Origin of the sequence: Polynucleobacter necessarius (assembly GCF_900096755.1) — a bacterium.
Classification (GTDB): domain Bacteria; phylum Pseudomonadota; class Gammaproteobacteria; order Burkholderiales; family Burkholderiaceae; genus Polynucleobacter; species Polynucleobacter necessarius_K.
In genome coordinates this window covers 1654908-1705691 of sequence record NZ_LT615227.1, presented here as the reverse complement: position 1 = coordinate 1705691, position 50784 = coordinate 1654908, and the positions used below count along the sequence as shown (strand labels likewise).

Genomic DNA, 50784 nt, shown 5'->3' with positions numbered 1-50784 from the left:
CTCGTAAGTTTGTGCCAACAAGGGTGTTGTGCACTAAGCGCAGGCCTTCTTGGAGTGGCGTACCTACGTGGTTGGTAAATTCAACTGGGGAGGCACCGGTACCACCTTCGGAGCCATCGACCACAATAAAGTCTGGTGTGATATTGGTCTCTAGCATCGCCTTAACAATGCCAAACCATTCCCAGGGGTGGCCAATACAAAGTTTGAAGCCCACAGGCTTGCCGCCAGATAGATCGCGTAGCTTCTGAATAAAATGCATCAGCTCTAAAGGGGATGAGAATGCGCTGTGTGAGTTCGGAGAAATACAACTTTCGCCCACTTTGACACCACGAGCCTCAGCGATTTCTGGGGTGACCTTGGAGCCCGGCAGAATTCCGCCATGGCCAGGCTTAGCACCTTGGCTGAGCTTGATTTCAATCATCTTCACCTGAGGATCAATGGCGTTCTCAGTATATTTATCGGCATTGAATGTGCTATCGGGATTGCGGCAGCCAAAATAGCCAGAGCCAATCTCCCAAATCAAATCACCGCCATGCACGCGGTGGTAGATCGAGATCGATCCTTCGCCGGTGTCGTGGAAGCCCACAGGCTTGCCGCCAGATAGATCGCGTAGCTTCTGAATAAAATGCATCAGCTCTAAAGGGGATGAGAATGCGCTGTGTGAGTTCGGAGAAATACAACTTTCGCCCACTTTGACACCACGAGCCTCAGCGATTTCTGGGGTGACCTTGGAGCCCGGCAGAATTCCGCCATGGCCAGGCTTAGCACCTTGGCTGAGCTTGATTTCAATCATCTTCACCTGAGGATCAATGGCGTTCTCAGTATATTTATCGGCATTGAATGTGCTATCGGGATTGCGGCAGCCAAAATAGCCAGAGCCAATCTCCCAAATCAAATCACCGCCATGCACGCGGTGGTAGATCGAGATCGATCCTTCGCCGGTGTCGTGAGCAAAACCCCCTTTGTAGGCGCCCAGATTTAATGCCATCACGGCATTGGCACTCAATGAACCAAAGCTCATGGCAGAGATGTTAAAAATGCTGGCAGAGTAGGGATGCTTGCAGTCTTTGCCACCAATCGTTACTCGAAAGTCATGGCTTGGTAACTTCGTTGGCATGAGTGATTGATTAATCCATTGATATCCTGGCGCCATGACATCTAAGGTCGCCAATCGTTACTCGAAAGTCATGGCTTGGTAACTTCGTTGGCATGAGTGATTGATTAATCCATTGATATCCTGGCGCCATGACATCTAAGGTCGTACCAAAAGGAATGGAATCGGAGACTGCCTTTGCTCGTGAGTACACCAAGGTTCTTTGCTCACGAGAAAATGGCGCCTCATCGTTATCGCCTTCAATAAAGTATTGACGAATTTCAGGGCGGATGTATTCGAGCATGAAGCGTAAGTGCCCAATGACAGGGTAGTTACGCAAGATCGACATTCTGATTTGCAGTAGGTCATATATACCCACTAGAGTTAATGCGCCAAAGAGAAAAAAGTAACGCCAAGCGCGACTACCCCATGGGCTCTCATTGAGCTCTAAAGTGGCAAAGCTAAATAAAGCCCCAAAAATACAAAGTAGAAAAGGAAGGTATCTGAGGGGGATCAGTTTATTCAGTGGATTAACCATGGCGAACTCTCATTAACATGATCTGAGTATAAGGATTTATCTAATTTTGACTATTTACAAGGCATTCCCCTATGACTACGTAGGAATTTGACTTAAATCAACTCTAAACGTGCTTCAGGGCCCAATAAGGAGTATGGTGAAAGATTCATCGTTATAAATAATAAGAAAACAATGTCTTTAAATCACGCAGTTATTTGGATCGACCATAAAGAAGCCCATGTCATGTTTTTAAGTGCTGACGCTAGCGAAGCAGAAGTCATCAAAACCAAGTCTAGCCATGCGCATTTGCACCACAAGGGTGGGGCGGTTGGTAGCGGCAAATTAGAATTGGATTCTAAATACCTGCATTCAGTTATTCAGGCGGTTAACCTCTCTAAAGAGATTTTGGTTATTGGCCCAGGATCTGCCAAGCTTGAGTTAATTAAGCATGCACACCATCATGATCCTAAAGTTGCAGAGAAGATTGTTGGCGTTGAAACAGTCGATCATCCAACGGATAAAGAAATTTTGGCTTACGCACGTAAGTTCTTTTATAAAGTGGATCAGATGTTATGAAAATTGAGTTCGTAGGGCCAGCAAGTCTGGCTGCTGATGGCGGTGTTATTTATATCGCCAAACTAGATGGCAAAGACGTCCAATGCCACTTCAGTTATGAGGCGCTAGAGGATGTTGACCCCGATTCTGTTTTTGGAGATGCTTTAGAGCATTTCTCTAAACATCAGCTGATGCTCTTATCGGCTGCAGAGAAGAAGTTTATTAAAGGTTTAACTCACAATGGTCAGCTGCAGATTAGTAGTAGCGACTTGCGTCTTGAATAAAGGATGACTATGACTAAAGAAGCATTGGGTCCAGACGGATTGCCTGGCCACGATTATTTCTTAGATGCCGTAAATCATATTGATAAGGCGGTTGCTAGCGAGACTATTGCGATTGGTGCTGCCAAAGGAATTGTCTTTAGCCTAGTAGAGACTCTAGGTGCCATGGTTGGGGATCCTGATCTTCCAAATCATCTGAAATCGGGTTATATGGGTGCTCTCGATCTTGCAGTGGAGTTGGAAGCTAAGTTGGCCAAGAGAAGTAAATAAGCATTTCCTAGTTAAGAAAGAGGAAAGCAAATGGGTGGCCTAGCCACCCATTTTTATTGGATTCACTCAAATCACTTAAAATTACCTTATTGAAATCCTAAGCTATACACATGAAAGTTAATTCCGAGGGGGTATCCTCATCACGCGTTTATCTGCCAGCAGATAAGCAGTACCCCAGTCTCTTGGAGTTCTTTATCCATCAATTTCCCCATCAAGGTGGTGGTAAAGACTGGGGTGGTGTTGGTGAACCAACGATTGCGGGGTTGCAGCGCCTGCAGTGCTCAATGCGATCTATCGTGCTACTGGCAAGCGTTTGCGCACCGTTTCTCTGAAGAACAGTGGCATTAAGTTGGTTTAACGGCACAAGCGCTTTGAAACTATACTTATGAGAAAGAGGTATGTCCCGGCAATATTCTTGCTGGGCATCCTCAATCTCAGTTCAGTGGGCGCACAACCCGTCAGTGGAGTACAAGTAGCGGGAGTGAATGGAGGGGGCGCAGTTTTGAAGCCTCTTACCAGCACCCCAGGTGATCCTATTCGTGGGCGAGCCATTGTTGCTAATCGCCAAACTGGTCTTTGCCTTCTCTGTCATAGCGGGCCATTTCCGGAGGAGCGCTTTCAGGGCAATCTTGCTCCTGAGTTAAGTGTGAGTGCAGGGCGATATACGGTTCCCGAGCTGCGTTGCACGCATTATGGACGCCAGCCGTTTTAATCCCAATACGATCATGCCAAGTTATTACCGGGATGATCATTTGTATCGAGTAGCCGCCAAATTTAAGGGTGAAACTATTTTGAGTGGCCAAGAGATCGAAGATGTTGTTGCCTTTTTAGCAAGTATGAATAATCCAAAATGAATAAGCACACCAATCATTTCATAAGCAACAGTCGGCGCATTTTCCTAGCGGGCCTAGGAAAGTTATCCCTATTGACTGCGGGCGCGTGGTTTACCCCTCAATTTGCATTCGCTAAAAAAGAAGATGCATCCGATGCTACCCAAAAAATTACTGGAAATGCCCCAATCAAAGATGGGCGAGTGAAGTTAGTCATTCCACCCTTGGTGGAAAATGGTAACTTGGTGGTATTGAAGGTGAGTGTCGATAGCCCAATGACGGCCAATGACTATGTCAAAGCAATTCATGTCATTGCGGAAGGAAATCCGTTGCCCAATATCTTCACCGCTTATCTAACACCTCGTTCTGGTACAGCAAACATCACCACACGCGTACGTCTGGCGGATAGTCAGACCGTTTGGGCTATTGCCCAAATGAGTGATGGAAGTTTTTGGAGTGGCTCAGCGGAAACCTTGGTGACCCTGTCTGCTGAGGCTCAAACTAAGCAAAAACAATCTAGCTATGAGCTGATGTCTTCTGAGAACAAGGCAATGCAAGACGATGCCAGCCTTAATCCAGCGATGTTTTGGGTAACCGACGGCCAAGCGCTATGGCAAGAAAAGCTGGGCCCTAAAAATACTGCATGCGCCAGCTGTCACGGTGACGTCAAGCAATCTATGCGTGGTGTTGCGGCTCAGTTTCCGAAAATGATTAAAGGGAAATTGCAGACGCTCGAGGGGCAAATTAACGCTTGCCGAATGAATACCCAAAAAGCACCTCAACTTGCTTATGAAAGCAAAGAGTTGCTATTGCTCACGGCGCTGATTGCGATGCAGTCCAAAGGCATGCAGATTACAGTGCAAAAGAATACTGCCAATGCTGCGCAAATGAATCAAGGCGAACAATGTGGTTCAATAAAAGAATGGGGCAGCTCAACCTTATCGTGCGCTCAGTGTCACGAAGACAGGGCAGGTCTTAAGCTTGGAGGAAGTGTTATTCCTCAGGGTCATCCAAATGCCTACCCCATCTATCGATTGGAGTGGCAGACTCTCGGATCAGTTCAGCGCAGACTGCGCAACTGCATGAGTGGCGTCAGAGCGCAGCAGTTTGACTATGGTTCATCAGAAATGGCTCAGCTAGAACTGTTCCTGATGTGGCGTGCTAAAGGCCTCCTCATGGAATCTCCAGGAGTAAGGCCTTAGGAGTATTAGTCTGAAAAGACTACTGAGGTGGCGCCGTTAATCAACACGCGATCATGTAGGTAGTAGCGCAATGCTCTGGAGAGTACTGTGCGCTCAAGGTCTCTACCTTTGCGCACGAGATCTTCTGGAGTATCGCCATGAGTAACGCGGGTCACGTCTTGCTCAATGATCGGACCTTCATCTAAATCGCTGGTGACAAAGTGTGCGGTTGCGCCAATCAACTTAATGCCGCGCGCATGGGCCTGGTGGTAAGGCTTTGCACCCTTAAAGCTTGGCAGGAAGGAATGGTGAACGTTGATGCAGCGACCAGAAAGCTTGGTAGAGAGTTCATCAGACAAGATTTGCATATAGCGAGCCAAAATCACCATGTCTACTTTAGAGTCAGCAATAATTTCTAAGAGTCTTGCTTCTTGAGCAGGCTTTGTCTCAGCAGTTACTGGCAGATGATAAAAGGGAATGTCGGCAAAATCGATGCTGGCATATACGTCGCGCGGGTGATTGGAAACAATGCCGCAAATGATCATCGGCAATTCACCGATGCGCCAGCGGTAGAGTAAATCTACTAAGCAATGATCTAGTTTGGATGCCATGATGAGTACGCGCTTGAGATCTTTAACGGCGCGTAATTCCCAAGTCAACTCGAAACGCTTAGCGATTTCTAAAAATCCAGCCTTTAGTGCATTATTAGCATCGGAAGGGCAGCTAAAACTCACACGCATAATGAAACGCTTTGATGCTTTGTCATCAAATTGCTGAGCCTCTTCAATGTCGCCGCCTGCCTCGAAGATGTAGGTTGATACTGCGGCAACAATGCCTGGCTTATTAGGGCAGGTGAGCGTGAGGTAATAATTTTCAGTTGTCATGACTTAATTCATCAAAAATGCGAGTAAACCCTGATTTTAGACTGTTCTAGTCTATTGCCTAGCGGGTCTCTGTCGGCAGGTCGTTTGGGCCAAGCAGTGGCGTGCTTTTGTCGGTTACTGGGGGAAGTACAACGTCAATACAGATGGGCTTTGAATCGACGACGTTAAAAAAGCTGCATTCTTTCTTAGTGGCTGCTGAGGCGGCATGTTGTTCTAAAGGGGACTTACCCGTGGTAGCAGTAGAGGCAAGACTGGTCGCTGTCATTGGGTTGGCCGCTGCTGCAGTTGCAACCGTAGCTCCAGCAGAGCTTGCTACGGCACTGCCGCTTGCGCCGATTGCTGCAATTGGCGCAACACAAGCTTGCAAATTCATGAGGCTTAAAAAAGCCAATACATAAGCCCAGTACTTCACCGGGCTTAATGAATATTTATTTTTTAATCTTGCAGAGAACATTAAATACTCCGGCCGCCCATGATTCACTAACGACTGGTTCAAATTTGCTATCCGGTGTTCTCACATCAGATACCACTGCACCTTTACTTTTGCTACCAGAGAATTCTTTAAAAGCGATTGGGCGGTAGCTAACCTCGGGGCAGTTGTATTCATTTAATCCAATGATGGAGCCGACAGTCCTTTTGTTAGTGGGATTAACGCCGGGTTTTTTCAAATCCAACATTGAAACAATTTGGGTCAATTCACCATAAGTGCTGATGGTCTCTAGATCTACATAGACAACCATGACTTCATTTGATCCCAGCTCTTTCCATTCAGCGTGAGCTAGATTGGTAAAGGTGAGTAAAAGTGATGCGATAGAGAGAAGTGAAAGCTTCATTTTTTCATTGCAGAATCCTTAAATGGCGACGATTTGAATCGAACACCTTATTTTAGCGCCTGAAAAAGGCGTTGGTGGGGCTTTTATCGGTTGTTTAACTCGAGTTGACGCTTGGTATTCTCGGGCTTCATTTGTAGCGGGAGATATTGGTTTGTTGCCCAAAGCGAATTCATATTGCGATACAGCGTGCTCTGCACCCAGCCAGATTGGCCTGTTTGGTAAATAAAGATCGATTTTTCAAGATCAGCAAAGTCATAAACCGCGCGCATGCTTGGGGCCTGTATCGTTTCATAAGGATTGCTAGAGCGCAGTAGTTCTAATCGGCCAACGTTCACGGTATTGCTATCACCAGGAAAAGGCGTCGTGATGTTAAATAGTTTGCCAAGCAAGGGAACCTTGCTGAACGGTCGATGTTCTGAAGTGGCTGTATGTGCTTGACCCCAGGACCACTTCTTAGGGTCGTTGCCATATTCTTTGGCGAGATATTCCAAAGCTACATCAAACGCTTTATTGGAAGACTCAAGACAAGTTTCTACCGCGGGTGTTTTTGGATCATCACACCAAGGGCTATTCGGATTTTGGAGTTGCGCAATTAGTGCGCCACGGTAATTTCGGTTGCCATAATTCTCAGTAAACAAATAACTCAATCTTGAGAATAGATTCCGAGTGAGATGATCTGCCCATGCATTAAACAGGAGTGCACCAGGACTGTTGACCTTCATATCCCCATCAAAGTTTTGGACAATCTCAAGTGCTTGCGCTGCCAGTGGATGACTTGGTTGGCTCGATTTAAAGAGTGGCAGCAGGGGGAGCGAGGTTAGCGAGAGCGTATCACCCTGCATAGTTTTCATATATTCCAGGTCATGACTGTTTCTGGATTTAATTAAATCGGAAATTCGGTCATAGCGGGCTGAAAGATCCCGGTCCCCAGTCAGTGGGTTAGGGTCGTTGCTAGAGATAATTCTTTGATTAGCTGTGGCGATCCACCCTTGCTCGGGATTGTTGCTTGCGGGTAAATGATCAAATGGAACGTAGCCATTCCAATCATTTTGCTTTTCCCATCCTGGCGCTACTCCATAGAGTCCGTGGTGCAGCAAACGTTTAGGGGCCACACCAGCAGCTTGGTAGGCAATATTGCCATCGCTATCCGCCATCACCACGTTTTGCATAGGCGCATAGTTTTTTTCGCAGGGCTAATTTAAGCGAATCTAAATCTTTTGCGCGATTCATTTCTAAGAGACCCACAACTGATTGGTTCTCAACATCGAGCGCAGTCCAGCGAAGTGCTAGAGCATAGCGATCGGTATCAATTGCTTTCTTCGCTCTTGCATAGGAATCTGAAATCACTGGCCCATGACGCGTATCTTTAATTAAGAAAGTGATCGAAGGGGAGCCTTTGACATCAATAATTTCTTGGCGAACTTTAAATGGCAGTAGCCCATCAGGTCCGCGATACATCCCTGGATTTTTAGAATCAATTTGCTCGATGTATAAATCTTGTACATCTGGATTGGTATTGGTAAAGCTCCACGCAAATTTATCCGTTCTGCCTAAAACAACCGCCGGAACCCCAGGAAGAGTTCCGCCAATCACGTTGATGCCTGGGGCATCCAAATGGGCAAAGTACCAAATTGCAGGCGCAGACAAGCCCAAATGGGGGTCATTGGCCAATATGGGCTTACCGCTGGCAGTCAGTTTGCCGCTCAAGGCCCAGTTATTGGAGCCCACGCCATCTGTATAGTCAGAAATTGTGAGAGCTCAAGGCGTTGCAATTCTTTATTCCAATTGCCGCCCAAGTCGTAAGCCATCATTAGCATCCAGGCCACGCTATCGGTGGGAGACCAGTGACCTGGTTTTGAGCCAGTTAAAAAGTATTCAATGGGAAGTGCCCAGCCTAATTGGGCATTGCCTGCATTCACGCCATCAGCGTATGCCTGCAAAAGACGTTTGGCTGAAACAGGGTAGCGATCAAATTGATGCTCGGCGGCACGCTTAATTCCCAATGTGCGAATGAAGCGATCAATACTGACAGTTTCTTGACCTAGGATTTCAGAGAGTCGGCCGCTTGCAATACGGCGATTCATTTCTAATTGCCAGGAACGCTCTGAGGCATGAAGGTATCCAAGAGCAAATAGCGCATCTGCTTGGCTATTGGCTTTAATGTGGGGAATATCGGATTCATCAAAGGTAATGACAACTGAATCACCAACCCCCTTAATGATGCGCTTTCCTGAAGGGTTGGATTTTGCGGCAGAAAGATAGACGATGGCAACTGTTAGGAGGGCGGCTATGCCCATTCCCAGCACCCAAATAAGGGGGCGCAAGAATTTGCGGAGTCCAGCCGGATTGCCAGTCGATTTCATCTGAATATTTTAGTAGTTTTGGCAAGATATGCCTCGGGCCGCAAGATGGGGGTTTCCCGTGCCCATTTGGCCTTGCATGCTAAAATTTCGCTTGTCTTGATTTATTTAGCGCTGCAGTTTTCTGCTAGTGCGAGCCCGAGTGGTGAAATCGGTAGACACAGCAGATTTAAAATCTGCCGACTCAAAAAAGTCGTGCCGGTTCGATTCCGGCCTCGGGCACCATCGATATATCGGGTAAGACGTATTTATTTGTTTAGTGCGTCCACACCCTGGTTTACCTTATTCTCTATCTTACGAATTTCATTCGCCATTTCATTTGTTCATGCTTGGTTCTGTCATCCGTTTCCGCATGGGCCGTAGATGTTCTTGAATTCAACTGCAAGCGTTCAGAAAAAGGCTATACCGAAGATTACGAGATGAAAATTACACTTGCTTCTGGCACTCAAAAAGCAAAGGTATTTTTAGATGATCGCGACTTGGATCAGGCGGATGCTTTTGGAACGCAAACTGTTAAAAGTGTCACGCTTGCGCGCCCCAACATTTTTATATTGATAGAAGCTAAGTTTGAACCAGAAGAAATTATGGGCGTTTCATATCCGGCTGGAACTGTAGTGACCAACATTACGCTTGATCCCGCCAGCGGTAAATTCAAGAAGGTCGAGAAAATACAGGGCGGTATTCTGGGTGCGACCATCGGCAACGGTACTCACACCAGCGAAGAGACTTGTTTCCCTTCCAAGGTGCCCTATAGAACTAAATAAAAGACTAAATAAAACACCAAATCAGTCTAATTAGACTCAGTTACAAATCCCAGTTTAGTTAGGCCCGCTCTGCGTGAGGCTGCGAGCACTTGAGCAACATATTCGTATTTAACAGATTTATCTGCACGCAAGTTAATCTCAGGCTGCGGATCCTTTTGTGCAGCTTTCTCAGCATAGCCATCAAACGTTTTGAGATCAATCGCGGTGCTATTCTAAAAGATTTGACCGTTCGCATCAATCGATAGTTGCACGGACTCTGGCTTAACTTCATTGCGTACGTTATTAGCCTTAGGCAATTCCACTTTGACTGCTTGTTGAATCACGGGCAGGGTGATGATGAAGATAATCAATAGCACCAACATGATGTCCACCATAGGAGTCATGTTGATCTCGGCCATGATGCCATCATCGCCTTGGTCGTCTTGAATGTGAAAAGACATTCTTATTCCCCGGAGTTAACGCGTGCGCCAGTCACAAAATACGCTAACAAATCATTACCAAAGCGATTGAGATCGGCGACAAATAATTTGTTTGCACGGTTTAGCGCGTTAAAACCCAAAACCGCTGGAATTGCCACTGCCAAACCAAGGGCTGTCATGATGAGTGCCTCGCCAATTGGGCCGGCAACTTGATCAATCTGAGCGCTGCCTGAGCTGCTAATGGAAATTAAGGCATGGTAGATACCCCACACGGTACCAAATAGGCCAATGAAAGGAGCGATCGCACCGGTGGATCCCAGAGAAAGGTGAGGCCTTTTTGAAGTCCTGCTGCAATGCCATCAATACTGTTCTTAACGCTTCTGGCCATCCACTCAGAGTAATTTAAGGTTTGCAACAGCTCGCGGTGATTGCTTGATTGGCTTTGGTGGTGCGCTGAAGCCTTGGTCGCTGATCTCGCAATTTGATAGAAAGGATTGTTGGCATGATTAGAGAAGGATTGAATGCCCTGCTCAAAAGAAGTGGCGTGCCAAAACTTTTCGAGTTCAGGCTTGAGTTTTCGTAGATTACGCAGATCCCATAGGCGGGTTAGCAAAATCACCCAAGTTACGATCGAACTTGTTAAAAGTACCAATGCTACAAAGCGAGTAATTGCATCTCCTTCGAGCCAAAGATTTGCAATGCCAAATGGTGTATTCATAATGATTAATTCTTAAGATTAAATTTAATTAAGAGATTGGTGGAAATTCGTTGAGGTGAGCCATTCACCAAAAAAGGTTTAAAGCGGTAACGCTTGCCAATATCAGAGGCTGCGCGATCGAGTCTGGGGAGGGTGCTTGATTGCAATAAGGCAACATCTTCTACTTCACCTGTCTCAGAAATAATCAAACGCACAATAGCGGTTCCTTGCTCGCCAGATTTCTTGGAGAACGAAGGGTAGTAAGCATCCGCATCGGGCTGATATACGACAACCAGTTTACCAATGTCCGTCTGAATGGGTGTGCCACTAGCCCCGCCGCTGGTTGCTGGCGCTACAGATGCATTTTGAGTCTGAGACTCACTTTTTTGCTGCTGACTTTGTGGGGTTGGGTTTGATTGAGCTTGGGTAGGCGAAGGCTTTTCAGTAGTCTTCTCGGGTGGCTTTTTCTTAGGCTCTTGCTTCGGCTTTGGGGGAGGAACAGGAGCTGGAGCAGCCGCTTTTTGACCTGCGGTATCCGGGCTCACTAAATTGGCCATGACGCGCGTATCGTCTAGTTTGGGTGGCGGAGCGCTCCAATGCAAAAGATCTAGCGCGGGTAAAGCATGCAGCAAGATAACAATACCAATGATGATGCGTTCCGTTTTATTAAACGGCAGGTGAGAAGAGATCTTGTCTAAAAAAGCGCTCATTACACGTCACCTAATACAGCGCCCAATGCTCTTGTATCTAGTGTATGCAGATTTAAATCGGTAGTTAAAAGATCTTGTGCCATATTTAAAAGTGCGGCGCCGTCTTTGCTGCTGACAAATGTAACCGAGCCCTTGTCGTTTGCATCAACCGACTGATTGATTGATTCCAGCTGTCTTTTGAGTTGCCTTACTACCGCATCACTGGTATCAATCAGTCTAATGGAGTCGCCCAATAATTTGCGAATGGATTTTCGCAAGAAGGGGTAGTGGGTGCAGCCTAGCACCAAAGTATCTGAACCCGCATCTTGAATCGGCTCTAAATGTTTTGCCAATAACTCTAATGTTTCTTCACTGTCGGCCTTGCCTGCTTCAATCAAGGGAACAAGGCCGGCACCCGATTGCTTGATGAACTGGCAATTGCCGGGCAGCGTTGCCAACAGCGCATTGAACTTGTCGCTCTTTAAAGTAGCTTCAGTGGCTAAGACACCCACAATGCCATTTTGAGTTTTCATGGAAGCAGGTTTAATGCCCGGCTCTACGCCGATGACTGGAATAGAAAGATCAGCACGAATCTGTTTGATCGCTTCAGTAGTCGCCGTATTGCAGGCGACTACGATGGCTTCACAACCCTGACTCGCTAAGTATTGGCATAAAGCAAGACTGCGCTGCGCAATCCAATCACTCGATCTCTCGCCATAGGGTGCGTTGGCAGAATCCGCTAGATAGATGTAATCATGCTGCGGAAGCTGGCGTAAAGACTCATCCAAAATGGATAAGCCTCCTACGCCAGAGTCAAATACTCCTATGAGAGCCAATGTCGGGCCAGTAAGTTCTTAAGCAATCTTTACTGGAATACCAGCAATTTTGGCTTGCCACTCTTTAGGACCAGTCTCATGCATCGAGATACCTTCTGAGTTCACGGCAACTGTTACCGGCATGTCTTTGACATCGAATTCATAAATCGCTTCCATGCCTAAATCAGCAAAGCCAACTACTTTAGAGGTCTGGATTGCCTTAGACACTAAGTAAGCGGCGCCACCAACAGCCATCAAATAGGCAGACTTATGTTTCTTGATTGCTTCAATCGCAACTGGACCACGTTCTGCTTTGCCGATCATGGAGATCAAGCCGGTCTTCGCAAGCATCATCTCGGTGAACTTATCCATGCGTGTTGCAGTAGTGGGGCCCGCAGGACCAACCGCTTCTTCACGAGCTGGATCTACTGGACCAACGTAATAGATCACACGATCTTTAAAGCTCACTGGCAATTCTTCGCCTTTGGCGAGCATGTCTTGAATACGCTTATGTGCCGCATCACGGCCAGTCAAAATCTTGCCGTTCAACAATAAGGTTTCACCTGGTTTCCAGCTGGCTACTTCTGCTGCTGTCAGGGTATCTAAATTAACGCGTTTGGATTTCTTGGTATCTGGTGTCCATGTGGCATCTGGCCAATCAGAGAGGGAAGGCTTCTCTAATTTTGCAGGACCATCGCCGTGTAAGTGGAAGTGCACGTGACGGGTGGCAGCACAGTTCGGAATCATCGCCACTGGCAATGAAGCAGCATGTGTTGGGTATTCCATGATCTTGATATCGAGAACAGTAGCTAAACCACCGAGGCCTTGTGCACCAATGCCCAGCTTGTTTACTTTCTCATAGAGCTCTAAGCGCAACTCTTCAGCACGAGTCTTCGCGCCACGAGCGATCAGCTCTTGAATGTCGACCGGACCCATTAAAGATTCTTTAGCCATCAGCATGGCTTTTTCTGGTGTGCCGCCAATACCAATGCCAAGGATGCCGGGAGGGCACCAGCCAGCGCCCATGGTTGGAACAGTTTTCAGAACCCAATCCACAATAGAGTCGGAAGGGTTGAGCATGACCATCTTGGCCTTGTTCTCTGAACCGCCGCCTTTGGCAGCGCAAATGACTTCAACATCATCACCAGGAACGATTTCATAATGGACGACAGCAGGGGTGTTATCGCCTGTGTTTTTGCGTTTGCCTGCAGGATCAGACAATACTGAAGCGCGCAGCATATTGTCTGGGTTGAGGTAAGCGCGACGCACACCCTCATTCACCATCTCGGTAACGCTCATCGTGGCATCAGACCACTGAACGTTCATACCGACTTTGAGGAAAACCACTGCAATACCAGTGTCCTGACACATTGGGCGGTGACCTTCGGCGCACATGCGGCTATTGGTCAGAATTTGAGCGATCGCATCCTTGGCAGCTTCACCTTGTTCGAGCTCATAAGCCTTGCCCATGGCGGTAATGAAGTCCTTTGGGTGGTAGTAGGAAATGAACTGGAATGCATCCGCAACGCTTTGAATGAGGTCGTTTTGTTTGATATTTGTCATGGTTTTTGGCTTATTTCCACATTATTAGTAAGGTTTGCCCTATTTTAAGGGTTTGCCATAGAGCAAATCCCGGGTGTTTTCACTTATCTTCTAAGGTCTTGAGGGTGTACACCCTTCATTTTGCGATATTTTCGCGCATTTGTAGATTTAATTAGTTTATTGATTATTAGATAGAGGGCCTAGAAGCATGGAACCATTAAAACAAGAAAACCGCGTATTTCACCCACCAGAGGATTTTGTTAAGGGCGCGGCTATTCCAGGCATGGAGGCTTATAACAAGCTTTGCGCTGAAGCTGAGAAAGATTATGACGGCTTTTGGGATCGTCTCGCTAAAGAAAATATCTATTGGAAAAAGCCATTCACCAAGGTGTTGGATGAGTCCAAAGCGCCTTTTTACAAATGGTTTGAAGATGGCACAACAAATGCTTCTTATAACTGTTTAGATCGTCAAGTTGAAGCAGGCCTTGGCGACAAGACTGTCATCATTTTTGAAGCAGATGACGGCACGGTTACTAAAGTCACTTACAAAGAAATGCTCGAGCGCGTTTGCAAAATGGCAAATGCACTTCGCAAGATGGGTGTTAAGTCTGGTGACAGCGTCATCATTTACATGGCAATGACTATTGAGGGCATTGTTGCGATGCAAGCGTGTGCTCGTATCGGTGCAATTCACTCTGTTGTGTTTGGCGGCTTCTCTGCACAAGCATTGCGTGATCGCATTATGGACGTTGGCGCGGTTGCAGTGATTACTGCTGATGGCCAGTTCCGTGGCGGTAAAGCTCTGCCATTGAAGGCTATTTGCGATGAAGCGCATTCTACTGGAGAGTGCCCTAAGGTCAAGCATGTGATCGTAAGCAAGCGCACCGGCACAGACGTTGCGATGCAGGCTGGTCGCGATGTTTGGATGCAAGAAATCGTTGCTAATGAAGCAACTACTTGTGAGCCAGAGTGGGTAAGTGCAGAGCACCCATTGTTTATTCTTTACACATCTGGTTCGACTGGTAAGCCAAAGGGCGTACAGCATTCAACTGGCGGCTACCTCTTGTGGGCAATTCTCACAATGAAGTGGACTTTTGACATTAAGCCTAACGATGTGTTCTGGTGTACAGCTGACATCGGTTGGGTAACAGGTCACTCATACATTACTTATGGCCCACTCGCAGTAGGCGCTACTGAGATTGTGTTTGAAGGCGTTCCAACTTATCCAAATGCTGGCCGTTTCTGGGGGATGATCCAAAAACACAAGGCATCTATTTTCTATACAGCACCAACAGCGATTCGTTCATTGATCAAAGCATCAAGCAATGACGAAGCAGTACATCCAAAGAGCTATGACTTATCTTCATTGCGTCTCTTGGGTTCTGTAGGCGAGCCAATCAATCCTGAAGCATGGATGTGGTACTACGAAAACGTTGGCGGCTCACGTTGCCCAATCGCAGATACTTTCTGGCAAACCGAAACTGGCGGTCACATGATCTCCCCATTGCCAGGCGCAACACCAATGATTCCAGGTTCATGCACATTGCCATTGCCAGGTATTCAGGCAGCGATTGTTGACGAAGCTGGTGTAGATGTTCCAAACGGCCAGGGCGGCATCTTGGTTGTTAAGCGCCCATGGCCTTCAATGATTCGTACGATCTGGAATGATGCTGATCGTTTCGTGAAGTCTTATTTCCCAGAAGAGTTGGGCGGTACTTTGTATCTTGCAGGTGACGGCGCAATCCGTAACAAAGATACTGGCTACTTCACCATTACTGGTCGTATCGATGACGTGTTGAACGTTTCCGGTCACCGTATGGGAACAATGGAAATCGAATCTTGCTTAGTTGCTAACCCATTGGTTGCTGAGGCGGCAGTAGTTGGTCGTCCAGATGAGTTAACCGGTGAGGCAATTTGCGTATTCGTGGTTCTCAAAGGCGGCCGTCCAACTGGCGAAGAAGCGAAGAAGGTTGCTACTGAACTGCGTAACTGGGTTGGTAAAGAAATTGGCCCAATCGCTAAACCAAAAGACGTTCGTTTTGGCGATAACTTGCCTAAAACCCGTTCCGGCAAAATCATGCGCCGCTTATTGCGTGTGATCGCTAAAGGCGAAGAGGTTACTCAAGACACTTCAACTTTGGAAAACCCACACATCTTGGACCAGCTCAAAGAGTCTCTATAACTAGCTAAATAGGCTTTTAGAGGCAAACCCTTTCGGCAATCGTATAATCAACGACTATACGGAAGGGTGGATGAGCGGTTTAAGTCACACGCCTGGAAAGCGTGCGTAAGTTAATAGCCTACCGCGGGTTCGAATCCCGCCCCTTCCGCCATGTCAATAGGTATTACAAGGGTTTGTAGAGATACAACGCCCTTGTTACCAAAAGCGTTACCAAAGCCATCCTTCGGGGTGGCTTTTCTTTTGGCGCCGATGGTCTGCTTTCGGCCAATAGCAGTCTTTAACAGGGCTCAGATGATTGGGAGCGCTTCCAAGGTGTAAGAGGTTTTTTGGATTAGAATCTCGAAAGTTATGAATTTCCGCAAAAACCGCCTCATTCACTGGATTGCTGCTCTAGCAATCGCAATGAGTGCGCTTGCGCCAGCAGTTTCTCAGGCGGTATCGCTAGCGAAGCATCATGGTCAAGGATTTGCCATGGAAATTTGTGCAGCTGATGGCACCAAGTTACAGATCAATACTCAAGGTGAAGATCAAGCAGATCTCGCAGAAGCGCAGCCATGCCCGTATTGCATTGCTCACACAGCCATTACGCCAGCATTCAATACCAACCTCACATTCCAAGCGCCGCAAACACTTGCTTTGCTGCCGCAGCTTTTCTATCAATCACCCAAGCCTCTCGCTGTTTGGGTAACGCCCCCTTCAGCAGCACCTCCTACAAAAGCCTAAATCTTTTTAGGGCATAGCGTATAGCTATGTAGTTGCGGCGATATTGCCGCGAATTTGTGTTGAGTTAAAAATGAGATTAAAAAAATAGTAGTTGCAATGGGGGTGTTATCGCTTATGCCTAGCGTTTATTCCGCAGAGCCATCAATACCGCCAGTAATTGTATCGGGATGGAATGACAATTTGGACTCTAATAGCCCGAAAAATCCCTTTAGAACTACTGCGCCAAGTAGCGAATCCCATGTGGAGGTGATTACAAGGGAGCAAATTGAAGAGCTGCATGCTACAAGTATTTTCGAAGTGATGAATACGGCGTCAGGCGTTGTGAGTACCCTTGGTAGTAGAAAAGGTGGGTTTGGTGGTTTGTTGATTCGAGGAGATTCAAATTTCCGCTGGATTATTGATGGCGCCTATTTGCAGCCCGATACGGCCTCAAGAATCTTGGCGGCACTCCCAGTATTTTCGATACAAGAAATCAAAATTGTCCGCGGTTCAAGCTCATTAACACTGGGGCCGATGGTGGGTTCTGCAACTGCAAGCGGTGCGCCAGTAGACGGATTTGTAGTTGTTGAAACGAAAAAGCCCAGAAAAGACGAAGTTCAACTTAGAGGCTCGGCAGGGACTTACAACTCCTATCAAGCCGACGTTTGGGCCGGAAAAACAATGAGCGATCAAGATATGAAAGCTTACGTTGCCGGATTGGCCTTTAAAAATAGCACCGATGGACCAAATGAAACGGTTTATAACTCTCTGACATATAACGCTGGAAGTCAAACCGGTGGAGGGCTTATTAAAGGAGGTATGCAAGCTTACGGACTTAATATTGATGTGATGGGGTATGTAGCCCGCGGCACTTCGCAAATACAAAACTATAACAAGAGTTTTTCCTCAACAACAGCGCCGGGCAATTGGAATGCAAACCCTTCAGATAATGATTTATTTATCCTTAATGCAACAAAAAATCCTGGGATGAGAGCAATACAACCTTAGCAAGCATCTCAAGAAATACGAGTTATCAAAACCTTAACACACCAAAGACATTAACCGCTCCAGCGGCATCATATAGCAATAACAACGAAAATAACTTCATGAACCTAAAGCATGTATTCGCACAAGATACTTATCGCGTAACTTTGGGTGCGGATTATCTTCATTGGAATAATCCAACGGGCATGAATTATTACGAAGGCGTCCAACGTGAGGAAAGCACCACGGGTTTATTTACACAGCTACACAGCTAGAAAAATCCTTTTTAGATAAGGATTTAAATTTTGACGTCAGTTATCGACAAGATCAAGTAAAGGTACAGCATGGCCTTGACTCATACTTTGGCGGTCAAGCGGGCCAAAGAAACGCATCGCTGCAGTATTCAAATAGAACTTTGAATCCTGCAAAGTTCTACACTCTAGGTGCTCAATATCGAGTAATGCCTGAGACGAAAGTAAATGCAAGATACGGTGGCGCAAACCAATCCCCTCAAAATGTGACGCCGATGCCTGGAGTGACGCTGGGAAATGATCAACAAACCAAAATTGAATTTGGTGTCGAGCAAAAAGTATCGCCCCTATTAAATCCAGCGGTCAACTATTTCTCTAGGCAGGTTACAAATGAAAAAATCTTGGGTGGATACAATAGGCTATCAGGCGTACCAGTAACGAATTGTTCATTGGCTGAGTCCGCTGTGATAGGTCAAACAACCGGAATTTATGCCGCTTGTTACAACCAAAGTAATACCAATCGAAGCGGTATTGAGTATTCGACCCAAGGTGTCTTTGCTGAAAGAAGTAACTATCGAGCAAGTTGGACAAATTTCACTATGCTTAGTGGAGCATATACAAGTCTGGTTACCCCAAGAAATATTGGCGATTTTACATTTGCTCATGGCATTGATAAGTTCACTTTAACCGGTAGTGTTAAGTATGTTGCTCAATACTATGGAATTACTGCTACCTCAACAGTTCCAACTGTCAAAATTGGAAATTACACCAATTTTGATGCTGGTATAAGTTATGGCATGCTGGTGGATTCAGTTGCACTTACCACTACCTTATATGGTAAAAATTTATCCAACAACAAATATCAAACAACCACCGGTATTCAGGACTGGGGTCGTGTATTTGGTGTAGAACTTATAGCGAAATTTCAATAATGAAAAGTAAAAAACCTTGGGCATTACGCCGCATCCATTTTTGGGTTGGCACTATTCTTGCCTTGCCCTTTTTGTTGATGGCGCTTAGTGGTGTTTTCATATCCATGCGAAGCGTTACTAATATTAAGGTCCCCTTAAGCTGGTCAAGCGCGGAAAAAGTTCCCGAGCACCTGCCAGTAATGGCTTATCTAGAAACTGGCAAAGATGTTGTCTGGGTTGGAAATGCTCAGGGATTGCATAAAGTCAGTGATGGCGTTGCAGAGGAGATTGCACATTTCTCGGGGCAGGAGATTATGTTTCTTGCGGCTTTGCCAAACAAGCCATTCCCCTTGGTGGCAACCAAAATGGCGGTATGGGCAATTACTCCAGATGGTGAATGGAAGCCATTAGTGCGTGGTAGGGTAAGGCAACTTGCCTTATTACCTGATGGTCGGGTCTTGGCTATTGCTGGCGGTAGGGGTGAGATGGCTGATGGTAAGCCTATGGCAACTTCCGATGGAATGCGTTGGGAGCCATACATGCCCGTGATGAAAGCAAATCGAGCGCTTCCTGAATTGGAGAATCCTAAGATTGCTCTGCACCAATGGATGCGCGAGTTGCATTCTGGGGCTTATTTTTTTTGGTAAAGGTATTGGTGAAATGGTCTGGAGCAATATTCTAGGCTGGATTCTTGCGCTTCTAGTTCTGACTGGTTTATGGATGTGGATTAAAACTGTTAAGCGGAATGGTTAACAGAAAATGATGTATTTGATTCTATTCAGCTTGGCTACTGTTGTTGTAGTAATTGGCTTATTTGCATATGGGCTAACAATCTTGTTTGGAAATGTAGTAAGCCATAAAAGGATGATCCAGGCAGTTGAACGGCAACTATCACTATCAATTAATGGTGAAAATCTTTTAATTGAAGAGGGGGTATTGCTAAATACTCTTTGGGCCCACTTGCCAGAGGCCGATTGCAAGGAGGGGGAGTGCGGCGGTTGCCGAGTAAAGAGCTTCTCAAGGGGGATATTGAATGGATAAGAAAGCCCATTTACCAATTGATAGATCCAGCCCACATATTGCCCTGTAGTTGCAAAGCTAAAACATCGCTAGTCTGTGAACTAATCACTTGAATTCTCAAGCCTTTTTGGCAATGGCTTCAGGATACATACATGTCTTACAGCGTCCGCTTAAGCAAGAAGTGGAAATAGTCGATAAAGTCCTCATATCATGAATTTCCATAAAAACCGCCTCATTCACTGGATTGCTGCCCTAGCAATCGCAATGAGTGCGCTTGCACCAGCAGTTTCACAAGCGGTACCCCAGTAGATTTAAAGGCTAAAAATACTGGTTACAATCAAATCGGGTCTAAATTTATGTCAATGCGCTTATATAGATGCTGTTTATCGCTGCTTTCATTAACCCTTTTTGCCTGCGCAACCCAGTCAGGCGTATGGGTCAAGAGTGATACGGCGCCTCTCCAATTTAATCAAGACAACTATGCCTGTCTTCAGGAGTCGCAGCAACCTTATGGATATGCTCAAGGTGGTTATGGTTGGAGCAACGGTTGGGGTCCTGGGCGGGGTGGGTATAACGGCTACTCTGGAGTCCAAACAAATCAAGAGCTTTATTCAGCATGTATGAAAGCGCGTGGCTACAGTTGGCAACCGGATAAACTTCCCGGCCAATAAACACCGTTCTTTATATCAGTACTAACCTTTTACACTAATGACGGGTATAAGTCAGTCGTATCTCCTAAGCCTAGTTCGGTTGTTTGGTTGTGATTCGGTCAGCAGCAGTCAGTAGGCGAGAAGTTGTAGGTATGCCGTTTAAAAACTACAAACTCGGCTCTGGGTCATATGTAGGTAAATACATATGCCAACCTATAAACTGTTCTAAGAGTTGTATACGTCTCATCAGGTAACTTTACCGCCCAAATCATGAATGGCGCCCCATTTAACTTATTCATATCGGCCGATGAGCGGTTCCCACTGGAGCTCTATAAGAATGGCAAAACTGTAGATCAGGGCATGGTCTATGCCATTGGCAAAATTGCGATGATTACCAAAAACTCTAGTGGTATTAAGCTGGTAAATGACAAAGCAGAATTAGCCAGAGCCATTGCTAAGCCTGAGTTAGCCCCTTATGGCAAAGCCGCAGTTGAGTATATGAAGGCAGAAGGCTTATGGGATTTGGCTAAATGGTATTTGGCGATAACATTGGCGTTGCTACGATGTATGCCTCTACTGGTGCCGCAGATGTTGGCTTTACTGCGCTGTCTTTGGCGCAATCACCAGAGCTTGCCAAACTGACAAACTATCTTGTGGTGAACGACAAGCTATATGAGCCAATTAAGCAAAGAATGGTTGTGATTAAAGGCGCACCCCAAGAAGCTACCGATTTATATCAATTCATGCAGACGCCTAAAGCTAAAGAGATTTTGGTCAAGTACGGATACGCAGTTCCAAAGTAAAAAGTCTAGCATTCATGGCCCTAGCCGAATTGGCCGCAGGCCACTACTAATTCGAAAACCACCCTCGGGTGGTTTTTCTTTGGGCATCTGCATTGGGTCGTTAGCGGTCATTGCGGAGGAATGTTCCGCCGTCGGTCTAATGTCTATATCGGTTTGCGCCTAGTGAATGTAAGGTTACCAAAGATTGTTACCAAGCTGCAGCTAGTTTTTGTTGGCGCACACTCAGCTTTACTGGACATCTTAAATGTTCAAGTGGGGCACCCCTGATGTTTTTTCTATAAATCGACCCNCACCCACCCGGCACCCCCCATTTTTAGAATGGGCCCCATCCAGGTCACCCTTACACATTAATTTGCTCAAACGATTGGATCTTTTTGCAAATAATGTCAATTTAACTGGTATCTACTTGTCACCTTCATGGTCGCGAAGGGTTGCAAGGATTGCGAGGGCGAGCTGTTCCGGATCATTCATATCGTATTTCACATAACCAGCGGGTTCCCGACCCCTTATATATTCGCCATTAAATAGATTTATGTGGTCACCTATATCTCGCAATGTCAGCAATATGATTGATGACTTTCTATGGTTTTCTTCTGACCGCTTTGTTCTTTCGCCATTCTTATACCGAGGATGGTCCGCACCTCGTATAACATTTCTACTTTTGTGAGCTCCATGCATCCTACATGCTTTAGTCCCAAACGCAGCGGGGTTGTTGCAGGGAAGCCGAGTTCTTTTTGATCTGCATCCTGATCTGCATCCGCACAATTTGGCGCCATGCATGCTTACGCTGGGTAACGGCATTTGACACCCCTCTGCACTATATTTGAGGGGTCTTTAAGGCAATTAAAATCAATTTCCTTGAGACCCATGCAAAGACTCATAGTATGGTGACTCTCGGGTATCCACCACGTTGTGGAAATAGCTTGATTAGCCCGTGCCACTCTAGTCTTTTCAAAATACCTTGGCGTGTTTGACGGGTAAGACCAGTCACATCATCAATTTTTGAATCTAGCTTGATTGTTTTGGAGCAAGCAATACCGGCATAAAACCAAAGCATGACGGCAACCAGTTCTGTAGATCCACCAAGATTATTCACCTTCTTTAGCCAATCCAATGGAATTGGTCCCTTGATGAATAACCCGGGCTGCCTTTTAGGTAATGGGTTTGGTTTATTGGGCATACAAATGCCTAATTCTTTATCAAGATCAATATCTCTGAGTGAAAATGATTTGGTTTGTATGTATGTATGTATGTATGTATGTATGTATGTATGTATGTATGTGGCCATAGTTATTCTTTCTGAATAGATATATATAAGATTGGACAGGTGTTAAAAGTTCTAACACCTTGCGTTAAGGTTTTCATTGCTTTTGATGCGGTCAAGGATATTCATGACGCGGTCCCAGAAAATCTGGCCGGAGTCTTCGTGAAACCTGTCAGGGCTTCGGATTATCTTTGCATCACTGGCTAGTTTGAATCCACCAAGCAAAATGGCACTTGCGTCTTCCATGCAGCCCTGGGCTACCAAAACTGCCTCATCAATTTGGTCTTCAGGCGCCTCGATTAACAATGCATCATGCACGGGTGCGCAAATATTGATACCTTTTTCATGCATCAATACGCATGCGAGTCTTAGCATTTCTGCTGCGTTGGCTGCGAGGGTTAAGATTTGGTTGAACATTTAGTTGCCAACCAAACAAAGTAGTTGCTTGGTTAAATGCAACTGTCGCGTTATAAAGATTGTCTGACCAGTCCCAGAACGTCCTGTAGACCCTTTTGTGCATATCTAAGAGCTGTTTTGCCCGTAATTCTGGAGGTTCCTAGCCTGCCTGCTAAAGACTCTGCTCCCATGCCATATTGGGTTGCTAGGACGCATTGTTTGTATTGGTTGCGTTCGTTTGGGTGGCTGTGTTTAGTTGCATTTTGTGGAACCGCTCCAGCTTGTTTGGCGAAAGCAAGATATGGATCTCCGGATAAGTAAGCTGCAAGCATATTTTTGTCTTGCGACAAGGCGGCTGCAATACCAAATTCCTGTTGCGACCAATCAATATATGCAATAGCCATGCCTGGACTTGGTTGGATCAAACCTCTTAGCCATTTTGATAAGCCAAAAACAAACTTAGTTGTTGATGGTTGGTTACGCCCAGTGATCGATGAAAATTGTGACAACATGCAACGGTTCCGCCCGTCACTACCCACATATAAATCATTCAATCTCAACTTTGCCAAACAGTCTCGCAAATTACGTAATGGCAGCAGGCTAGGGTGCGCCCTAGACATATCCTTAAAGGTGTCTTCGTCAAGTTTAAGTTTCCCTGTTGCGGTCCTGGGCCATGGAATATTTGCTAGCTCAAGATACTTCTCAAACAAGTCACTTTTAAACACGCCATCCTGGTAGACGCCATAATTTGCATCAACCTCTAAAATAAGGTCACATTTAATTTTGTCCTAGAAATGGCACAGATCGGCATAAGTCTCAGTGTCAATAGGTGTGCCAGTGGGTTTCCATTGTGGCTACGGTAATGTTGTACCGCCCTCTAAGTAGTGCACGTGGCTGGTCAATTTCCGGCAACATTGCCTTTAAAAGAGGTAACAGGGCATCCACGTCAGACTGACAATAGTCCAATAATGATGACCGTTCAAAATGGTTGTATGGCGCACCTCTAAGCGCGAGGGCGCGCATATCTTCTTTATGCTCTGGTGCAATTGAATCTATCCCAAAAAACTTCATAGCACCTAGCAGTGAGCGACCACCTGGTAAATATGAAAATCCGTTTGTCCTATTTCGAAATTCAGCGTGTAGAGATCCAAAACATTCTCAGGCATAGGCCACCCTAAGGCCGCGAAGCACGACATTTCAGCGCTAGCAAAATAGGCAACAATAACCACCGTTTTATCAACCAGAAAAGGTGGCGTCCTTAGTTGATAAAGTTCCTCTTGGAAGATGCGGTGGTATTTTCCCGTCCCGATTTCATGGGCCACCATACAAATTACCTCTGGCGGATTGCCTTCCTGGCCCCCGAGGGGGCGGAATTCAAAGTCAAGTGTGATGCAATCACTCGGTAAAAAGTTTTGGAGAATCATTAAATTCTCCCTTGAATTTGACGAATATATGGATGGTCGGGTGAGTCAATAATGCGGCCAGAAAATGCATCATTGATCAATTCCTCCATTGACTGGTTTGGCCATTTGGGGTCGCCAAGATCGTTGCTTGATTTGGTAATTTCATACTGACCAGCCTTCATGTTTGCCTCAACCCGCACCCAATTATTTTCGGCTTGATCGATTGCATCTTTATATGAGGATTGCCAAAGATTTCTTCTTCCTGATAGATCAATATCAGGCTCGCCAATTAACTTCGGAATGCCTGAATTATCAACAGCTAGTCTTATTGTCTTTGCAGTTGCAAGACTGCCTAGGTGACCAGCCATATTAGGGGCGGCTAAATACGTTTCACCATTTTCTTTATCATCAACTAGCAAGCATCGGAATTTATATTCGACATCAGGATGGACCCTGCAAAGCCTGTGCTTATTCAATTTTCCGTATGTAGGCTTAAGCGGCTGTGTAATCCCGCCTGTAGCGCTGTAGGTGTCAGGCAACCTAAGACTACTTAAGAAGTGAAGAAGTGTTTTTTGTAATTGTTGCTTCAGATTCACTAGGCGGATTAATAGCTTCTTGTTGCTTCATGGTTTGCCCGCTCATACCGCCTCCTTATGAGATTTGGTAAATTGGCTTTCAATCCAATCATCTACATCAGACTCTCTCCACACGCAGATGCCACCGATACGTGTAGGGGGTATGAATTCGCCAGTTGCTATTTTTAGCCAATGTGGTTTTTTTTGACACTTCAGCCATGCGTAACAGCTGTATAAAATTGCCCATTTGAGCGCTCCTAAAGTTAACTCCAATTAAATCCAACCATGTCTGGCTGGGCTTAATTGGAGTTTGTTCTTTAGGGTGGTACTAATCCATTCACCACTTATGACGCAAAATAATTATTTGGGATTTGGTGTGAGTCCAGTTTTCTCAGTGAAAAACTCTCTAAGTCTAGATTTTGACCAGCCCAGATTATCTTCTCTTGTAATTTCCTTGTGGATCTCAAGCTCTTCATCTGCGAGATCTTTGGCCTCGCCTACAACTCGCACTTCTTGTTTATAGTCCGGCTCTGGCTTACCGAGATGCACATCACGTTGAAAAATTTCAAAATCATCCCAGATAAGCGGATTCGGGTATTTTCTTTTCTTTAAATTATTTAGCGTCTTTGCGAGATACTCATTATCTGCAGTGAAGTTCTTATTTCGTTCTTCCTGGCGGTTGTCGTTAGCCTTATTTTTTCTGTACTCATCGCCATCCAAGATGTGCTCAAACTGATCTAGCGCTCGATTGGATACTCCAGCGTAGCCGCGCTCAATTTCTAACTCTAATTCAGAGTGAGTGGGCGAGGCGCTCTACTAATTCTTCTTTGCTTAGGTTGTTAAAGTGCTTTGCAAGATCTGATGCTTTACCGTCAAATTCCTCCGGCCTCAGAAGATTTCCAAATTTATCCATCTCAGATTGGTTGAGCATTGATGCGACCAAAAGCCCCTGCAGACGTTCTTTTTGTAATTCTTGGCGTAGTGAGGGCTTTTTTCGTGTGGCGCTTTCGGCATCTAACTGATCAATTTTTGACTGAATAATTTTATTAGCACGCTTTGCGGCCTCCAAATTTGCTGGAATACGTATGCTTTTCATGATGCTCTCCTAGGCGACTTTAAGTTCAACGACGTTATTTGCCGCTGTGCTTGTGCAATATGTCTCCCAGTCTAAGAGTAGGGCACGTCTTTTTTCAAGTAAATCTTTACGGCGGTATGCGGCCTCTACCTTATTGCGGATCGCATGAGCTAAGGCCATTTCGATAACCTCGGACGCGTGGCTTGTTTCTTCAGCTGCCCAGTCACGAAAGGTGGAGCGAAAACCATGGACCGTAGCATCTAGTTTTAAGCGTCTCATAATCATCGTCATTGCCATACCAGAGAGAGGTTTGCCCTTGCGTGAGAATAGATATTTGCTGTCAGGATCCATGGCAGACGCAATCTTTAATATCTCAAGGGATCTTGAGCATAGCGGGACTCTATGCTCTTTTTTGGCCTTCATGCGTTTACCTGGGATTGTCCAAATTTCACCATCAACCTCCGACCGCAGGCCACCAAAGACCTCCCCGGAGCGCGACGCATTCAAAATTGTAAACTCCAAGGCTAGAGAGCCCACAGTACAGAGATCTTGAAGTTGCAGGAGTAGGGCTGGGATCTTTCTGTAAGAGAGCGCTTTGAAATGCTTGGTCTTGGTTATCTTTTTAGGCGCTGGGAGGATGGTCTGCAAATGGCCTCGCCAGGTAGCCGGATTTGAGCCTTCCCTTAGGCGCAAAGTGGTGGCTACTGCCAATATCCACTCCAGTCGCCCCCTTAATCGCGAGGCAGTTTCCGTCCTGCTGGCCCAGATTGGCGAAAGGATGGACAAAATGTGCTCCATATTTACTTGATCTACTGGCAAGTCTCCAATAACCGGGAATGCGAATTCTTCAAGCGTATACAAGCCATTGCTTGGCGTGTTTAGGGTTTGTGACTACTCCAATTTCTTTTTATCAAGGCACTCTAGAGAGAATTCTCGAAAGGTTTTGCAGCCTCGCGCTTGAATTGCAAAAGCTGCTGCTTTTGCCGTTTTGCGTTGGGTTAGGGGGTTGGATCCTCGGTCAAATTCATCTCGAGCGCTTTGAGCCTTTATTCGTGCTTCCGATATTGAAACCTTCGGGTAGGCTCCCAGGCTGATATTGTGCTGCTTGCCATTGTTAGCAAATCTGAAGATCCAGTATTTCTTTAAATTTGGCTTAACCCATATATGAAGCCCTTTTACTAAGGCGTCAGTGTATCTACCCTGGACTTTTAAATTCTCTACATACTTGAATGTTAAGTTAGTGGCCATTGAATTCTCCATAAGTTGGTTACCAAAGGTAGTTACCAAACTTCGCTCTTATAACGAGTTGGACTACCCTGGATTCAAATCTACGGATATGGATAAGGGATAAGTCTTGGGAATTCACCACTTATGACACACGAACTTTTTTCATGTGGGTTCAAGCACAATTAAACGACCAGATCGCTCAAGCTCAAGCAGTTGAAAACGCAAAACACTTGGCACAAGTTGCTGTTGAAAGCGCGCAAGAGTTGGCAGAAATCAACCAAGCTGCTGCACAAGATGCAAGCACACAATTGTTGGCAATCAAGGATCCACAGCAATTAACTAAATTGGCTCAGCCTGAAGTTGCTCAAGAAGCTGCTAAGTACGCTGCTGCTTACCAAGCTAAAGTGAACAAAGTTGTTCGCAATGGCAATAAAGAAGTTGCTCAAGTTATCGATGCTTCAATCGACGACGCACGTGACGACTTAGTTAAGTTCGTTAAAGAAGCTACTAAAACAGCTCCTGCTGGTTCTGAGGCATTTGTATCTGCATTCAAAACTGCATTCGAATCTTCACTCCAACAGTTCGACCAAGTTCGTGCAACTGCAACTGACGCATTTGCTAACTTTGAGAAGAGTGTTGACGCTGCAATGGCAAACATTCAAGGTCAATACGCTGTTGCTAAGCCAGCTGCTAAGACACGTAAAGCTGCTTAATTCGTTTTAACCGCTTTATTGAAAACCGCCTACGGGCGGTTTTTTCTTTTGGGAAACTGGTTTTACCTTAATATCTAAATCGTGCCTCATAAGAACGGGCAGTTGAGGGTAGCAACTTCACAATGACATTAGGAGACAACAATGATTTTTGCAATTTTGTTAATGGATAAGCCGGGCACCGCAGACCCGCGCGTTCAGGTGCGCCCTGAGCATCGCGCCTATTTGGCGAAGTTGGCAGATCGTATGGCATTTGCTGGACCCGTTGACTTCTGAGGACGGCAAGACAACCGTCGGTAGCCTTCTGGCAATGGATTTTCCCAGTAGGGCAGACCTAGATGCTTGGTTGAAGGATGAGCCTTTCACAAAAGCTGGCGTGTATGAGAAGCCAGTGATTCATGTCTTTAATAATATGTGGGCGCAAAAGGTGGGATTTCCACCGGCTCCCTAACCCTAAGCCGACGGCTTATAAAACAAGCTCTTTGATTCCTTAATGGCGGTAGATGATTTCTCTGAATAACACTCGAGTAAAAAAATGGGGCCTGCGATTAGTGGGCGCGGTAATGGTTATGCTGGCTCTTTTTTGGGCGGGTAGCCACGCATTTGTCCCTGGGCTGATTAAGAAATCGGTTGCTGAGTATGGCGACAAGCTAGGTTATGACATTGCTTATCAAGGCTTAAGCCTCTCCCCATTGCGCTTACATATAGAGCTCGATGGTTTTCATATTGCTAAAGGCGGCAGCGCAAAGCTGTTGGAGTTTAAGAAGCTAGCGATCACCCTAAAGTGGACCAAGTTACTAGTGGGCGAAGTGGGCTTTGATGAGATCTTGCTAGATGAGCCAAAGATCTTGGTTGAGAAGCGCGCGGCAACAAGACAGCAGAGCAAGCAAGCAGCCCAATGGAATTGGCAAGAGTTTATTCATGCGGTAGAAAAAAACCTTCCGCCAAAAGATCCTCAGACAGAGAAAAAGCCCATCAAGATTTCGGTAGATGAGTTTTTGGTAAAGGCGGGATCTCTGAGTTTGATAGATGATTCTTCAAAGTTAAAGGAGGATCTCAAACCGTTTTCTATCAAGTTGCTCGATGTAGCAAACTATGACCAAAATGGCGTGGTTTCCGGTGTACGAGGGCAGTATGACTTCAATCTGGGCTCCTTGCAATTACTCATCCCTGGCATGAACAAGACGATCGCCTTTAATAAGGTGGTAATTGGTGGCGGGCTAGATAATCCAAGCCCCAATCGTCTGGGGCTTCAGCTGGACCTCCAGTTAGATGGTGGCGATATTCGCTCTCACTGGGATTTGAACACTGCATCGAAAGCCCTAGAGGGTAAGGTCAAGATTGTCAATATCTCCACAGCGCCATTGATTGCCTTGTTGCCAGCGAATAAAGAATTAGTTGGTAACAGCGGAGTGTTGAATGCAGATCTTGCAGTCAAGTTGGGCGGAGAAGCCGAGGTAATTTCTGGTGATGCGCAGTTAACTAATTTATCTGTCATCGAGAAGGGTGAAAAAACACCTCTGATTACTTGGGATAACGCGGATATTCGTCAGCTTGAATATAAGAGCAGTAAAAATTCCGGCATTAAGTCGACTGCACTCGCAATTGATGAAGTGATCTTGGATCATCCGAATTTGCGTTTTGAAATTAATGATCAGGGTTTATCGAATTTCCGCCGCTTATTCTCAAAACCACAGGTAACAAAAACGGCTGAGGTGAATTCAGAAAGCCCTCAGGCAGAGCCTGCAAAGGTTCCCGCTACGCAAGTAAGCAAAGATACATTTAATTTGGACATTCATACGGTCAACCTCAAAAATGGCGAGGTCTACTTCACGGATTTGGCGATGCGACCAAACTTTAAAGTCGACATTAAAAAGTTCAATGCCACATTCTTGGGTGCCAGCAACGTACCTGGACGCTTTACTTCTATTGCGATGGATGGTGTAGTGGCGGGCTCCGGAAGTATGCGCGCAAAAGGTCAAGCCTCTTTCGATGACCCACGTCGTAATCACGATATCTTGATGAGCTTTCGGAATTTACCGCTTACTACCTTTAATCCTGCTGTGATGACTTATGCGGGCCATCAAATCACTGGCGGCAATCTCAATCTGAACTTGAACTACCGCGCAAAAGATGGCCAATTAAACGGTAGCAATCAAATCATCATTAAGCGGGTGCAGTTAGGTGATGAGGTCGTAGACTTCCAGGGTAAAAAATTACCACTGGGATTAGCGATTGCATTATTAGAGGATTCGGATGACACGATCGATGTCACGATTCGCATTGCAGGCAATGTCGACTCCCCAGAATTTAGCGCCAGCGGATTGGTATGGCAGGCCATTAGTAATGTGCTTACCAATGTGGCTGCTGCACCGTTTAGGGCCTTAGTAGCTGTATTGGGCATGGGCGGTGAAGAGGGCGTAAATGCAGTTCCAGGCGCGGTAGTCTATTTGCCAGTTGACCAAGAGCGTCTTGAAAAGTTTGGTGAGTACTTATCTAAGCGTACGAATTCCAGTTTAGAAATTTTTGGCACTTATGATCCTGTGCAAGACAAGCAAGCGCTTGCGAGAGCAAAAGCAGACACTGCCATTCTGAAAGATGCTGGGTTTAAGTTATCACTGGGAGAGCCTGTGCCAGTACCAAGCTTGACTGATCCACGCATTCAGTCTGGATTAAAAACGGCATACGCTCAATATATCGGCCGCATCAAGTTAGGGCAGCGCTTGTTAACGCTTCCAGAAGGCGAGGCTCGTAACGAGCAATTGCATAACGAATTAATCGCTGGGATAGTTATAAGCGATGCCGAGTTAAAAGAATTGGCGACCAATCGCGCTAAGTTAGCTTATGAGCTGATGTTGAAGGCAAATCCCGCTCTCAAAGAGCGTATTCAAGTTGGTGATGTGAAGACGGCAGAGGCTGGAAAAGAGGGGATTCCTCTCGATGTTGAGGTCAGAATCAAGTAGACTTGAGCCTATGAATTCAACAAAATTACGCCTCCTCTTAGCTGCAACGGCTCTTGCTACGCTAACCCTTTCTGGCTGTGGCTCTATTGAGTCTGCAGCGCAAGACGCTTGCACCTCAATCGGATGGCAAATCGGCAGTCCTGGCTACAACGACTGCTACAAGGCGCGAGTGTACGAACGTAAGCTCGACTACTCCTTACCTCCTGGCCTGGCGACAAGCCGTCCCCATCACTCCTCTAAACTAGGGTAAACCCTGGTTTTATTCCCTTGAGCGCCGTCAAGGACTTGAGGGGGGAAATACACCAAAATCAGTATTGAAATCGCCTTACGGCGATGAGGTAAGTCGTTGACTCGCCTTGAAAAAGTATTAGAAAAAGAACAATTAGAGACTAAAGACTATGAATCACCCAAAGCCTTCTGGAGAAATCAAGGCAGTGGCTGTTGCCACCGCAGATGATTTGAGGGAAACCATTCGACGCAAGAGCAAGTTAAAAGGTCGTCAAGTAGATGACGCTTCTCTTGCAGAGGTGCGTCAATTAATTGGTGATGCACCGCATCGTCGTGGTTTGTTAATTGAAAATTTACATAAGCTCAATGATGAATATCGTGCATTGCATGATCGTCATTTAGTTGCATTAGCAAAAGAAATGAATCTGCCAATGGCAGAAATGTATGAAGTTGCTACTTTCTATCACCACTTTGAAGTGGTGCGCGGTAATGATCCTGTAGCTGATATCACTGTGCGTGTATGTGATGGCATCGCATGTGAATTAGCCGGTGCACAAAACTTACTCGCGAAGTTACCAGCCATTCTCGGTAATCCGAATGTCAAAGTGATTGCTGCCCCATGCGTAGGCCGTTGTGAACAAGCGCCTGTGGCCGTGGTACATCAGTACCCAGTGCTCTTTGCTACCACTGATAAGGTGCAAGCAGCCGTTAAGAACAAGCTGACCACTCAGCCTATGGCAAAAGACAATGCCAGCTTTGAACCAGCGGTATTGGCAGAGAAGGGTGTTTCACCACAGGGTGGGAATCAAGCGCTTTCTCCTGACTATGTTGGTTATGAATCCTATCGTGCACAGGGTGGTTATGCCTTGGCAAAAGAAATTCATGAAGGTAAGAAAGATGCTGAGAGCATTATCAAAGCCATGGAAAATTCTGGCTTGCGTGGTTTAGGTGGCGCAGGATTTCCGGCGGGTCGTAAATGGCGTATTGTGAAAGATCAAGCGGCTCCTAAGCTCATGGCTGTCAATATTGACGAAGGTGAGCCAGGCACATTTAAAGACCGTACTTATCTTGAGCGCGATCCACATCGCTTCTTAGAAGGTTTGTTAATTGCAGCCAATGTAGTAGGTATTGATGCTTGCTACATCTACTTGCGTGATGAATATCACGGTTGCCGTGAGTTGCTAGAAAAAGAACTGGCCAAAATTGGTCGCCCAACTTTAGAGTACAACTTTGAGACCCTTTATTGGGTGCGCGATATTGTGCAGCGTGGACCAGAGTGGTTTAGTTCGTTCGGTCGCCATGATCGTAAAGGACTGCGTAGCTTTAGCGTCAGCGGACGTGTGAAACAGCCTGGCGTGAAATTGGCTCCGGCTGGCATCACCATACAAGAATTGATTGATGAATATTGTGGCGGCATGCAAGATGGTCACAAGTTCTACGGCTATCTACCTGGTGGCGCATCAGGCGGTATCTTGCCAGCCACTATGAATAGCATTCCTCTCGACTTCGATACCTTGCAGCCCTATGGTTGCTTTATTGGATCTGCTGCCGTGATGGTGTTTAGTGACAAAGATAAAGCGCGCGATATGGCATTAAACGTCATGCACTTCTTTGAGCATGAGAGTTGTGGCCAGTGCACACCATGTCGTGTTGGAACCGGTAAAGCCGCGCAATTAATGCAAGCCAAATCTTGGGATCAAGAGACTTTGGAGGATTTAGCTACCGTGATGGTAGATGCTTCTATCTGTGGTCTTGGTCAAGCAGCACCAAACCCAATTCGTTGTATTCATAAATATTTCCCGCAGGAAGTGGCATAAGAGGCCTATATAAAAAGGGAAGAACGAGACAAATATGAACGCACCAACTAATCCAAAAGAACTTGAACTCCAAACCGTAGAGTTCAAGCTGCTAGACGGCAAAACGATTGTTTCCTATGAAGGAGAAACAATTCTGAAGGCTGCTAAACGTCACGGTATTGATATTCCGCATCTCTGCTTTAAAGACGGCTATCGCCCAGACGGTAATTGCCGCGCATGCGTAGTTGAAATTAATGGTGAGCGTACATTAGCTCCGAGTTGCTGCAGAAGCGCTACTCCAGGCATGGATGTGAAGGCCAATAGCGAGCGTGCATTAAAGAGTCAAAAGCTTGTGCTCGAGATGTTGCTGCCCGATATGCCAGACCAAGGCTTTAAATGGGTTGGCGATAGCAAAGAAGAAGAGCAAAAAAATCAACATGGCGAGCTGAGCACTTGGGCAGCGCGTATGGACGTTAGTGTTCGTCCAGAACTCAAGGCCTTGCGCCGTGAAAAAGTTGCTAGCGATATCTCCCATCCGGCGATGGCAGTAAATCTGGATGCCTGTATTCAATGTAATCGTTGTGTACGCGCTTGCCGTGAAGAGCAGGTCAATGATGTGATCGGCTACGCAATGCGCGGCGCCCACAGCGAAATCGTTTTTGACCTGAATGACCCAATGGGTGACAGTACTTGCGTAGCTTGTGGCGAATGTGTACAAGCATGCCCAACCGGCGCATTGATGCCTAAGGGATTGATTGGTTCCCAAACAGTTGATCGCAAGGTTGATTCAGTTTGTCCATTCTGCGGTGTAGGTTGTCAGATCACCTATAACGTCAAAGATGAAAAAATTGTTAGCGTTGAAGGTCGTGATGGCCCAGCCAACCACAATCGTCTTTGTGTAAAGGTAAAGGGTCGCTTTGGTATGGATTGCATCCATAACCCACAGCGCTTAACGAAACCACTCATTCGCAAACCAGGAGTACCTAAAGACGAGTCTTTATTAGAAAAAGATCAGGACTGGTCAGAGATCTTCCGTGAAGCAACTTGGGAAGAGGCGCTCGATTTTGCTGGTGGCGGCCTCAAGAAACTCAAAGATCAACATGGCCTTAAGGTCTTGGCAGGTTTTGGTTCTGCAAAAGGCAGTAACGAAGAAGCGTATTTATTCCAAAAACTGGTTCGTACTGGATTTGGTAGCAATAACGTTGACCATTGCACCCGTCTTTGCCATGCATCCTCAGTAGCAGCGTTATTGGAGGGCGTAGGCTCTGGTGCAGTAAGTAATCAAGTGAATGACGTTGAGCATTCGAGCTTAATTATGTTGATTGGTTCTAATCCAACGGCTAACCACCCCGTGGCAGCCACCTGGTTTAAGAATGCCGCTAAACGCGGAGCCAAGATCGTACTTTGCGATCCTCGTAAAACAGACATTAGTAAGCATGCTTGGCGCACGATGCAGTTCAAGCCAGATACTGACGTGGCAATGCTGAACGCCATGATCTACACGATCATTGAAGAAGGTTTGGCTGATAAAGACTTCATTCAAAATCGTGTGCGCAATTTTGAAGCTTTAAAAGAAAATATCAAAGGCTATAGCCCTGAAGCAATGGCACCAATCTGCGGTATTCCGTCAGAGACCTTGCGTGAAGTGGCTAGAGAGTTTGCAACCACCAAGTCAGCGATGATTTTGTGGGGCATGGGTGTCAGCCAACACGTACATGGTACTGACAATGCGCGTTGCTTAATTGCCTTGGTCAGTATTACAGGCCAAATCGGTAAGCCTGGTTCAGGCTTGCATCCATTGCGCGGTCAAAACAACGTGCAGGGTGCTAGTGATGCCGGATTGATTCCGATGATGTTCCCGAACTACCAGCGTGTTGATAATCCAGAAGCCCACGCATGGTTTGAAAAGTTCTGGGATACACCGTTAGACAAAAAGCCTGGCTACACCGTGGTTGAGATCATGCATAAGATCACTGCGCCCGATAGTGATCCCGATAAGATTTGCGGCATGTATGTCGAGGGTGAAAATCCTGCGATGAGTGACCCTGATTTGAATCATGCACGTCATGCGCTTGCATCTTTAGAGCACTTGGTTGTGCAAGATATCTTTATGACTGAATGACTGAAACCGCATTGCTCGCAGACGTTGTATTACCAGCAAGCGCATGGCCTGAGAAGGTTGGTACGGCAAGCAATACAGACCGCATGGTCCAAATGGGTAAGAGGGCAATTAATCCCCCGGGCGATGCGAAGCCAGATCTTTGGATCATTCAGGAGATCACCAAGCGTATGGGCCTGAATTGGAATTACCAAGGCCCTGATGCTGGTGTGGCGCAGGTATATGACGAAATGCGTCAAGCCATGCATGCTGCCATCAATGGCATTACTTGGGAGCGCTTAGAAAAAGAATCTAGCGTGACCTATCCATGTCTGTCGCTCGAAGATCCAGGTCGTCCGATCGTATTTGATGAAAAATTTGCAACTACTGATGGAAAAGTGAAACTAGTTCCTGCTGACATCATTCCGGCAAATGAGCGTCCCGATACTGAGTACCCATTTGTGTTGATTACAGGTCGTCAGCTAGAGCATTGGCATACCGGCAGTATGACGCGCCGTGCGACTGTGCTTGACGCGATTAAACCAATGGCAACCGTCTCTATGAATGGTGAAGATATGACCCACAGTTAGGTGTTTCTGCTGGTGATGTCATTACTGTGCAATCTCGTCGCGGCGAAGTTGGTATCCACGTGAGAAGGGATGACGGCACGCCACGAGGAGTTATTCCGTTTGCATACTTCGAGGCCGCAGCTAACTTAATCACGAATCCAGCACTAGATCCATTTGGCAAGATCCCTGAATTTAAGTACTGTGCGGTCAAGCTAGCAAAGGGTGGTCATGCATCCAAGTACATGGGTTACGGCACCAATGATCCCAAGATGAATAAGGCGGCTATTACCTCCTAGTTATCGGATGACTTAAGTAAAATTTAGGCAAAAAGGCTCCTTACCAGGGGCCTTTTTGCATTTACCCCGACAATTCAATTGCCCTTTAGAATGAACCCTCTATGGCCAGTTCCAAACCATCTCCATCCCAAGCTCAAGCTGAGCTACCAGTCCTTATTATTGGGGCGGGTCTTGCTGGCTTAACCGTAGCTCTGCATATGGCCCGACACACAGCCAGTGATCTTGATGGCCAAACGCGGTTTAGGTGAAGCGGCTACAGCATGGGCTCAAGGTGGCATCGTTGGCGTAGTCGATAAAGAGCATGACAGCATTGACTCACACGTTGCTGATACTTTAGATGCCGGTGCAGGCCTCGTCGTGGAATCAACCGCGCGTTACATCGCTGAAGAAAGTGCTGATGCTATTCGTTGGCTAGTAGAGCAGGGCGTCCCTTTTACCGAAGATAAGTCTGGACCGATGGGTTTGCATTTAACTCGCGAAGGCGGACATAGTCATCGTCGTATTGCACACGCTGCTGATGCAACCGGTAAAGCCATTCATGAAGCCTTGCTAGATAAAGCAAGAGCGCATAAAAATATTCAGATTCTGGAGTACTGGATTGCTCTGGATCTCATTACGAATCGTCAGTTAGATGCCAAAACACAGCGCACTAAACCAAATCGTTGTTATGGTGTGTATGCCTTAGACATCAAAAACAACCGTGTCGAAACTATTCAGGCGAAGTCCGTAGTATTGGCTACTGGCGGCGTTGGTAAGGTTTATCGCTACACAAGTAACCCTGATACCGCTACAGGCGACGGCATTGCCATGGCGTGGCGCGCAGGCTGTCGTGTAGGCAATATGGAATTTATTCAGTTTCATCCAACTTGCCTGTACCACCCCAGTGATCGTACTTTCCTGATTACTGAGGCAATGCGAGGTGAAGGTGGATTATTAAAGTTGCCTAATGGCACACGCTTTATGCCTGACCACGATGATCGTAATGAGCTAGCGCCACGCGATATCGTTGCCCGTGCCATCGACTTTGAAATGAAGAAGCATGGCCTAGATTACGTACATCTAGATGCAACCCATTTAGGCGAAGCATTTATCAAAGAACATTTCCCGATGATCTACGCACGCTGCTTAAGTCTGGGATTGGATATTACTAAGGAGCCAATTCCGGTCGTTCCAGCTGCTCACTACACCTGTGGTGGCGTCGTAACTGACCTAAAGGGTAGAACCGATTTACCAGGTTTATACGCAGTAGGCGAGGCAACTTATACCGGCCTGCATGGTGCTAACCGATTGGCAAGCAACTCGCTTCTAGAGTGTGTCGTGATTGGTAAAGCCGCGGCAGAGGATATCTCATCATTAAAAACTCCAGTAATGCCAAATCTGCCTTTGTGGGATGAGAGTCAGGTTGAAGATGCGGATGAGCAGGTGGTGATTGTGCATAACTGGGATGAATTACGCTCGTTGATGTGGAACTATGTAGGCATTGTGAGAACCAATCGCCGCTTAGAACGCGCGCTACACAGAATCAAGTTGCTCAGATATGAAGTGCAAGAGTATTACGCTAACTTTAAGGTCACCCGAGATCTAATCGAGCTACGCAATCTGCTTGAATGTGCCGAGTTAATCGCACGCTTCGTACTCATGCGAAGAGAGAGCCGGGGTCTGCATTACAGCCGCGATTACCCTGGAACTTGGGCCGTTTCTTACCCAACTATTTTGACGCCTCAAGCAGAAGGTGTCGAAAGCACCAAAGAAACTTAAGTATTACCCCAGGATTCTCATTGAAAAATCCACTGCATTGACATCCTTGGTTAACTTACCCAGTGAGATGCGATCAACGCCGGTAGCAGCAATAGCGCGCATTTGATCCAGGTTGATGCCTCCGGAAGCTTCTAGTAATGCACGTCCGCCGGTTAGAGCAACCGCTTTTTTCATTTGATCGGTATTGAAGTTATCGATCAAGATGCTTTTAGCGCCAGCAGCCAAGGCTTCTTCTAGTTCAGCAAAGTTTTCTACTTCAATCTGAATATCCACCCCAGCATTGAGTGCTTGTGCATTCTTGAGTGCTGCTGTGACACTGCCTGCTGCTGCAATGTGATTTTCTTTAATTAAGATGCCGTGCCACAAAGCCAGGCGTTGGTTTTGACCACTGCCAACACGCACTGCGTATTTCTGGGCCTGACGTAACCCTGGAATAGTCTTGCGGGTATCAAGAACGGCGCAACCTTTGGGATTAGGGCTGGCACCGGCAATGGCATCCACATGCTGGCGGTCCATGAGAGTGTTTGCAAAAAGTTAATGCAAGTACGCTCTGCAGAGAGTAGGGCTTGAGAGTCTGCTTCAATATCGCAAACCTTGGTATCAGGCTTCATGAGGTCGCCTTCAATGTAGTTCGAGCTCACTTTTGCATTAGGGTCTAATTTTTTCAGCGTACCTTCAAACCAATCCACACCACACAAAACGGCTTCTTGGCGAACGATGAGTTGCGCCTTCACAGATTTGCTGGGCACGAGCTTTGCAGTCCAGTCACCAGTACCAATATCTTCCATGAGGGCATCATGAATATTGCGTTGGCGAGCTTGCTCTAGTGATTCGTTGTATTCAAACATGAAGATCAGTCACAAAAAAGAATTAAAAAACTAAGCGGCGCCAATATTTTTCACAAAGCCATGCTGGGCTTTAGCCAAAAGATCGGGATGGTTTTTAGTGAAGTCGAGCATGCGCTCAATGCAACCCAAGGCTTCCACGCGAATCGGCTCGTCAATCAAGATTTCGCCAGAAGCATTTTCTAAACAATCCAAGATTCCTTGCAAGCCATTCATGGCCATCCAAGGGCAGTGCGCACAGCTTTTGCAGGTTGCGCTATTGCCGGCGGTAGGGGCTTCAATCAATTTCTTATTGGGTGCTAATTGGCGCATGCGATGCAAGATGCCGTTATCAGTAGCCACAATATATTCAGTGGCGCTACCTTCGACAACCGCTTTAATCATGGCGGAAGTAGAGCCGACCACATCAGCGAGATCTACTACGGCCTGCGGAGATTCTGGGCGAACCAAAATCATGGCATTAGGGTGTGCTGCCTTGAGCATTTCGAGTTCGACAGCTTTAAATTCATCATGAACGATGCAGGCACCATTCCATAGCAACATATCTGCGCCAGTTTGCCCCTGAATGTATCTGCCTAAGTGGCGATCGGGTGCCCACAGTATTTGTTTACCCTCAACTTTAAGTTGATGAACGATTGCCAAAGCGCAAGAGCTTGTAACCATCCAGTCGGCCTGTGCTTTGACTGCGGCGCTAGCGTTGGCATAGACCACAACCACACGATCAGGATGTGCCGCACGAAATTTGGCAAAGTCAGCAGCGTCGCAGCCTAAATCTAAAGAACAAGTGGCGTCTAAATCTGGCATGAAGACGCGCTTCTCAGGGCTAAGGATCTTGGCAGATTCGCCCATAAAGCGAACACCAGCAACAATTAAATTCTTGGCAGGATGATTTTTGCCAAAGCGAGCCATTTCTAATGAGTCGGCAACATAGCCACCAGTCTCTAGCGCTAAATCTTGAATATCACCATCCACGTAGTAGTGGGCAACCAAAGCCGCATCTTTTTCAACTAATAACTGTTTGATGCGAGCAATCACAGCGGCTTTTTCAGGGGCGGCAAGGTGGGGCGGAACTTTAGCCCAAGCTTGGGCGGTGCAAGTTACCCCGGCAGCATCTTGCTGTGGGTAGTCAAAGGCAATCGGGGTGCTGACAGTTGAATTCATAAGAAATCTTAAACGAGAGAGGCTATTTTCACCTGAAACTCCCTAACTCTGAACTATTCAGCATTAGCTCTCAGGCTAATCTCTCAGGCTAATGATGGGAGCCACCCTAATTCGTAATATAATTTATGCATTATTTATCAAGCAAGCGCTTAGCTTGATTTAACGCAATGTAGCTTTTTACTGGACCATTCATTTTGAAACACGGCACACCATTCACGCAATTTCATAAATCCTTATTCGCTCTAGCGGCAATAGGTGTTTTTTCAACTGCCCAGGTAGACGCAGGTGCGTTGCAGCAGGGCTTGGAGCAACAGCTTCCTTTGCCTTCACCGCTAGCATTGCTAGAGCCCGGCAAGGCAGCCCCTATTCAGCCTACGCAACCCAAAGAAGGTGAGTTGCGCTTCACAGTGAAGTCATTTGCCATTGAAGGCGTCAAGATTCTTCCAGAGGCAGAAGTGCAGTTAGCCATTCGCTCATGGGTTGGAGTGCCTGTTAGTTTTGATGATTTACAAAGAGCGTGTGATGCGATTCAGAATTTATATCGCAGCAAGGGCTACACAGTCCAAGCTATTTTGCCTCCGCAAAAAATCGCTGATGGCGTTGTGAAGATTTTAGTTACCGAAGCCAAGCTAGGAAAAGTTGTTGTTGAAAATCCACAAGGACCAACACGTTTTAGCAAAGAGCGCGCTGCCGAGTACATTACTTACGCCAACCCTCAGGGCGATCCACTCAATATGGACAATCTTGAGCGCGCTATTGTGATTCTGAATGAAACTCCAGGTGTTATGGTTTCTAGTCAGTTAGAGCCAGGCGATAAGGATGGCGAAACGAATGTACGCGTTCAGTTAACGCAGCCAAACTTAGTGCAGGGCAGAGTAGAGGCAAATAACTACGGAAGCCGTACTACTGGTGCCAACCAAGGTGTATTTGCCCTGAACTTAAATGGTCCCTTGGGAATCGGTGACTCCGCTTCAGTCAATGGCATCTTCTCTGAAGGTTCACAGTACGTGCAAGGCGCAATCTCGGTGCCAGGCTCTGAGAATGGCTTAAGACTGGGTTTGGCCGGCACTTATTTGCAATATAAGAACGTCAGCAACTACGCCTCAACCGGTGGTGCTGGCGATGCATGGACAACCGGCCTAAGCGCTGCGTATCCCTTGATTCGTAGTCAGGGCGCCAACTTAAACGGCTCATTAAACTATGACGTAAAGAGCTACAACAATAGAAACACGATTTCTAATTCAACGATTATTAGTGCTTACAACATCAACAACGTTTCAGCGGGTATGTCTGGAAACTTTGTGGATGGCTTTGGTTATGGTGCGGTCAATAGCGGATCGGTTACTGCGGTATTGGGCCACCTAGATATCTTGGGTACCAGCATTTCAAACTACAGCATGTATCCAGTGCCAGACTCCAATCCTGTGGTGTATCAGTTGATTACGCCATCAAACTTTAGCAAACTCACCTTTTCTGGTAATCGCAATCAACAGTTGGTTGAGGATGGCTCAACAACCCTATACACAGCGTTGTCAGGCCAATTCGCTTCAACCAACTTGAACTCAGCTGAGCAGTTTTACCTTGGTGGCCCATGTGGTGTGCGTGCCTACCCAGTAGCGCAATCAGGCGGCTCACAAGGCGGACTCTTCACTGTAGAAGTGCGTCACGAGTTACAGCCTAAATTGAACATATCCGCCTTCTTTGACGCCGGTGTAGTGCAGCAGTACAAATTTATGTACCCAGGCTGGCAAGGTCAGACAAACGCCAACAATACCTACTCACTCATGGGTGGAGGTTTGGGTGTGAAGTGGGATTACGAGGGTTGGAACCTCGGAGCTATGGTTGCCTGGAAGATCGGCCAAAACCCGTTATATAACTTCTACGGCCAACCTGTGAATACCGACGGTACCACGACTCAGCCAAGAGGCTGGATTACTGGCAGCTACAACTTCTAAAAGAAGTGATATCAAAAGACCAAAGGCTTAGTTGCCTTTGGCAATAAATTGAATAGAAGGCATGTGTTCGTCGTAGTAGCGAGTTAACTCTACGATCGTATTGAGCCCTAATTTGTTCTTCAGGCTAGCGCGATGCATCTTCACAGTGCGCAAGGTAATGCCTAGCATTTCTGATACTTCTGCTTGACGATGTCCTTTACCAAGCAAGGCAAGAACTTCTGCTTCGCGTTGGCTAATCGGAATCTGAATCAATGATTTTTCTTGAACGACAGACTCTTGGACGCTAGCAATCTGCTCGGCTTTGGCAAAGAGCTTTTCTAATAATTGATCAACCTGTGCGCCTGTAAACGGCTTAAGCAGGAAATCAATAGCGCCACCACGCCAAGCATCAATCACATCGCTTTGCTGAGCATTGCCACTCATAAAGATGATGGGGCACTGCACATTCATCATTTTGAGGTTGGACTGCAGTTCAACCTCAGTCATGCCTGGCATCTGAAAATCCAACAAAATGCAGGTGGGCAGACCATCCTCAAATTCAAAGTCATTTAAGGCATCTAAAAAAGCTTCTGCTGATTCAAAGCCCGAGACTTCGTGTTCCTGCGACAGCCAATCCGTTAAGCCTTGGCGGACTGCCAATTCGTCTTCAACAATAATGATTCTAGAATTTTTCATGAATCAGTAGTTTATTCGCTGATGGCTTTAGCCAAAGGGATCTGAATCTCAAATACGGCGCCGCTTGATCCATTGACCGCTGTAATGCTGCCATGGTGGCGTTCCATGATGGTCTTGCTAAGCCAAGAGACCAACGCCAAGGCCGCCTTGCTTGGTGGTCTTATAGAGCTCAAAAATCGAGGGTAGCAGGGATGGCTCAATACCAGTTCCACTATCTTCAATCCGCAAAACGGCATTCTGTTCGTTTTGGCCAATGCTCAGCACTATCTCTCGAGGGCCATTAAGACCTTCGGGGTCGGTAGCAATGGCGTCAATTGCATTATTAAAGACGTTAATCAATACCTGCTGAATCTGAATGGCATCACCATGCACCATGGGGTCGGTATCAATACGCTGGGTGAGGGTGATTCTCTTGGACTGGAGGGTGGGCTCCACAATATCCAGGATTTCATGACAGGCTTTATGCAGGCTAAAGGAATGAAACTCATAGTTACGAGAGCTAAAGAGTTGGCGCAGGTTTTTAACCAATTCAGCCAGCTTACCGGATTGGGTGCTGATTTCGTCTAGGGAATTCATTAAAACCGGGTTATCGGACGTTTTAGCGAGCTCGCGTCTAGAGCCGGTCAGCCTGCAAAGAAATCGCGGTTAAAGGCTGGCTTAATTGGTGGGCGAGGGAGCTAGCCAGTGCACTAATGCCAATGACCCGGTTGGAGGCGATTAACCCTCTTAAAAGATGGTCTTTTTCCTCAACGGCTTTAGCAAGGTCCCGATTCAGTGGATTTATTGACCAATTTTTGGGGTCAACCCAGGTAATTCGAAGACCAATATAAGACATGTAACGGAATACGCTCATGGTGACATAAAGCGTAAACATGATGATCACTAATGCGCTTGGATTGTCTCTTGGAACGATCACTGTGGTTGCAAAATATCCTATGCCGCGCACTACAGAAAAAATGATTAAACCCATTTCAAAAAAGCGAAATGATTTGATGAAACGATTGTTCGCAAGTGATGCGTCACTCTTAAATTTACACGTAATAAAAATCGAAATTGAGATGCTCGCAATCACAGTGTTGTGAATGAGAATGATGATTTTTGAACCGAAGTAATGGCGAATCACTTCAATTAAAAATACGTAAATGAGTAGTGCAAAAAGCGAAAAAATATAGCGTCGAACGGTGACATTTTTGGCCAAAGATCGGACGCTAAAAAGCACTGCAATTTCGGAGCCAATGGAGAAGAAATTTCCAGCTGCAAGAGTTTCACTCCGATACCAATCAGGCGAATGATTTTGCATAAAAATGATCACAGAAGTGATCGCCATAAAGAGTTCTGCAATCAAAAAATACTTGGCAGAATTGCCTAAATTTTTTCTAAATGCACCGTAAATAATGCCGCTAGATACGAGTGTAAAAAGCAGGTATGTGATCGCTAAAGAATTGATTGGATGCATGCTTTTTAAATGGACCTATTGATAAAAATTAGAACTAAATTGGACTTTTTTTGGAGGGTTTTGGAACTCGGCTAATGGGGTTCAGTTTAACCACCAAAAACGACCTGATTCCCGCTAAAAATTCACTATACGAAAAATAGCCCATTTCCGGCCAAAAACAGGGGGTGTATTTAGCCCATTTATGTACCTAAGTGCATTATGAAAAAACCCTCAAATTTCTACAATCGCGCATGGAATATTCCTCTGTAAACGCGTACTAGAACCAAAAGACATCGAAGTGATCCAAGTTGTTACCGCAAAACTCGCTACCCTAAGCGCTGCCTTGTGCAAGCGCTGCGAACTGCTGCGCGCAGCGATCAATACAGTAGATGCAAGCGTATTACGTAAGATCATTTTTGTTAATACAAAAAATGTATTTAGCAAGGTAGAAATTTTTGCAAAGAAATTCTCAATTCAATTACAGCAAAATTTCAGCGCAACAACATTCCAAAAAATCACCATAAAAAATTGTGTTGAATTGTGCAAAAAATGCGCACAGAATATTCAACAAATTTTGAGCAAAAAAGCGATTCAAAATTCGCTCAAAAGCGCGTTCAAAAAAACCACCTTAGCGAAGAGCATTTCGGTAGCTTTAATTTTGGCTTTCCAGATGCCAAATGCATTTTCCCAAGTTGCGGTAAATGCACTTCCAACTGGTGGCAAAGTTGTTGCAGGTAACGCAACAATTTCACAAACACAATCTGCGACTGCTGCAACGATGAATGTCAATCAGACGTCACAACGTGCAGTGATTAACTGGGATAGTTTTAACGTTGGCAAAAACGCGCAGGTTAATTTCAATCAACCGAACGCGAATGCAGTCACACTCAATCGCGTAACCGGTCCTAGCGCATCTGTTATCAACGGAGCGATGCGCGCCAACGGCCAAGTCATCCTGGTAAATGAAAATGGCGTCACTTTTGGCAGGGGTGCCGTAGTAAACGCTGCTGGGGTGGTTGCTTCCACCATGAATATTGCCGATAAGGACTTCATGGACGGCAAATCGACCTATCAGGGCAATGGAACCGGCAAAATCGTCAATAAGGGCACTATTTCCACTAATGTGGCCGACGGCTACATCGCTTTATTGGCTCCAGAGGTCCAAAACCAGGGCTACGTCCTAGCCACCATGGGCCAGGGCACTGTAGTCATGGCTGCCGGCGAGCGTATTACCCTTAATTTCCAGGGAAATCGCACTCTGGTGGGGGGTTAGCGTAGATAAAGCGGCCTACAAGGCCTTAATTACTAATAAACGGGTTGTTGAGACTGATGGCGGCTTAATTGTCCTGGCTGCCGGGGCTGCTAACCAGCTTATGAGCTCCGTAGTCAAGAATACTGGCCGTATTTCAGCTTCTTCAGCCGTAAATAACGGCGGCGTCATTGAATTGGTGGCCAATACCGTCACCCAGGCCGGCACCGTAGAAGCAAACACCACGGCAGAGGGTAAAGCAGGCGGTCAAGTGAACTTGGTAGCAAATGACACATCAAGATCACCAAAAAATCGACTACTAGCGCTACCGGCACAGCAGGTGGCGGTCAAGTTAACGTAGGTCTGGCTGCAACAGCAGTTTCTGGCGGCACACAAGAAAATGCACAAGCACCGTCAGCTAATACCGCAGAACAAAATCAAGCAGTCGTTGCAAGCAATGCAACAAAAGCAGCAAACACAAAACAAATGGCAAACACAGTGACTGTAAAAGCAGGCGCAGTGATTGATGTCTCCGCAACACAAAACGGTAACGCGGGATCGATTGCAATTTGGTCACAAGTTAAAACGACGGTTGCTGGAACACTTAAAGCAATTGGTGGCGTACTCGGTGGTAACGGTGGATTTGTTGAGACAAGTTCTAAAGGGCAAGTTAACGTAGCACCAAAACTCAAAGTAGATACTAGCGCTGCAAAAGGTAAATCTGGTTTGTGGTTCTTAGATCCAATTGATCTCATCATTGATGCATCTGCAGCGAATGTGATTTCACTTGCACTTGCAAACAACAACGTGAATATTGCAGTGAATGGCAATGTCTGTCCAAGCCTTGGCGGCTGTACGCAAGCGGGTAGTGGGGCACTCACCATTGCAAGTGGTGCAAACATTCTCAAGCAAGGTCTCACGCCAACAACATTGACATTAACTTCTCCTGGAATTTTTAATCTCAATGCAAACATCAGCGGACAAAATTTAAGTGTGATCATCAATAGTTCAATTGCTTACTTGAACGTTGGTACCAGCATCACTGCTAATCAAGTTACCGTGCAAGCGCAAACCATTTATGCGAATGGCACAATCAATACTTATGCAAGTAATAGCAGTTCACCACTAAGCTCTGCAATCAGTTTGTTGGCACAAGCTTTATATGTGAGCGGTGTACTCAATGCTGGTTCAACAACAACACCAAGCACCAGTACACCAAACGCATCAGTAACGTATAACGGCAACGTCATTCGCAAAGAAGATTTGCCAACGTTCTTAACGGCACAAAACAATGCAACTAGTGCATTGGATATTGTTTACTCAACAACTGCCGCCAATGACGCAAATGCAAGCGCACAAAATAACCAAAATAATCAGAGCAATGTCATTGGTTTGATCGCGGCGAATGATTTAACTATCTATAGCTCCGCCCAAATTTTGGCTAATGGCACAACTGGCGGCCATATCACCTTATCAGCACAGCAATTTAACGCCCAAAGTGGATCACTGATCCAGGCTAACGGTAACAACGGCCCCGGCGGCGTAATTGCTATTAACGGTACTGATGTTTATTTAGCGGGAACAGTTGCAGCCAATAGCAGTAATGATGGGCAGGGCGGTTCTTTTGCTGTTACAGCAAACACATTAACAATTGATAACGCAGCAGTAGTGCAAACCAACGGAAGTACGGGTCCGGGCGGCACGATTACGCTCACATCAAATCAAGATATTCAAATCAACCAAGCGCAGATCAGCGCCAATGGTTTAACTGATGGTGGCTCCATCACCATCGTCAGCAATGCTGGCAACCTCAACACACAAAACGCACTCATTCAAACGAACGGCTCTACTGGTCGTGGCGGAAGCATCACAACCTCCGCAAATAATGGCAGTTCCAACATCTCTGGCGCACTCGAATCCATCGGCGCCACACAAGGCGGCAACATACTCATCACCGCCAATAACATCACTCTAGAAAACAATTCAAATATCAGTTCAACAGGCAACACTGGTGGTGGAACTGTGCTTATCGGCGGAGATTGGCAAGGCAGCAATGGCGTATATCAATCAACTATAGTCACGATGAACCAAGGTGCAGTGATTGATGCAAGCGCATTGATCAATGGCGATGGCGGTAAGGTTGTTTTGTGGAGTGATATCAAGAATCACAACTCGCGCACAGAGGTGCACGGCTCAATCTACGCAAAAGGTGGCGCAATCAATGGTCGCGGCGGTAATGTAGAAACATCTGCAGGCACCCTTAATACTGACAATGTATTTGTTGATACAAGAGCGGCTGATGGAAGTGCTGGTAATTGGTTGCTCGACCCGTACAACTATTTAATCTATGGAGGGGCGGCAGGCCGTATTGCTAGTGATTTAAATAGCAGCAACGTTAGCATTAGTACTAGCACTTATTGGGGTGGTCACGACGGTTATGGTGACTGCGGTTACGGTATACAACGCCATCGCTTATACAGGCGCAGGCCCTAGAAGACTAACTCTTAAGGCCGATAGTTCCATTTCGATTTATGGAAATATCACATCAACTAACGGCGCGCTCGATGTGATCCTTTGGTCTGACATGCAGCAAAAGGGTGGTAATGGTACCGGTGGATGGATTTATCTTGCGGCTGGTGTAAATATTTCCACAAGAGGTGGCAAGATAGATCGTTTTAGCCGGCGGCTTTGATAATGGTGCATATGGCGGCGTTGCAAACGACGGTATTCCTGATAACTTTGCATGGAATGGGTTTACTAATGATAAAGCTGGCGTTCAGTTTGGAGCAATGGGCGGAACTGATGGCTTAAATGGCGCCTCTATAAACCTTCTCAGTAGTGGTGGTGACGTTATTGTTCGAGGCTATACGTCAAATGCTAGCCCATAATCTGGATATTCCGGCGGCATTATTGCCTTGAGAAGCGGTAGCTATCTGATTCAGTCAACCGCAACAACTGGCGGCGGTATTGAAGTCATTGGAAACAATACAACTGCGGCTGGTGGGCAGATAATTTTTACCGGTGCCTCAAACGGCACCGCCTATATTCTCTCCAAAAATGGACCAATTAATTTAACGGGTGCTGGTGGTAACAGTGGCCTTACAAATAGCGGGACAATCAAGTTGGGTAGTTATTCGGCGGTAACAATTAATGGCGTGACTTCAAGCGTCACCTCTTCTTCTGCAAACGTCACCTTAACGACAGACTACTTCTCATTTGGGGCTGGCTCGGCAATCAACACAACTGGTTCGTTAACTATTCAGCCATACGGAACATCTTTTAGTAGCGCACAAACATTATCAAATTTAAGTTTCAGTGGGAATGAAGGAGGGCTTACATTTGGTAAAACCGGTAACACCTCTAACATTACTATAGGTAGCAACGTCTCTGTAGCTGGTTCTATCTCTCTCATTGGCTCGGGAATTTATTTAGGCGCAAATCTCACTACTAGTGGTGCATCTTCTACTATTACGATTAATAATGGTAGCGGCGCCAATTTATACACCTCTGCTGGGGTCACACCTATTCTTACCGCTCCAGGCGGCATCACCATTAATTCAGATTCTTACTCTTGGGCCGGTGGCAGCCCTAAGTTTGATACCTCGGGGATAGTAACAATTCAATCAACCAGCACATCGTTCCTTTATGCGCCATATAGCAGTTGGTTTACATACAACTTTAATCACACCATGTCAGGGTTTAAGTTTGGTAATACAGGCAACATCACCAACATTAATATTAATTCAAGTGTAAGTTCAGCAGGGGCTATCAATATTTATGGCGGTGCAATTGCTTTATCAGGATCATTGACTACTACAGGCGCTGGCGGCATTTCGATATTGGCGTCAACTTTAACTGGAGTGGGTAGCATTGCGATTGCTGACGGACAGACTTTAACGCTAAACCTCTCGGGTAATGATACTTACGGTGGAATTATTTCTGGATCTACTTCAACTGTTACTAAATCTGGCGGTGGATCACTCTCCTTAACTGGGGTAAGCACATATACAGGCGCCACCACAATTAGCGCTGGTTCTTTGGAGTTAAATTCAGCCGGACGAATTAGCAATACCGGTGGAATAGTTGATAACACACAACTTGCTTTCAATCAAGACTCGACACTGACTTATTCCGGAATAATAAGTGGCTCAGGAACGGTTACTAAAAAAGGCACAAATAAACTTACGCTAAGTGGCCTAAATACTTTTAGTGGCGGTATAACCGTTTCATCTGGAACTTTGTCAATCGCTACCGGTGGCACTACAGGAGCAAATCTTTCTACCGGGGCGGTAACCATTGCCGGTGGAACCCTTCTCGCCAATGGTGATGGCAATGCCTTGACCAATTCAGTAACTCTAAGTTTGGGAAGCAATCAAATTGCAGCTACATCGGGGGTTACCGCGACGTTCAATGGAATTATTAGCGGCGCAGGCACAGGGGCTTTAGCGGTTGGCGATGCAACGAATACCGGCACAATCGTATTTGGTGGCGCAAATACATACACTGGTGGTACAAGCGTAAATGCAGGAACCTTGTCGACTGCAACTGGTGGAAGTAGCGGTACAAATTTGTCATCCGGAACGGTGACTCTAAATGGCGGCTCCTTGTATGCCAATACTTCAGGAAACACTATAAGTAATGCCTTGACTCTTTCTGCCAATACCACGATTGGGGGCGCTGGTGCTCTTACTTTAAGTGGGGCTATAGCGGGAAGTTCATACACGCTAACGGCAAGCGGTATTTCTCTTAATGCAACTAATGCCAGCAATAGTATTTCTTCTCTCACTCTGACTAATGCAGCGGCAATCTTAAATACGAGCGTGTCGCTAACAGTAAATGCAAGTAGCTTGAGTGGGACAACTACACTCAAGTCAGTCGCAGCGGATAAAGACATCACGATTAGCGGTGCAATTACCAATAACACCGATGCAAATACTCTCACGTTAATGGCATCCCGCGACATTATTGTTAGCGCCGCCATTTCAGGGTCTGCAGGTAAATCTCTTACAACTAATTTTTACTCTAATACCGACAATACCGGAGCAGGAGGCTATAAGTTAACTGCGGCAATCTCAAGCTATGGCGGGAATATCACCACTCGCGGCGGCACGAACGACACAACTTCTGGATGTGCTACCTCATATTCATGTATCGCCGGATACGCAAATAGCAACACAAATGCAGTGGGGGTTTGGGTTTCTACTGGTGGCTCGATTAATGCGGGCGGTGGCAATATCGCAATGTATGACTTAGGGAATACAACATCAAGCACCAATGGAGATGGAATCCAAGTATTTAATAGTGGAAATACACTAGTAACTTCGGGTGCGGGAACTATTACCCTTAATGGCATTGCAACGGGTGCTTATAATGCCGTCCGTATATCGCGGACAGTAATATCGTTGCGGGTACTGGTTTGATCTCGATCGTCGGAACGACAAATTCCACCACTTCATATGACGGCGTTCGATTAGAGGGTACTTCGTCTATTACATCAAGGGTGCCCTGACGATGAATGGCACAGGCGGATCATCACGCTATGGCGTTGAAATATACGGAACAGGCAGTATTTCTGTAGCAGGTGATATTACTTCAATGGTCAGAACGCAAACCGCAATTACGGCGTTTATATTCGGGACAATAGACTGCTGCAGACGACGAGTGGCAATATTTCTGTAACGGCGGTGGGTACTTTTGGATTCTATTTAACAGGCAGTCTTGTTGCGGGTAATAACACCGTAACTCCTTCAGCGGGTGGCACGATAACCATTAATGCTACCGGTAACTCGGGCAAGGGGTTGGATATCAATGCGGGATCATTGATAGCGTATGGCGCAATTTCAATTACCGCAACAGGAACCGGTGATCACGCC

The 50784-nt window shown here is 46.2% G+C and carries 53 protein-coding genes, 2 tRNA genes and 5 pseudogenes (1 of these 60 cut by a window edge); 32 read left to right on the top strand and 28 right to left on the bottom strand.

The window, feature by feature from the left end:
• Nucleotides 1–1117 (bottom strand): glutamate synthase-related protein (locus DXE27_RS09915; protein WP_145980550.1); only part of this gene is annotated, 1117 nt, incomplete at its 3' end.
• Between the two features lie 10 nt (nucleotides 1118–1127).
• Nucleotides 1128–1631: a hypothetical protein gene (locus DXE27_RS09910; RefSeq protein ID WP_231969764.1), complete on the bottom strand. Its 504-nt coding sequence runs from the start codon at nucleotides 1629–1631 to the stop codon at nucleotides 1128–1130.
• A gap of 171 nt (nucleotides 1632–1802) precedes the next feature.
• Here DXE27_RS09910 and DXE27_RS08865 point away from each other — a divergent pair, with 171 nt between their 5' ends.
• The 7 genes from DXE27_RS08865 to DXE27_RS09905 all read left to right on the top strand — a co-directional run bounded on the left by DXE27_RS08865 (nucleotide 1803) and on the right by DXE27_RS09905 (nucleotide 4748).
• Nucleotides 1803–2186, top strand: a complete 384-nt coding sequence (locus DXE27_RS08865) for a translational machinery protein (RefSeq protein ID WP_128113665.1) — start codon at nucleotides 1803–1805, stop codon at nucleotides 2184–2186.
• Complete coding sequence (locus DXE27_RS08860; protein ID WP_128113664.1) at nucleotides 2183–2449, top strand: DUF1488 family protein; 267 nt, start codon at nucleotides 2183–2185, stop codon at nucleotides 2447–2449. The genes DXE27_RS08865 and DXE27_RS08860 overlap by 4 nt, the downstream gene beginning before the upstream one ends.
• Before the next feature lie 9 nt (nucleotides 2450–2458).
• On the top strand, nucleotides 2459–2716 hold the full coding sequence (locus DXE27_RS08855) for a hypothetical protein (RefSeq protein WP_128113760.1): 258 nt from the start codon (nucleotides 2459–2461) through the stop codon (nucleotides 2714–2716).
• Nucleotides 2717–2826: 110 nt separating this feature from the next.
• Nucleotides 2827–3048, top strand: coding sequence for a hypothetical protein (locus DXE27_RS09395; RefSeq protein WP_197712409.1), 222 nt, complete (start codon nucleotides 2827–2829; stop codon nucleotides 3046–3048).
• Between the two features lie 53 nt (nucleotides 3049–3101).
• Nucleotides 3102–3428, top strand: a complete 327-nt coding sequence (locus DXE27_RS08845; protein WP_231969763.1) for a cytochrome c family protein — start codon at nucleotides 3102–3104, stop codon at nucleotides 3426–3428.
• Between the two features lie 13 nt (nucleotides 3429–3441).
• Nucleotides 3442–3570: a cytochrome c family protein gene (locus DXE27_RS10185; protein ID WP_269459824.1), complete on the top strand. Its 129-nt coding sequence runs from the start codon at nucleotides 3442–3444 to the stop codon at nucleotides 3568–3570.
• On the top strand, nucleotides 3567–4748 hold the full coding sequence (locus DXE27_RS09905) for a SoxY-related AACIE arm protein (RefSeq protein WP_231969762.1): 1182 nt from the start codon (nucleotides 3567–3569) through the stop codon (nucleotides 4746–4748). Before DXE27_RS10185 ends, DXE27_RS09905 begins: the two co-directional genes overlap by 4 nt.
• 5 nt (nucleotides 4749–4753) lie before the next feature.
• On the opposite strand, the gene purU is transcribed toward DXE27_RS09905, so the two are convergent.
• The 6 genes from purU to DXE27_RS10170 form a co-directional block, all read right to left on the bottom strand.
• A complete protein-coding gene (gene purU, locus DXE27_RS08835; protein ID WP_128113663.1) occupies nucleotides 4754–5611 on the bottom strand; it encodes a formyltetrahydrofolate deformylase in 858 nt (285 codons plus the stop codon).
• A 58-nt stretch (nucleotides 5612–5669) separates the two neighbouring features.
• Nucleotides 5670–6065 carry a hypothetical protein gene (locus tag DXE27_RS08830; protein WP_128113662.1) on the bottom strand — a complete coding sequence of 132 codons (396 nt, stop codon included), beginning with the start codon at nucleotides 6063–6065 and terminating at the stop codon, nucleotides 5670–5672.
• A complete protein-coding gene (locus DXE27_RS08825) occupies nucleotides 6040–6444 on the bottom strand; it encodes a surface-adhesin E family protein (RefSeq protein ID WP_128113661.1) in 405 nt (134 codons plus the stop codon). The genes DXE27_RS08830 and DXE27_RS08825 overlap by 26 nt, the downstream gene beginning before the upstream one ends.
• An 83-nt stretch (nucleotides 6445–6527) precedes the next feature.
• On the bottom strand, nucleotides 6528–7613 hold the full coding sequence (locus tag DXE27_RS10180) for a penicillin acylase family protein (RefSeq protein ID WP_269459823.1): 1086 nt from the start codon (nucleotides 7611–7613) through the stop codon (nucleotides 6528–6530).
• Nucleotides 7588–8151, bottom strand: a complete 564-nt coding sequence (locus tag DXE27_RS10175; protein WP_269459822.1) for a penicillin acylase family protein — start codon at nucleotides 8149–8151, stop codon at nucleotides 7588–7590. Before DXE27_RS10175 ends, DXE27_RS10180 begins: the two co-directional genes overlap by 26 nt.
• Nucleotides 8148–8807, bottom strand: coding sequence for a penicillin acylase family protein (locus DXE27_RS10170; RefSeq protein ID WP_269459821.1), 660 nt, complete (start codon nucleotides 8805–8807; stop codon nucleotides 8148–8150). The genes DXE27_RS10175 and DXE27_RS10170 overlap by 4 nt, the downstream gene beginning before the upstream one ends.
• A gap of 133 nt (nucleotides 8808–8940) precedes the next feature.
• Here DXE27_RS10170 and DXE27_RS08815 point away from each other — a divergent pair.
• Together DXE27_RS08815 and DXE27_RS08810 are read left to right on the top strand one after the other, a co-directional pair.
• Nucleotides 8941–9029 (top strand) — tRNA-Leu (locus DXE27_RS08815).
• 104 nt (nucleotides 9030–9133) lie between these two features.
• Nucleotides 9134–9568 (top strand): hypothetical protein, encoded by a 435-nt coding sequence (locus tag DXE27_RS08810; protein ID WP_231969761.1) that lies wholly within the window; start codon nucleotides 9134–9136, stop codon nucleotides 9566–9568.
• 26 nt (nucleotides 9569–9594) lie between these two features.
• Here the strand turns inward: DXE27_RS08810 and DXE27_RS08805 are convergent.
• The 5 genes and pseudogenes from DXE27_RS08805 to DXE27_RS08785 all read right to left on the bottom strand — a co-directional run bounded on the left by DXE27_RS08805 (nucleotide 9595) and on the right by DXE27_RS08785 (nucleotide 13751).
• Nucleotides 9595–10008, bottom strand: a pseudogene (locus DXE27_RS08805) (ExbD/TolR family protein).
• 2 nt (nucleotides 10009–10010) lie between these two features.
• Nucleotides 10011–10705 (bottom strand): annotated as a pseudogene (locus DXE27_RS08800) (MotA/TolQ/ExbB proton channel family protein).
• A gap of 5 nt (nucleotides 10706–10710) precedes the next feature.
• On the bottom strand, nucleotides 10711–11394 hold the full coding sequence (locus DXE27_RS08795) for an energy transducer TonB (RefSeq protein ID WP_128113659.1): 684 nt from the start codon (nucleotides 11392–11394) through the stop codon (nucleotides 10711–10713).
• Nucleotides 11394–12209, bottom strand: a complete 816-nt coding sequence (gene murI / locus DXE27_RS08790) for a glutamate racemase (protein WP_128113658.1) — start codon at nucleotides 12207–12209, stop codon at nucleotides 11394–11396. The genes DXE27_RS08795 and murI overlap by 1 nt, the downstream gene beginning before the upstream one ends.
• 18 nt (nucleotides 12210–12227) lie before the next feature.
• Nucleotides 12228–13751 carry a fumarate hydratase gene (locus DXE27_RS08785; RefSeq protein ID WP_128113657.1) on the bottom strand — a complete coding sequence of 508 codons (1524 nt, stop codon included), beginning with the start codon at nucleotides 13749–13751 and terminating at the stop codon, nucleotides 12228–12230.
• A gap of 187 nt (nucleotides 13752–13938) precedes the next feature.
• On the opposite strand from DXE27_RS08785, the gene acs reads away from it, so the two are divergent.
• The 9 genes from acs (at nucleotide 13939) to DXE27_RS10165 (ending at nucleotide 21233) form a co-directional block, all read left to right on the top strand.
• Nucleotides 13939–15912: an acetate--CoA ligase gene (acs, locus tag DXE27_RS08780; RefSeq protein WP_128113656.1), complete on the top strand. Its 1974-nt coding sequence runs from the start codon at nucleotides 13939–13941 to the stop codon at nucleotides 15910–15912.
• Nucleotides 15913–15972: 60 nt separating this feature from the next.
• Nucleotides 15973–16063: transfer RNA gene (locus DXE27_RS08775), tRNA-Ser, on the top strand.
• Nucleotides 16064–16260: 197 nt separating this feature from the next.
• A complete protein-coding gene (locus DXE27_RS08770) occupies nucleotides 16261–16635 on the top strand; it encodes a DUF2946 domain-containing protein (RefSeq protein WP_128113655.1) in 375 nt (124 codons plus the stop codon).
• A 240-nt stretch (nucleotides 16636–16875) separates the two neighbouring features.
• The gene (locus tag DXE27_RS08765) at nucleotides 16876–17622 is read left to right on the top strand and encodes a TonB-dependent receptor (RefSeq protein ID WP_231969760.1); all 747 of its coding nucleotides are present in this window, start codon (nucleotides 16876–16878) and stop codon (nucleotides 17620–17622) included.
• A gap of 98 nt (nucleotides 17623–17720) precedes the next feature.
• On the top strand, nucleotides 17721–17873 hold the full coding sequence (locus DXE27_RS08985; protein ID WP_172457138.1) for a hypothetical protein: 153 nt from the start codon (nucleotides 17721–17723) through the stop codon (nucleotides 17871–17873).
• A 140-nt stretch (nucleotides 17874–18013) separates the two neighbouring features.
• Nucleotides 18014–18781, top strand: a complete 768-nt coding sequence (locus DXE27_RS08760) for a TonB-dependent receptor (protein ID WP_128113653.1) — start codon at nucleotides 18014–18016, stop codon at nucleotides 18779–18781.
• Nucleotides 18781–19407 (top strand): hypothetical protein, encoded by a 627-nt coding sequence (locus tag DXE27_RS08755; RefSeq protein ID WP_128113652.1) that lies wholly within the window; start codon nucleotides 18781–18783, stop codon nucleotides 19405–19407. Before DXE27_RS08760 ends, DXE27_RS08755 begins: the two co-directional genes overlap by 1 nt.
• Before the next feature lie 1293 nt (nucleotides 19408–20700).
• Complete coding sequence (locus tag DXE27_RS10485; protein ID WP_197712388.1) at nucleotides 20701–21072, top strand: substrate-binding domain-containing protein; 372 nt, start codon at nucleotides 20701–20703, stop codon at nucleotides 21070–21072.
• A complete protein-coding gene (locus tag DXE27_RS10165) occupies nucleotides 20961–21233 on the top strand; it encodes a substrate-binding domain-containing protein (RefSeq protein ID WP_269459820.1) in 273 nt (90 codons plus the stop codon). The genes DXE27_RS10485 and DXE27_RS10165 overlap by 112 nt, the downstream gene beginning before the upstream one ends.
• An 877-nt stretch (nucleotides 21234–22110) precedes the next feature.
• Here DXE27_RS10165 and DXE27_RS08745 read toward each other — a convergent pair.
• From DXE27_RS08745 to DXE27_RS09365, 10 genes are all read right to left on the bottom strand, one after another.
• Complete coding sequence (locus DXE27_RS08745) at nucleotides 22111–22413, bottom strand: hypothetical protein (protein WP_128113651.1); 303 nt, start codon at nucleotides 22411–22413, stop codon at nucleotides 22111–22113.
• A gap of 159 nt (nucleotides 22414–22572) precedes the next feature.
• Entirely contained in the window at nucleotides 22573–22914 is a 342-nt protein-coding gene (locus DXE27_RS09385; protein WP_197712386.1) for a DNA polymerase family A protein, read from the bottom strand.
• A 50-nt stretch (nucleotides 22915–22964) separates the two neighbouring features.
• Nucleotides 22965–23618, bottom strand: a complete 654-nt coding sequence (locus DXE27_RS09380) for a DNA polymerase (protein WP_331852070.1) — start codon at nucleotides 23616–23618, stop codon at nucleotides 22965–22967.
• Nucleotides 23619–23715: 97 nt separating this feature from the next.
• Nucleotides 23716–23964, bottom strand: a complete 249-nt coding sequence (locus DXE27_RS09375; RefSeq protein ID WP_197712384.1) for a hypothetical protein — start codon at nucleotides 23962–23964, stop codon at nucleotides 23716–23718.
• Nucleotides 23965–23969: 5 nt separating this feature from the next.
• Entirely contained in the window at nucleotides 23970–24317 is a 348-nt protein-coding gene (locus DXE27_RS09370; protein ID WP_197712383.1) for a hypothetical protein, read from the bottom strand.
• Nucleotides 24317–24715: a hypothetical protein gene (locus DXE27_RS08735; RefSeq protein ID WP_172457137.1), complete on the bottom strand. Its 399-nt coding sequence runs from the start codon at nucleotides 24713–24715 to the stop codon at nucleotides 24317–24319. Before DXE27_RS08735 ends, DXE27_RS09370 begins: the two co-directional genes overlap by 1 nt.
• A 516-nt stretch (nucleotides 24716–25231) precedes the next feature.
• Complete coding sequence (locus DXE27_RS08730; protein ID WP_128113649.1) at nucleotides 25232–25591, bottom strand: hypothetical protein; 360 nt, start codon at nucleotides 25589–25591, stop codon at nucleotides 25232–25234.
• A 70-nt stretch (nucleotides 25592–25661) separates the two neighbouring features.
• Complete coding sequence (locus DXE27_RS08725; protein WP_128113648.1) at nucleotides 25662–25967, bottom strand: hypothetical protein; 306 nt, start codon at nucleotides 25965–25967, stop codon at nucleotides 25662–25664.
• Between the two features lie 9 nt (nucleotides 25968–25976).
• Nucleotides 25977–26807: a tyrosine-type recombinase/integrase gene (locus tag DXE27_RS08720; RefSeq protein ID WP_197712382.1), complete on the bottom strand. Its 831-nt coding sequence runs from the start codon at nucleotides 26805–26807 to the stop codon at nucleotides 25977–25979.
• A gap of 30 nt (nucleotides 26808–26837) precedes the next feature.
• Entirely contained in the window at nucleotides 26838–27194 is a 357-nt protein-coding gene (locus DXE27_RS09365) for an Arm DNA-binding domain-containing protein (RefSeq protein ID WP_197712381.1), read from the bottom strand.
• Between the two features lie 143 nt (nucleotides 27195–27337).
• On the opposite strand from DXE27_RS09365, the gene DXE27_RS08715 reads away from it, so the two are divergent.
• From DXE27_RS08715 to nadB, 8 genes and pseudogenes are all read left to right on the top strand, one after another.
• The gene (locus DXE27_RS08715) at nucleotides 27338–27886 is read left to right on the top strand and encodes a phasin family protein (RefSeq protein WP_128113647.1); all 549 of its coding nucleotides are present in this window, start codon (nucleotides 27338–27340) and stop codon (nucleotides 27884–27886) included.
• Between the two features lie 141 nt (nucleotides 27887–28027).
• Complete coding sequence (locus tag DXE27_RS10320) at nucleotides 28028–28159, top strand: YciI family protein (protein ID WP_331852069.1); 132 nt, start codon at nucleotides 28028–28030, stop codon at nucleotides 28157–28159.
• A 34-nt stretch (nucleotides 28160–28193) separates the two neighbouring features.
• On the top strand, nucleotides 28194–28334 hold the full coding sequence (locus DXE27_RS10315; RefSeq protein ID WP_331852080.1) for a YciI family protein: 141 nt from the start codon (nucleotides 28194–28196) through the stop codon (nucleotides 28332–28334).
• A 52-nt stretch (nucleotides 28335–28386) separates the two neighbouring features.
• The gene (locus DXE27_RS08705; protein ID WP_128113646.1) at nucleotides 28387–30846 is read left to right on the top strand and encodes a DUF748 domain-containing protein; all 2460 of its coding nucleotides are present in this window, start codon (nucleotides 28387–28389) and stop codon (nucleotides 30844–30846) included.
• 10 nt (nucleotides 30847–30856) lie between these two features.
• Nucleotides 30857–31096, top strand: coding sequence for a hypothetical protein (locus DXE27_RS08700; protein ID WP_128113645.1), 240 nt, complete (start codon nucleotides 30857–30859; stop codon nucleotides 31094–31096).
• A 148-nt stretch (nucleotides 31097–31244) separates the two neighbouring features.
• Entirely contained in the window at nucleotides 31245–32891 is a 1647-nt protein-coding gene (locus DXE27_RS08695; RefSeq protein WP_172457136.1) for an NADH-ubiquinone oxidoreductase-F iron-sulfur binding region domain-containing protein, read from the top strand.
• 34 nt (nucleotides 32892–32925) lie between these two features.
• Nucleotides 32926–35833 (top strand): annotated as a pseudogene (fdhF, locus tag DXE27_RS08690) (formate dehydrogenase subunit alpha).
• A gap of 101 nt (nucleotides 35834–35934) precedes the next feature.
• Nucleotides 35935–37591, top strand: a pseudogene (gene nadB / locus DXE27_RS08685) (L-aspartate oxidase).
• A 3-nt stretch (nucleotides 37592–37594) separates the two neighbouring features.
• Here the strand turns inward: nadB and nadC are convergent.
• Both nadC and nadA read right to left on the bottom strand, forming a co-directional pair.
• Nucleotides 37595–38439, bottom strand: a pseudogene (gene nadC, locus DXE27_RS08680) (carboxylating nicotinate-nucleotide diphosphorylase).
• A gap of 30 nt (nucleotides 38440–38469) precedes the next feature.
• Nucleotides 38470–39597 (bottom strand): quinolinate synthase NadA, encoded by a 1128-nt coding sequence (gene nadA, locus DXE27_RS08675; protein WP_128113644.1) that lies wholly within the window; start codon nucleotides 39595–39597, stop codon nucleotides 38470–38472.
• A 194-nt stretch (nucleotides 39598–39791) separates the two neighbouring features.
• Between nadA and DXE27_RS08670 the strand changes: the two genes are divergently transcribed.
• On the top strand, nucleotides 39792–41552 hold the full coding sequence (locus DXE27_RS08670) for a ShlB/FhaC/HecB family hemolysin secretion/activation protein (protein ID WP_172457135.1): 1761 nt from the start codon (nucleotides 39792–39794) through the stop codon (nucleotides 41550–41552).
• A gap of 27 nt (nucleotides 41553–41579) precedes the next feature.
• On the opposite strand, the gene DXE27_RS08665 is transcribed toward DXE27_RS08670, so the two are convergent.
• The 3 genes from DXE27_RS08665 to DXE27_RS08655 all read right to left on the bottom strand — a co-directional run bounded on the left by DXE27_RS08665 (nucleotide 41580) and on the right by DXE27_RS08655 (nucleotide 43683).
• On the bottom strand, nucleotides 41580–42227 hold the full coding sequence (locus DXE27_RS08665) for a response regulator transcription factor (protein ID WP_128113642.1): 648 nt from the start codon (nucleotides 42225–42227) through the stop codon (nucleotides 41580–41582).
• Between the two features lie 117 nt (nucleotides 42228–42344).
• On the bottom strand, nucleotides 42345–42803 hold the full coding sequence (locus DXE27_RS08660; RefSeq protein ID WP_128113641.1) for a sensor histidine kinase: 459 nt from the start codon (nucleotides 42801–42803) through the stop codon (nucleotides 42345–42347).
• Nucleotides 42804–42840: 37 nt separating this feature from the next.
• Nucleotides 42841–43683 (bottom strand): sensor histidine kinase, encoded by an 843-nt coding sequence (locus DXE27_RS08655; protein ID WP_128113640.1) that lies wholly within the window; start codon nucleotides 43681–43683, stop codon nucleotides 42841–42843.
• A 649-nt stretch (nucleotides 43684–44332) separates the two neighbouring features.
• On the opposite strand from DXE27_RS08655, the gene DXE27_RS08650 reads away from it, so the two are divergent.
• The 5 genes from DXE27_RS08650 to DXE27_RS08625 all read left to right on the top strand — a co-directional run.
• The gene (locus DXE27_RS08650; RefSeq protein ID WP_128113639.1) at nucleotides 44333–44935 is read left to right on the top strand and encodes a two-partner secretion domain-containing protein; all 603 of its coding nucleotides are present in this window, start codon (nucleotides 44333–44335) and stop codon (nucleotides 44933–44935) included.
• A 100-nt stretch (nucleotides 44936–45035) separates the two neighbouring features.
• Nucleotides 45036–45272 (top strand): hypothetical protein, encoded by a 237-nt coding sequence (locus DXE27_RS08645; protein WP_128113638.1) that lies wholly within the window; start codon nucleotides 45036–45038, stop codon nucleotides 45270–45272.
• Nucleotides 45273–45397: 125 nt separating this feature from the next.
• Entirely contained in the window at nucleotides 45398–47404 is a 2007-nt protein-coding gene (locus tag DXE27_RS08640) for a beta strand repeat-containing protein (protein ID WP_145980549.1), read from the top strand.
• 422 nt (nucleotides 47405–47826) lie between these two features.
• Nucleotides 47827–50331 (top strand): beta strand repeat-containing protein, encoded by a 2505-nt coding sequence (locus DXE27_RS08630; RefSeq protein WP_128113635.1) that lies wholly within the window; start codon nucleotides 47827–47829, stop codon nucleotides 50329–50331.
• Nucleotides 50332–50595: 264 nt separating this feature from the next.
• On the top strand, nucleotides 50596–50784 hold the start of the coding sequence (locus tag DXE27_RS08625; RefSeq protein ID WP_128113634.1) for a beta strand repeat-containing protein. 3210 nt of this gene lie beyond the right edge of the window; only the first 189 of its 3399 coding nucleotides appear in the window; its start codon is at nucleotides 50596–50598; its stop codon lies beyond the right edge, outside the window.

Coding starts and splice junctions, on each gene's coding strand:
- DXE27_RS08855 (WP_128113760.1), top strand. CDS start 2,459: ATGACTAAAGAAGCATTGGGTCCAGACGGATTGCCTGGCCACGATTAT.
- DXE27_RS08695 (WP_172457136.1), top strand. CDS start 31,245: ATGAATCACCCAAAGCCTTCTGGAGAAATCAAGGCAGTGGCTGTTGCC.
- DXE27_RS10485 (WP_197712388.1), top strand. CDS start 20,701: ATGAATGGCGCCCCATTTAACTTATTCATATCGGCCGATGAGCGGTTC.
- DXE27_RS08715 (WP_128113647.1), top strand. CDS start 27,338: ATGTGGGTTCAAGCACAATTAAACGACCAGATCGCTCAAGCTCAAGCA.
- DXE27_RS09365 (WP_197712381.1), bottom strand. CDS start 27,194: ATGGCCACTAACTTAACATTCAAGTATGTAGAGAATTTAAAAGTCCAG.
- nadA (WP_128113644.1), bottom strand. CDS start 39,597: ATGAATTCAACTGTCAGCACCCCGATTGCCTTTGACTACCCACAGCAA.
- DXE27_RS08705 (WP_128113646.1), top strand. CDS start 28,387: ATGATTTCTCTGAATAACACTCGAGTAAAAAAATGGGGCCTGCGATTA.
- DXE27_RS08785 (WP_128113657.1), bottom strand. CDS start 13,751: ATGACAAATATCAAACAAAACGACCTCATTCAAAGCGTTGCGGATGCA.
- DXE27_RS09395 (WP_197712409.1), top strand. CDS start 2,827: ATGAAAGTTAATTCCGAGGGGGTATCCTCATCACGCGTTTATCTGCCA.
- DXE27_RS08770 (WP_128113655.1), top strand. CDS start 16,261: ATGAATTTCCGCAAAAACCGCCTCATTCACTGGATTGCTGCTCTAGCA.
- DXE27_RS08830 (WP_128113662.1), bottom strand. CDS start 6,065: ATGTTCTCTGCAAGATTAAAAAATAAATATTCATTAAGCCCGGTGAAG.
- DXE27_RS08660 (WP_128113641.1), bottom strand. CDS start 42,803: ATGAATTCCCTAGACGAAATCAGCACCCAATCCGGTAAGCTGGCTGAA.
- DXE27_RS08985 (WP_172457138.1), top strand. CDS start 17,721: ATGAACCTAAAGCATGTATTCGCACAAGATACTTATCGCGTAACTTTG.
- DXE27_RS10165 (WP_269459820.1), top strand. CDS start 20,961: ATGGTATTTGGCGATAACATTGGCGTTGCTACGATGTATGCCTCTACT.
- DXE27_RS08745 (WP_128113651.1), bottom strand. CDS start 22,413: ATGCCCAATAAACCAAACCCATTACCTAAAAGGCAGCCCGGGTTATTC.
- DXE27_RS08645 (WP_128113638.1), top strand. CDS start 45,036: ATGAGCTCCGTAGTCAAGAATACTGGCCGTATTTCAGCTTCTTCAGCC.
- DXE27_RS08700 (WP_128113645.1), top strand. CDS start 30,857: ATGAATTCAACAAAATTACGCCTCCTCTTAGCTGCAACGGCTCTTGCT.
- DXE27_RS08865 (WP_128113665.1), top strand. CDS start 1,803: ATGTCTTTAAATCACGCAGTTATTTGGATCGACCATAAAGAAGCCCAT.
- DXE27_RS08725 (WP_128113648.1), bottom strand. CDS start 25,967: ATGAAAAGCATACGTATTCCAGCAAATTTGGAGGCCGCAAAGCGTGCT.
- DXE27_RS08650 (WP_128113639.1), top strand. CDS start 44,333: ATGCCAAATGCATTTTCCCAAGTTGCGGTAAATGCACTTCCAACTGGT.
- DXE27_RS09375 (WP_197712384.1), bottom strand. CDS start 23,964: ATGAAGTTTTTTGGGATAGATTCAATTGCACCAGAGCATAAAGAAGAT.
- acs (WP_128113656.1), top strand. CDS start 13,939: ATGGAACCATTAAAACAAGAAAACCGCGTATTTCACCCACCAGAGGAT.
- DXE27_RS09910 (WP_231969764.1), bottom strand. CDS start 1,631: ATGGTTAATCCACTGAATAAACTGATCCCCCTCAGATACCTTCCTTTT.
- DXE27_RS08655 (WP_128113640.1), bottom strand. CDS start 43,683: ATGCATCCAATCAATTCTTTAGCGATCACATACCTGCTTTTTACACTC.
- DXE27_RS09905 (WP_231969762.1), top strand. CDS start 3,567: ATGAATAAGCACACCAATCATTTCATAAGCAACAGTCGGCGCATTTTC.
- DXE27_RS08665 (WP_128113642.1), bottom strand. CDS start 42,227: ATGAAAAATTCTAGAATCATTATTGTTGAAGACGAATTGGCAGTCCGC.
- DXE27_RS08755 (WP_128113652.1), top strand. CDS start 18,781: ATGAAAAGTAAAAAACCTTGGGCATTACGCCGCATCCATTTTTGGGTT.
- DXE27_RS08795 (WP_128113659.1), bottom strand. CDS start 11,394: ATGAGCGCTTTTTTAGACAAGATCTCTTCTCACCTGCCGTTTAATAAA.
- DXE27_RS09385 (WP_197712386.1), bottom strand. CDS start 22,914: ATGTTCAACCAAATCTTAACCCTCGCAGCCAACGCAGCAGAAATGCTA.
- DXE27_RS10180 (WP_269459823.1), bottom strand. CDS start 7,613: ATGCAAAACGTGGTGATGGCGGATAGCGATGGCAATATTGCCTACCAA.
- DXE27_RS09370 (WP_197712383.1), bottom strand. CDS start 24,317: ATGATTCTCCAAAACTTTTTACCGAGTGATTGCATCACACTTGACTTT.
- DXE27_RS08640 (WP_145980549.1), top strand. CDS start 45,398: ATGGCAAACACAGTGACTGTAAAAGCAGGCGCAGTGATTGATGTCTCC.
- DXE27_RS10315 (WP_331852080.1), top strand. CDS start 28,194: ATGGATTTTCCCAGTAGGGCAGACCTAGATGCTTGGTTGAAGGATGAG.
- DXE27_RS10185 (WP_269459824.1), top strand. CDS start 3,442: ATGCCAAGTTATTACCGGGATGATCATTTGTATCGAGTAGCCGCCAAA.
- DXE27_RS08860 (WP_128113664.1), top strand. CDS start 2,183: ATGAAAATTGAGTTCGTAGGGCCAGCAAGTCTGGCTGCTGATGGCGGT.
- purU (WP_128113663.1), bottom strand. CDS start 5,611: ATGACAACTGAAAATTATTACCTCACGCTCACCTGCCCTAATAAGCCA.
- DXE27_RS08845 (WP_231969763.1), top strand. CDS start 3,102: ATGAGAAAGAGGTATGTCCCGGCAATATTCTTGCTGGGCATCCTCAAT.
- DXE27_RS10170 (WP_269459821.1), bottom strand. CDS start 8,807: ATGAAATCGACTGGCAATCCGGCTGGACTCCGCAAATTCTTGCGCCCC.
- DXE27_RS08825 (WP_128113661.1), bottom strand. CDS start 6,444: ATGAAGCTTTCACTTCTCTCTATCGCATCACTTTTACTCACCTTTACC.
- DXE27_RS10320 (WP_331852069.1), top strand. CDS start 28,028: ATGATTTTTGCAATTTTGTTAATGGATAAGCCGGGCACCGCAGACCCG.